This window comes from Brevibacterium mcbrellneri ATCC 49030 (genome assembly GCF_000178455.1).
Classification (GTDB): domain Bacteria; phylum Actinomycetota; class Actinomycetes; order Actinomycetales; family Brevibacteriaceae; genus Brevibacterium; species Brevibacterium mcbrellneri.
Map to the genome: position 1 here is coordinate 1 of NZ_ADNU01000021.1, position 49835 is coordinate 49835.

The following is a 49835-nucleotide window of genomic DNA, read 5'->3' on the forward strand; positions in this document are numbered from 1 at the left end:
CGCGCGCACTGCATCGACAAACACCTGCGGTTGTTCCGAATGGACCCAGTGCCCTGCATCCCGGATCACGAGTCGTACAGCTCGTGGGAAGTACTCACGCACAAGGGGAAGAAACTTAGGGTCACCGTAAGCGGAGTTCTCCCCCACCACCCACAGCACTTTGCGATCATAGGTCGCGTCAATTGAGGGGAAACTTCCAATGTCTTTAAGACTGTCAAACAGGAGGTTGAGGTTTGGTTGCCACTCAAATCCGTCACCACTCCGACGAAGGTTCTGCAACAAAAAGCCACGCACAGACTCATCAGGAATGTCCTCAGCGATGCGCTCATGAGCTTCTGCACGCGAAGTCAAACTGTCCAGATCAAGCTTTTTCAGTGTGCCCAACAGGTGAACAAACTCCCCCATGTCGCCACCGGCCTGTGGAGAAATATCCTCAATAATGAGCTTGTCAACGAGTTCAGGTTCTGTGAGCGCAAGCGTCATCGCGACTTTACCGCCCATCGAGTGCCCCAACAGATAAACCGGCGCGTCACCCTTAATCTCGTCCGCAACTGCCTGCGCCATATCCGTGTAGCTAAAGGTCTCTGTCCAATACGACTCACCGTGATTCGGCAGGTCAATGAGGACCATCCGGAAGTCCTTGCTGAGCTCTTTGGCTACACCGGTGAAGTTTTTCCCGCGCCCCATGAGTCCGTGCAGAAACACCAGAGTTGGACCTTGCTCCCCCATACGTGTGACGTGCAGATTGCCCATTCTTCCCCTCCATGCGTCCTTGGCTTCGCAACGCTCCTCGTAGAATGACACCGTGACTGCACATCCTGCTTATGACCTGTTGCGCTGCCCTGTGTGCGCCCGCCGAGGTGAACCCGATCAGCGTCTACAGGTACACGATTCGCAGATAGTGTGCAGTCGCAGGCACTCGTTTAACATAGCGCGTCAGGGCTACCTTAGTCTGCTTTCGGGCCCCGCTCCCACAAGTGGGGACAGTACTGACATGGTGTTGGCGCGGGACCGGTTCCTCACCTCCGGCGCGTACGCGCCGTTAAAGAATTCCCTCGCCGAGGTCGTTGCAGCTCTGCCGCACACGCACCTTCTAGACGTTGGTTGTGGGACCGGGTACTACCTCGGCGGTCTGTTGGAAACCTTGGGGGCACCTACGCTTGGGCTGGGGTTCGACACTGCCACCCGCGCCGTGCGGTTAGCAGCCCGCGCTCATCCGGATATCACTGCGTTCACATGGGACGTGTTCCGGGATTTTCCGCTTCTAGACGGCACAATTGATGTTGTTCTGGACGTGTTCTCACCCCGAAACGGTCCGGAGTTTCACCGCGTGCTAGCCCCCGGCGGTCACACAGTGGTGGTGACACCCGAGCCACAACATTTGAAGGAACTTCGCGCAAGCACGGACATGGTGGGCATTGATCCGCGCAAGGACGAACGGTTGAACCGGGCACTGCACATGTTCGAACCCGTACGGGAATCTGTTATTTCTTATGACTGCCAACTCACCCCGGAACTGGCCCGTGATCTCATTTTTATGACACCGTCAGCCCGGCACTTATCAACCGACACGGTGACGGATTCCCAGTTACCCACCTCGGCGACGGTAGCCGTGAAAATCTCCGTGTGGCGCAAACCTACAGAGCGGCGATGACCCTTTGAGGTTCGGTGACTGGGAACATGTGGTCCGCACCTTCTGCGATGTGAAGTTCAGCTCCGATCAGGCGGGCGAGCCGGCGCTGTTTTGCTACTGATACCGCGCGGGCACTGCCAGAGGAACACACGATAGTGGGGTGCAGCCTGCGGTCGAGCACATGATTGGACATGAGCAGTGAACTTAACCGGTATTCCTGTTCCCAGCTCGAAAACCACTGGTCCACAACTGTTTGGAGGCCGGGGCGACTCACAAATCGGTGCGTGGCGTGCGTACGTGGCAAATGGTCTGCCAGACCGGAAGCACGGGTGAAAAGATGTTTGCGAATCTGCGCACCCCACGGCGTGAGAGCCCGCGCCACCTTGTCCACTACCGGGGCTGAAAAGCGTTCAAAAACAGTGCCACGCGTCAACCAACCACCCACAAATGTCAGTGGCGCCGAAGGATCAAGAAGAACCAACCGAATGATGTCCTTAGGGTATTTCAACGCCCACTCCAGGGCAGTAACACCGCCAACAGAATGACCAATGAGAGCAAACGGCTCGCTGATATCAACAGCTTTCCTCAGGTCCTCGATGTCGCCCGTTGGATCGTGCTCCCACGCGTCGATCACTTCTACGGGACCAGGAAGAAGCTCACTTAAACCGCTGTAGTCTTCCGGTAAAAGGCTCAGCCCGGGAACAATTACCCATTTCACGGATCTATTGTAATCCTCACCACATCTATTGCCGTTTTGCTATCCAGCAGTGTGCCGTTTTCAGTAAAGTTGCAATATGACTCAGCGCACGTCTCTACGCAAAACAGAGGCCCTGGCCAGGGTGTTCATCTGGCTCTATGTTTTGGCCGCTATGTGGACTACCTTGACCATCCCGATTCGTTTAAGCAACGTCGCGGACGCGGGATACATTTTCTTCTCACTGTTCACGGTTCCGGCTGAACCGTCCTTGGTCGCTGTGGTGTTTCTTATCGCCGTAGCGACAACAGCGGCCCGCCGACTACGCATCGCTCACACCGCCATGCTGGTGGTCGCGGTGTTGAGCGTTCTCGCATCGGTGCTCAACACCAGCGCAGTCATATCACTGGGACCAAGCAGTGAGCTACACGTTTCAGTGACGAGCCCGCTCGACGCACTGTTCTTCAGCCTCCCTTTCAGGATTGTGGGTCTTGTGCTGAACGCTGTGTCGTTGATCCTCATAATCATCATGCGACCGGCGTTTCCCGGACGGATTCGCACCACGAACTTCCTCAAAGCGCTAGGTATTTTGCTTTCTGGCTTGGCGGTGTCTTTTCTGGTCGCCCTGCTCACTTCGGCTTTGACCCCAGTAGGCTCCAGCGACTGGGGCGAACGTCTAACATTTGCGCTTTCTGCGGCCCTTGGATCCACCTCTGGGCTCAGTTCGATCACGGACGGGCAACACCCCACTACGTTCATCGTGTTCTACATCAGTGGTGCTATTTCAGCATTAGCACTGATCTGGGCACTCATTGTGATGTTCCGTATCAGGGCCAAACCGGCACCCATCACACCCGATGAAGAACTCGCGATTCGTCGCATGGTTCTTGACTTCGGAGACCTGGACTCACTGTCATACTTTGCGACTCGACGCGATAAGAGTGCGGTGTTTTCTCAAGACCGCAAAGCCGCCGTACTGTACGGCGCCGTAGGGAACGTTTTTGTTGCAAGCGGTGACCCTGTGGGGGATCCGGCATCCTGGCCACACGCAATCGAGTCATGGCACTCTCACTGTCGTTCTGTAGGTGCTCGTCCCGTAGTTTTGGCGTGTTCACAAGAGTCAGCACGCCTGTACAGGGCCAGCGGGTTGTCAATTGTTGCGATCGGCGACGAAGCTGTCGTCAACACAGCCGACTTCAACATTTCTAGCCCAGCCTTGGCCGATATTCGCAAAACCATCAGGCGCATGAACCGTGAGGGCATCACTGCGAAGGTGGCGCGCGTGCGAGACCTTCCTGCTGATCTCGTCACTCAGTTAGAAAACTGTCGCGACGCGTGGCGTAATCACGAGGTCGAACGCGGGTTCTCGATGGCCCTGGGCCGTATGGGCGATCCCGCCGACTCGAATTCTGTCATCGCGTGGGCATGCGACAGTTCCGGCTATCCGATTGGTTTCTTAAGTTTCGTCCCGTGGGGTCGCAATGGGCTCTCCCTCGACGTCATGGTTCACTCCCCCACAGCCGTCCCTGGAGTCACGGACTTTCTTGTGGCACAAGCTGCCCTGCAGGGCCGAGACATGGGCATTAAGCACATCTCGCTGAACTTTGCCGTTTTCCGTGACGTGTTTGTCGCTACCGATGAACTGCGTGCCGGTCCTCTGACCCGGGCAAGTGACAAGCTCCTGAAGGTCGCGTCGCGATCCTTTCAAATCGAATCGCTTTACCGGGCCAATCAAAAGTACCAACCGCAGTGGTCGCCCAGGTGGGTCGCGTTCGACGACACCATGATGGTGTTCCACGCGCTCTATTCGATGAGTGTCGCCGAAGGCTTCATTCCTCCACCCAGCCTGCGCGCAGTCCTCGCCTGGATGTGGGCCAGCATCACCCAAACCACCCCCACTCCGCTCTTCGGTGCCCAACCGACGATCACCTCGGACGATTTTCTCACCCGCGTAAAAGAACTCGACTACGAGTTCATCCGCCCGCCTTCGCCCCAGTACACCTGGTCATCGCAGCAGCGCCACCGGATCGACCACAAACTCGCGCTGGAATCTGCGGGCATCGAAACCTATCCGGTTGAAGGGCCGACCTCTACCACCTCGGTGTGGGAACTAAACATGCAGAACCGCCCAGTTCCAGCGCCGGGCACCCTCACCGCCGCCGAGGTGACCGTCCGCGGCCGTGTTCGGTCACGCAGGCGCTTTGGGCGCTTGGTTTTCATGGATATTGAACAAGATGGCGCGTTCGTACAGACCGTGTGGGACCGTTCAAAAGTGAGCGACTGGCACGTGAGCCTGTTCGACGTGGGCGATTTCGTGAGCGTCACCGGTCACGTGGGAACCACCGATCACGGTGAGTTGTCAGTGTTCGTTGAACAGTTCACACTCCTTGCCAAAGCCATTAGACCCACGCCTGCGTTGGGGCACCCGGTGGGAGAAGAAGAGCGCCGCACCAACCGGTCACTTGACCTGCTCACCGATGTGAGCGCGCGTGACATTTTGGTGGCACGGTCTTCTGCAATCCGGTCCTTGCGCGACACTTTGCACGCCCAGTCATACATGGAAGTCGAGACGCCCATGTTGCACACGGTGCACGGGGGTGCGGCAGCAAGGCCATTTACTACTCACATCAACGCTTATGACATGGACCTGTCCCTGCGAATTGCACCCGAGCTGTACCTCAAACGCCTCATGGTGGGTGGCATGGACAGGATTTTTGAGATCGGCCGAAACTTCCGCAACGAAGGGGTGGATGCCACCCACAACCCGGAGTTCACCTCGCTTGAAGCGTACGCTTCCGGGCTGACGTACCACGATATGGAGCGTCTCACGATCGCTCTTATTGAGAACGCGGCCCGGGCGGTCAACAGCGAACCGGTTGCCAAGTACCGTGATGCGTCTGGCAAGGTGCAAGAGCTGTATCTGCCGGGTTCGTGGCGGTCCATGACGATCCACGAAGCAGTGTCACACGCCGTGGGTCGGGAACTCACGTTGGATACCGCGCCCGAGGTGTACCGCGCAGAGTGCGCGCGTGCCGGCATTGAGGTTCCTACGGACGCTTCCCAGGCTTACATGCTCATGGAGCTGTATGACGAACTGGTCGAAAAACAGACCGTTGAGCCCACGTTCTACTACGACTTCCCAGCAGAGAAGTCGCCGCTGGCCCGCCCAGGCAGGAACGACAGTCGCGTATCCGAACAGTGGGACCTGGTGGCTTTTGGGATGGAAGTGGGCACCGCGTATTCGGAACTCATCGACCCCATGATTCAGCGTGAACGTTTGACTGAGCAGTCACTGGCGGCTGCAGCGGGTGACCCAGAAGCCATGGAGGTCGACGAAGCTTTCCTCACCGCCCTTGAAATGGGCGCCCCACCCATGGGTGGTCTTGGCCTGGGGGTGGACCGGGTGGTCATGATGCTCACGGCCACCACGATCCGCCAAACCCTGACTTTCCCATTTTTGAAACCTACAGGAAGCTGACCAAGATTGAAGCGATCACCACTGAGCCCGCGCTCACCGAGGTGAAGCCACCAACGAGCATGGCTGGCAACATCGCTTCCCTCAGAGCATCGCGTTCTTCGTCAGTGCGACCTACTGAACGCACGACTTCGTTCGTGAGGAGGTAGTCGGCGGGGAAACCGTACATAGCTGTAAGCGCCACCGACATTCCTAGGCTCGTCTTCCACTTGAGGAGCTTGGTGGCGATCGCACCACCAATCATGATGCCCACGGCACCCACTGCAAGGATGACAGCTACTGGCAGCAGAGCGGCCAAAACATCTGACAAGGAGGCGGCAACCAGGGGCGCCATCACGATTGCGACAACACTGGCCATTGCGACTCCAAACGAGTTGGATTTCTCCATTGAACGTTCTGGAGTCAAACCAATCGCGGTCGAAGCAACACCCAGAACGAGGGCAATGATCGACGACGGAATGTGGGTAGGTATAGCCAGAAGCGTCGCAAGTGAACCACCCACCAAAATGAGGAACAGAATGAACAGTTCGTTGTCGACCAGCATTTGCGGAAGGTTGACAAGTTTCTTGTCACCACCGTTTTCCTTTTGGGCTTTCTTGTAGTTGCGAGCCAGTTCTTCCAGGTCACCCGAATCGCGGAGGTTAATCGCGAACTTGCGCAACAACAGGTTCGTCAGGGGCATTGACGGAAGGGACTGAAGCATCAGCACAAGGGCTGGAAGCACCACAATCGCGGAGTCCACGTTGGCAGCTTTCAACCCATCTGTGGTCAGACCCGTTGACACGATCCCACCCGCCAGGGGACCGGCTCCAGCCACAACGTATTGGAAACCAAAGATGGGGCCAACCACGGCGGCAATCACACCTACGGCGACGATCATTCCGGCAACTGATATCACCACGCTACGCCACTGAGCGAGCATGGTTTTCAACGGGATCAGCGAACCCATGTGGAACAGCAAAGGCGCCACGAGAATCGCATAGATCTGCGGAAGGTACGAATCGTCAATGATGGTTTTGGGAATGATGTTGAGCTGAACAGCAATAAACGTTCCCAACATAGCAATGAGAAGAGCTGGGATCCGGGCCTTTGACCACAGGGAGATCAGCTCGCCCAAAGCGATGAAGGCGAGAATAATCGTCGCGGCGAAAATAGCTGTCATGAGTTGTCACCTCGCTGGTTATACTCCCACGCGATGTGAGCAAGTGCTGCAGCTTGGTCCGTCAAAACAGCATCGTCGAAGAGGACACGTGGCGAGTGGTTGTAGGCTGCCGTCGCTGGGTCTACATGGGGCGGGCTCGCCTGAAGTATCAGGTACGCGCCCGGGACTTCTTGCAAAACGAACGAAAAGTCTTCTGATCCCATGACAGGCTTTTCCGGCGCGTTGAAGCGTTCCTCACCGAACACCTCGGTCAACGTTGAACGTACTAGATCAGCTTCTTCGCGTGCATTGACCGTAACGGCATAAAAGGTCTCCCAGTCAAAGTCGACTGTGCAGTTGTGCGCTTGGGCGATGCTTTCAGCCAACTGTTTGGCGTACTGCGGGAACTTCTCGGTTGTTTCATGTGACAGTGTTCTGACCGTTCCTCCCATTGAGGCAGCCGGTGGGATCACGTTAAGAGCCTCACCGCCCTTCAGAGTTGTGATGGAGAGAACGACTGGGTCAAAAACACTGAAACGCCTTGTGATCATGACCTGAACGGCCTGACAGAACTCCACGAGCGGTGGTACCGGGTCGGTGGCTGCGTCCGGCCTTGAACCGTGGCCACCTTCGCCGTGGAATGTCACACGCAGGTAATTCGATCCAGCCATCGCGGTTCCTGGTCGGCATTCGAATACACCCTGTTCGCCGGGGAGAACGTGAAGGGCAAACGCCGCGTCGACTGGTGATCCGGCAGCGGTCAAGAGGCCTTCTTCGAGCATTGGCTTTGCCCCACCGGGCCCTTCTTCCCCGGGTTGGAACATAAAGACAACAGTTCCTGGAAGTTCGTCCTGATGAGCGCTGAGCAATCGAACGGCGCCCACCAAGCCTGCTGTGTGGAGGTCGTGGCCGCACGCGTGCATGGTGCCGTTCGTGGCAGCATAAGGCAGGCCGGTTTCTTCAACTACGGGAAGCGCGTCCATGTCACCGCGCAACAACACTGTTGGACCAGGCTTGCCGCCACGCAAAACTGCCGTAATTGAGGACAGTTCCTTACCCAGCGTGATTTCTACAGGCAGGCCCTCCAATGCGTCGAGCACACGTTTCTGGGTACGTGGAAGATCATTCCCCAGCTCAGGGTCTGCGTGAATCTCTCTACGTAGCGCAATCAGGTCTGGAGCTATTTCTTTTGCCTCTGCAACAAAGTCGATCGTCATCGCACCCCTCTTTTCGATCGGTTCTGTAACGTGTCCCACAAATTAGCAGTCCCGAATATGCCCGGTGCACCAGTTTTGCTATGTGAAACTCAGGCGACCTGCTCTCCTGTTTCGTGACGCTCTAATCACCGGGAGTACTGTTGCTTATATGGTCGAACGTTTCACTCCTCCGCAGGGATGGGAGGCTGCTGCTGGTGAACTACTCGGAATCGACCTATGGCGCATTCCGTTCGTCATCATTTCGGCAGTCACCATCTACGTAGCTTTTCTGGTTCTCATTAGAATCTTTGGCATCCGCATCCTTGGCACCATGAGTTCCTTTGACGCAGTTGTCATCATCATGTTTGGGGCAGTCGCCGGACGCGTCATCCTGGGACACCCTCCCACAGTGATGGTTGGAATCATCGGCCTGGCCACGCTCATGGTCATGGAAGCAATCTTTGGCGCACTCCAACACACAGTAGGGTTCAGACGGACTGTGAGCGCTCCCCCAAGGCTCCTCATGGCACACGGCCAAATGATCCCTCACGCTATGCAACGCGCCCACATCACTGAAGCCAATCTGTACGTCGCGATTCGCGAAGCTGGCATCGCGTCCCCTGGTCTTGTTCAGTGCGTAATACTCGAAGCCAATGGCCGGCTTTCAGTGATCAAAGAAGGAACACCTATTGACCCATGTCTGCTGGAAAATATTGAAGGCCGGGAACTCTTAATGCAAGATCCCGGCCCTTCAGGCTCAACGCCACAATAGCGATACGTGAGGTCTAGGCGTTCTCAGCAGCCTGGTCTTTAGCCCACTTTCCGTAACTGCCTTCAAGCTCTGCAACATCAAATCCAGCCCTGCGAAGTGCAGACGCTGCAACGGAGTTGCGCACGCCAGACTGACAATAAGACACAATGCGCGCATCCTGAGGCAAATCTTGGGTACGCCACAGAACACGCCCACCATTGATGTTGTGAGCACCCGGAATGTGCCCTGCGTCGAACTCGCCACGGCCACGGACATCAAGTAGATAGTCCGTATCCGTCACTTCATGGAACGGGATAACAGCAGGCACATATACCGGAAGACCAACCATGTCTGTCACATATCCGGTCACGGTATCGATCCCCACCCTCACTAAGTGATCACGAATTTCGCCCGCTTCGTCGCGGTCACTCGCCAAGATCACCAGTGGCGTCGAATCCTTCTGCGGATCGTACGCCCACGCACCAAAACTCGCCGCCTTATCCGGCCCAGGAATATTGAGCGAACCAGCAACTGTGCCCTCATGTACGTCACTGTTGTGCCTCGGATCCACAACAACGACCTCGGCGCTTTCAACCAACGGCGCCAACTCTTTTGCGCTGTATTCCACCAGATCCTTGACCTCACCAATCACAGCCGGGCCGTCACGGTTCTCCGTTTTCATGCGGGCGAAATACGCGTGGGCATCAGGCTGGCCGTCTAGCAGTTGGTTCACAAACCCGTCACGGTCACCACTGGCAACGAACGGAGCCCACCACGCATTGCGTTTTTCATAACCCACAGTGGATGACGGGACGGCGCCCAGGGCCTTACCGCACGGGCTCCCTGCCCCATGTGCTGGGAACACCTGCAGATAGTCCGGCAAGGTCACGAATTCACGTGCCAAACTGTCGAACTGGTCCTGAGCACCACCAAAGCGAGTGTCCTTACCGCCGGCGGCCTCATCTAAGAGATCCGGCCGCCCAAGGTCACCAGCAAAAACAAAGTCCCCTGTAAACGCGTAACCAGGTTCGTCGGAAAACGCGCCGTCTGTAAGTAGGAACATCAAGTGTTCTGGCGTGTGTCCCGGTGTGTGGCGAGCGTCGAGCGTGAGGTTACCAATGCGAATGGTGTCACCATGGCCCAGCAACTCTGCGTCAAACCCGTACGTCCAATCGGCTCCGCCTTCTTTAGATACATATGCCGTTGCACCTGCGTTCTGAAGCTCACGAGTTCCGGAAAGGTAGTCCGCGTGGATGTGTGTTTCCGTGGCGGCCACAATCTTCATTCCGTTGCGCTGGGCCAGTTCGGTGTACACGTGAATATCACGACGCGGGTCAATAACGAGCGCTTCACCAGTGGCCTGGCACCCGATGAAATAGCTTGCTTGTGAGAGATCTTCGTCGTAAAAACGTTCCAGAAGCATGGTGTTACCTTCCAGCTTGACCAAACAGTCGAGAGAAAAAGCTTGGGGATTTAGAGGATTCTTCACGTGAGCACGTGCACCACAGTTGCGGTGAGACGGTAGCCTTCACGGAATCGATGTGCTGACCGCATCCAACCCACGTCGTTTTTCCACATTTTTTGCAATTTACAGGTCGGCACATGGCTCGTTCTCCACTCTAATCGATGTGTTTGCACACCACCGCACCACATACCCCACGGGGCATGCAACATTACCCCTGGGGGTATATAGTTTCGACAGTAGATCCGTCACGAAAGGACCACATGGACCTCGAACCTGAGAGCATGAAACCCGTCATCAACCGCTTAAAGCGAGCGCAAGGGCAGATCGCAGGAGTTATCCGCTTGCTCGAAGAAGGAGCCGATTGTCGCTCTGCCGTGACACAGCTGGCTGCCGCGTCAAAAGCGGTGGACCGGGCTGGCTTTGCAATCATTGCGACCGGCTTGGATGAATGTATGGCCCAAGGCAATGAGCCCGAAGTTCGGAAAGACCTTGAAAAGCTGTTCATGTCGTTGAGCTGAGTGCCCCTCAGCCCAACGACACTAACCGTGCTTGCTACTTACGTGCAGGCAGGAATGAATGGGGGCTGGCGGCGTTCCATGCCGCTTCCCACGCTTCCGGAGCTTGGCTCAAAAGCTCACCGTCGCCGAGGTGGTCGAATAGTTGGTCAAAACCACACGTTTGCTTGTGAGATACTCGCTTGCGCAGCATTGAGTAGTCGAGCTCGCTGGGGTTCTCCACACCCATGGCCGCCATGAGCCGCACTGCTTGGTTCACTGTTGCCTGGTGGTAGCGGAAGACGCGCATCGACTTATCTTCGACATCAAGTGCACGCGCACGCAGCGGGTTCTGTGTGGCCACACCCACTGGGCATTTGCCGGTGTTACACACTTGGGCCTGGATGCATCCAATAGCCATCATCATGGCGCGTGCCGACATCGTGAAGTCCGCTCCTTGGATCAGCCGTTTCACAATGTCGTTACCAGCAGCGACCTTTCCAGCGGCGCCAAGTTTGATGCGATCGCGCAGCCCCGTCCCAACTAGAGCGTTGTGGAAAGTTGCTAAGCCTTCAGTCAGTGGCATCCCCATGTGGTCTTCGAACTCCAGAGGAGCTGCGCCGGTTCCGCCTTCTGAACCATCGATGATGATGAAATCAGGTGTGGTCCCAACTTCTAGCATGGCCTTACATACCGCCAGCACTTGCGTGCGTGATGTCACGCAGAGCTTGAAACCTGCAGGCTTGCCACCGGACAGTTCCCGCATACGCGCGGTGAACTCAATCAGCTCAACTGGTGTTGAGAACACGCGGTGGTACGCAGGGGAAATACAGTCCTGCCCCACGGGGATTCCGCGGATTTCTGCGATCTCTGGTGTCACCTTGGCGCCAGGGAGCATCCCGCCCAATCCCGGCTTTGCTCCCTGCGACAGCTTAAGTGACACACATTTGACTTGTTCATCTGCAGAGCGATCGCGGAAGCGTTGCGGATCAAAGTTGCCGTTCTCGTCGCGCGCACCAAAGTACCCGGTTCCGAGCTCCCACATCAGATCACCGTTTGCTTCTTGGTGGTATGGCGAAATCGCACCTTCACCTGTGTCGTGAAGGAAGCCACCGAGTTCAGCACCCTTGTTGAGGGCGCGTACTGCGTTGTCAGACAAGGAACCAAAGCTCATTGCCGAAATATTCATGAGCGACATGTCATACGGTTGCGAGCATTCGTCACCACCAATGTGCACACGCGGTGGATTTTCTGGCATGGCCACCGGAGCCATCGAGTGAACCAGGTATTCCGCGCCAACGCGCGTCACGTCGAGTTCGGTGCCGAACGCATCGTCGTCGTCTTGGCCCTTTGCACGCGCGTAAATCAGGCTTCGCGTATCACGGTCAAAAGGACGTCCGTCCCAGTTGCGTTCAATAAAGTATTGCTGGATTTGTGGTCGGATATCTTCCAGCATGTACCGAGCGTGACCCGCCACCGGGTAGTTGCGCAAAAGGGAGTGTTTCTTCTGCAGGAGGTCTCGCACTGCGAGGCCGGCTGTGGCCGTTGCCGTGACGGCGGCAGCCAGGCTGATGATTTTTGATCGGGAACCCATGAGTGACCTTCCGTGTGTGCACTACTCATTTTTAAAGATAGTCCTGCTCCGTTTCGTATGCATTCACCACACGCGTGCGGGAAGTAAATGGTTCAATTTGAAACTGTCTTCTTGTGTCCTTGAGGGAAGAAACAACCCCGAGGTCGTTCCACCTCGGGGTTGTCACACCAGCTTTGGTTAGAGGACTTTGGCCAAGAAATCTTGCGTGCGTTGGTGTTCCGGCTTGTCAAAGACCTCCTCGGGTGGGCCAGACTCGACGAGCTCACCGTCGGCCAGGAAGAACACCCGGTCGCAGACTTCGCGAGCGAAGCTCATTTCGTGAGTCACCAGGATCATGGTCATGCCCTCTTTTGCGAGGTCTCGGATCACTTGGAGTACCTCGCCGACCATTTCCGGGTCAAGTGCCGAAGTGGCCTCGTCGAAGAGCATGATCTGAGGTTCCATCGCAAGGGCGCGAGCGATCGCGACGCGCTGTTTTTGTCCACCCGAAAGTTTGTGGGGGCGTTCGTCGGCTTTGTCTTCAAGGCCAACACGCTCCAGGAGTCGCATCGCGTAATCCCGCGCGTCTTTGGAGCTCTTTTTCTTCAACTCCACCGGTGCCAACATGATGTTCTCAATCACGGTCATGTTGGGAAACAGGTTGAAGTGCTGAAACACCATACCAATGTGTTGACGCACGGTATTGAGGTTGGTTGCTGGGTCGGTAATGTCGGTTCCGTCTATGACGACATGCCCTGCCGTGGGGTCTTCCAAACGATTCAGCATGCGCAGAATTGTGGATTTACCCGACCCAGACGGACCGATAAGCGAAATCACTTCACCGTGAGCAACTTCGAAGTCGATTCCCTTAATCACTTCGTTGTCGCCAAACGACTTACGTAGCTCGCTGACCTTGATCGCAGGTGACGTTTCCTTACTCACTTGTTGAGCCTCCTGTCGACAATGTTGGCAATCCAGGTGAGCACCGTGATGATGACGAAGTAGATCACACCCACGATGATGAGCATTTCCGTGGTGCGGAAGTTTGAGGCGTACACCTGTTGTGCTTGGTAGAGAAGTTCAGCAAATCCGATGGTCAGAAGGAGCGAGGAGTCCTTCAGCGTAATGACCAGCTGGTTGATGATGGACGGGGTAGCGATTTTCACAGCCTGAGGAACCACGACCTTCTGCATCGACTTACCCCATGGCAGACCCAGCGATCGGGCGGCTTCCATCTGTCCTACATCCACGGCTTGGATACCTCCACGCACAATCTCGGTGAGGTATGCGCCAGCGTTCAGTGCCAAGGTAGCGACACCGGCAATGAACACATCACCCTTCGTGCCCATCAACTGTGGAAGACCAAAGTAGAAGAAGAATGCCCACACCAGAAGCGGAGTTCCACGGAAAATAGCGACAAATACTGACGCAATGCCGGCAAGCACGCGGTTCTGAGACACCTTCATGAATCCGAATACCAGTCCCAGCACCATCGCAATTGCAAAGGACACAACGGTAATCGCCAGTGTGTTCCACAGACCCTTTGCGAGCGCAGGCCATGTCTGTTGTGCAAGCGAAAAGATGTTGCCCGGTTTTGAGTCTTCTTTGCTGGCACCACCTAGGTAGGAGTCGACAACTTTGTCGTATTCGCCCGAGTCTTTGAGGTTCTTAAGTCCTGCGTTGAAGGCCTCAAGGAGTTCTGTGTTGTGGTCTTTTTTCACCGCGAACCCGTACTGGGATCCAGGTACTTTATCGGTGACGATCTTTAGGCCGTTGCCCTGTTCCACACCGTAGGCGAGGACTGGGTAGTCGTCGAAAACGGCAACGGCGGTTCCGTTCTTAACGGACTCGTACATGGTGGCTGACTGGTCGAGCCCTTTGATTCTGAAGTTATGTTCTTCTGCAAGCTCCTTGGCTACTGCTTCACCTTCTGTCCCAGTTTTCGCAACGACTGTTTTACCTTCAAGGTCTTCATACCCCTTGATCTCGTCGTTATTTTCCGAAATGGCCATTTGGATACCGGAGTCGAAGTAAGGCTCAGAAAAGTCGAACTTCTGTTTACGTTCGTCGGTGATTCCCATTCCGGCAATCACACCGTCGGCTTGGCCAGCATCGACTGCGGTCACAGCTGCTTGGAAACCAACCGATTGAATTTCGACTTCGAACCCTTGGTCCTCAGCAATGGCCTTAAGGAGGTCCATGTCGATTCCCGTAAGTTTGCCGGTAGCGGGATCGCGAAACTCAAATGGGGCGAACGTGGTGTCAGTCGCAATGGTGTACTTCTTACCTTGAGCACCACTTGTTTGGGCTACTGTTTTTGATGTGTCAGTTTGAGCGTGTGCTGGGGTGAACCCTGCGACGGTCAGCACCCCAACGAGAAGCGCCGTGACGACCCATGCGAGAGCCATCGTAAAGCGTCGTTGGATTTGGACGTGCAATGTAAATCCTTCTCCATTTGCGTTTCTTAAAAGATGTCTCAGAGTCTCCACTATAGCGAGTGTGCTGAAAGTCACTTTCACTACCCCCATGGTTGGAGTCTTCCTGCTCAGTACGGGTTGGGCTGGGTTGGGTTACGGAATGGCAAGCTTCGCAAGCTTGTGCGCGAGTTGAAGAAATAGTGCATATAGGCAGTACCCTCGAACCATGTCTGAAGAATCACACTCGATTTCCGCGACGAGCACGCGAGCGCCACAATCGCTCGGACGCTCAGTCGCGAACACCCTCAAGGGGTCCGCAGGTAACCTCGTTGAGTGGTACGACGTATATGTCTATTCAGTTTTTGCTAAAGCTTTTGAGCACCAGTTCTTTTCAGAAGAAGACTCAAACTCCACCATTTACGTGTGGGCGATTTTTGCTGTCACCTTCGTGATGCGCCCCGTTGGATCCTGGTACTTCGGTCGCTTCGCTGACCGTCACGGACGCAAGGCAGCGCTGACGTTCTCAATTCTGGTAATGGCTGGATGTTCGTTCGTCATCGCGCTGACACCCACCCGTGAATCTATTGGTGTGTGGGCTGCCGTCATCCTGATCCTGTGCCGTTTGATCCAAGGTTTTGCTACCGGTGGTGAGTACGGAACCTCTGCAACGTACATGTCCGAAGCCGCCGTGGCTAAACACCGTGGTTTCCTTTCATCGTTCCAGTACGTGACCTTGGTAGGTGGTCACGTACTTGCACAGACCGTGTTCTTGGCCATGCTGCTTTTTGCCGACATGGAATGGATCTCAGGAATGGGTTGGCGTATCGCCTTCCTCATCGGTGGTTTGGGCGCTCTTGTTGTTCTGTGGTTGCGCCGCACCATGGATGAGTCGATGACGCAGGAGTCGATTGACGCGGCGCGCTCCGGTGGGTCAAAGCAATCGGGGTCCATGAAGGAACTGCTTACCGCGTACTGGCGCGAACTGCTTGTGTGCTTCTTGGTCACCATGGGTGGAACGCTTGCGTTCTACGGTTACTCAGTTAACGGGCCAAACGTGGTGAAGGCTTCGTTTAGCGAAGACGCCATCACCGGTTCGGTTATTTCACTCATTGCGTTGACCCTCCTCATGATCATGCAGCCCATTGGTGGAGCGATTTCGGACCGTGTGGGACGACGCACACTGTTGGTGTTCTTCGGTGTTGGCGGTGTGCTTTTCACTTGGGTCATGTTCTTGGTACTTCCTGGGGTCACCAACCCGATTTTTGCTTTCCTGATCCTTGCGATTGGTTTCGTGATTCTCACCGGATACACGTCCATCAATGCGATTGTTAAGGCCGAACTGTTCCCCACTCACGTTCGTGCGCTGGGTGTTGGCCTTGGCTACGCACTTGCTAACTCGATTTTCGGTGGAACAGCGCCCGTGATCTGGTCGGCTGCAAAAGCGAACCACGCAGGCCTATTCGTGGTGTATGCAACCGTCACGATTGGTCTGTCGCTCATGGTGTACCTGTTCATGTTGCGTAATCGAGGCTTGAACTGGTTGGACAACCCTGAAGGGATGACGGAACGGAAGAACGGCCCGGACCACAAACACTTCCCTATGGGAGTCTGATTCGGTCCACTCAGCTGGGGCTCTTCCTGTTTTCGGGAAGGGCCCCAGTTTTGTTTGAGGCTACACAGCACGTTTCAGTTCTGTGTCATGCGCTCGAATTGCATGAGCCCTAAGCTATTTAGACTCTGAATATGGCCCGGATCAAGCAACGCTACCTCGACGAGCTCGAGCACGAGTTCAACACAACGGGACAAGTGACGCTTCGCGTCCGTCCCATTGCGAAAATCCTTCGCTGGGTTGTGTATTCTCTTGGGGCCCTGGTCGCGTGGCCGGGTTCGGTCATTGCCTTATGGGTAAACTACGTGGAAGGCACGTGGAAAGACCCTCGAACGTGGTTGCTTTTAGTTTGTTGCGCGGCCTTCGCAATAGGGCTTCCAGTGGCAGCCGTGAGAGCGGTAGTTCTGCTTTTTGAGCCTCGTCCCCAAGATAAACTGGAAACATTGGACTGGGTCATCACACGTGGGGGGTCTACCCACCGGATGCCGCCCGCACCTCGGAAGAAATACCGCCCCTTTTCTACACATGGGACGGCATTCATGACATCGACACTAAGCGTTTTCCAGATAGATGGCTGTGGCCACCATACACAGCGATCATTGAACCAGACGTTCACACGGTTGAAAGAGTTCAAACAGAACGCCCATACATCAAAGGTAAGTGGCTTTACGTCCCGCTCAACGGAAGCCCATGGTTTGTCCACTTTTCCAGGACGATCCGACCGGACAGCCACATTACCTGGGTACGCACGCCAGATGCCCGCACACTGGCAAGCTTCCTGCAAACGTGTAAAAACCGTTACTCACTGTCCGCACAAGACCTCTAGGAAACCCACGATGACCCGGATCAAGCAACGCTACCTCGACGAGCTCGAACACGAGTTCAACACAACAGGACAGGTGACGCTTCGCGTCCGTCCCGTTGCGAAAATCCATAACTGGGTTGTGATTCCCCGTGGAGCCATGGCCTTGTGGGTGGGTTCCGTCTTCTACTTATGGCTCAACTACGTGGAAGGAACCTGGAAAAACCCCCTCATGTGGTTGCTTCTAGCGTGTTTCGCTACCTTCGCAATCATGGTTCCAGTGGCAGCCGTGAAAGCGGTAGTTCTGCGTCTTAGGCCTCGCCCCCAAGACAAACTGGAAACACGGGACTGGGTCATCACCCGCGAAGGCCTGTACCCACCAGACTTCGCCCGCACCTCGGAAGAAATACCGCCCCTTTTCTACGCATGGGACGGCATCCTATACATCGATGCCCAACAGTTTCCGAACAAATGGCCGTGGCCACCATACACAGCGATCATTGCACCAGACGTTCACACGGTTAAAAGACTTCAAACGGAACGCCCACACATCAAAGGTAAGTTGGCGTACTACTACCTCAACGGAAACATACGATCCGCCCACATCACCTGGAGACACACACGGGATGCCCGCACCCTGGCAGAGTTTTTAAACCGTTGCAAGGCGCAGTATTCGTCCACCACGAGGCGATGATCACGCCCCTACAGGCTCGTTACATCCAGTCAGATTTTCGGAAGAAGTAATACAGAAGAACGCCAACTCCCACCATCATCCCGATCGCCATGGGGTACCCAAGGGCCCAGTGAAGCTCAGGCATGTGGTCAAAGTTCATTCCATAAATCGCACCAATCAGCGTGGGAGCAAAAAGAATCGCAGCCCAACCTGAAATCTTCTTCATATCCTCGTTCTGGCGTTGCGACACCAGCGTCGCGTTCACGCTCAGAATCTGAGCAAGAGCATCACGGAGATCGGCCGTCTGTCGAAGCGCATGAAGCAGATCATCTTCGACGTCATCGAGATATGTGCGCAAGTCTTCTGGTATTTCATACTTTTCGAACCCGTCGCGCAATGAGTCAATCACTTCATTCAGAGACGCAATCGTGTGTTGCATATCGATGACCTCTTGGCTCAGACGGTAAATACGTTCAGCTACCGCCGCGTCACCGGAAAACACCTGCCGTTCGATCTGCTCGCGGTCAATCGCGATTCCCCGTAGCACTGGCGCGTAACCCACCACGATGGCTGCGAGCAGGCGATAAATGATGGCTTCTGGCCCGTATGACAACATCCCCTGATTCGCAAGAACGGTCTTGCCGTGTTTGCGTGCAACCAGCGCGTTATACACGTCCATCTGCAAGCCGTCTTCCCCGTCAATCCACCGCCCGTCTTGGCATAGGACAACAACCACGCCATCCTTCATCAGGACGTGAAACTCCGAAAACCTCACTTCTTCTTGTTCGTCGATGTAGCTAGCAGCCCGGGCGACCAGGAACATGACGTCACCATAACGTTCTACTTTTGGACGTTGGTGTGCATTGAGCAGGTCATCGGTGAGCAGAGGGTGAAGGTCCCACTCGTTTTCAAGCTCACGAATCTCTTCTTTTGTGGGTGACGGGTACAGCAGAAGCACCATGTTGTCTGGCGATGAATTGGTCAAATCCATGGCCTGTTTGAGCGACATTTCGCCTTCAACACGGCACGGAACACCCTTGTCAATTTCTGTCACCACAGGAGATTTGGTACGGGCGGGAGCAGTAGAGGTCGTTGCAACGACTTTTCTACTTCGCGGAACGCGGAAACCTCTGCTTAAGCGACGACTAGGCATTGCTTCCTCCTCCCAAGTCCATGAGACGCATTGTGCGCGTGAAACACGTGCGATACGTTGCTCAATGAGAATACCAAGAGCCAGCGTATTTCAGCGCTACATGAGTAGGGGCGAACTTGGCTGGTCATGTGGGCTGAGCAAACTGCCATCATGCACGTCGCCGATACATTCCCATAGACTTTCGCATAACCAAGTGCGCAATACGGAAATTCTGCGTCCGTCTGACGAAACTCGAGGGAGCACAATGACTACACCCGATATCGAGGTCGACTACGACTCTGCCGATTCGATCCTGGAGGCAATCGGTCGGTGCCTGCGGGTGGACAGGAAACTCAATCAGCGCAAACCGTGGGACGGCTTTGTGGTGGTCTCCGGTTACGAGCCGGGGCATTCGGCGCACCAGGCGTGGCGGTTTATCGGTGGAGAGACTCGGATCACCACGGTGTCCGGGGCCAACCCGGCGTTCAACAAAGCGCTGATCGCGCGGCTACGCGAGCTCACTGCCGATCCCGAGCGTGGCGATTGGCAGACCTGGGTTGCCCGATACGACCTCGCCACCGACAGCTTCGACCACACATTCCTGTGGCCAGGAGAAGACGACGGGTACAACGTGCTTGCCTATGACACCCCAATGTCGGCAATTGAAAGACTGAATCCGGCTAATCCAGCCGAATAATCTCAACCAGCGTGCTCGTTACTGTGCTTGAATACAGACATGACTTCAGCGCTTGATGCTATTCGCGACGGATACTCCTTTTCTGAACCAGCAATTGAACTCGGATCCGCCCTCGACGGTGACACCCCAGTCACTGACGCGCGCGTCCGCATTCCTTTAAGCATGCTCAACCGACACGGCCTGATCGCCGGTGCGACCGGGACGGGAAAGACCGTTACTCTGCAGGTGCTCACGGAAGCGATCACGCGCGCTGGGGTCCCTGTGTTCGCCGCCGACCTCAAAGGCGACCTCTCCGGTATGGCATCAGAAGGCCAAGCGTCAGAAAAACTTTTAGCCCGCACCAAGGCCAACGGACAGGACTGGGAGCCTGCCGCCTCGGCGGTCACCTTCTACGCGCTGGGAGGCGAAGGCACCGGGATTCCGATGCGCGCAACCGTCAGCTCCTTTGGACCGCTCCTCCTCGCCAAGGTGCTGGGCCTCAACGAAACCCAGGAGTCCGTTCTCGGGCTGATCTTCCACTACGCCGACTCCAACGGCCTGGCCCTGCTGGACTTAAGCGACCTCAAAGCCGTGCTCATGTTCCTCACTTCAGATGAAGGAAAAGCGGAACTGAAGAGCATCGGTGGGGTGTCAACGGCCTCGGCGGGAGTGATTCTGCGGTCCATTGCCAACCTCGAAGCGCAAGGCGCGGAAGCCTTCTTTGGCGAACCAGAATTCGACATTTCCGACCTGCTACGCACAGAGGGCCCCGCCGGTGTCGTTTCGATGCTGGAACTGCCTGCGGTGCAAAACCGACCCGCACTGTTCTCGACGTTCCTCATGTGGCTCCTGGCCGAACTGTTCGAACAGCTCCCCGAGGTGGGCGATGCGGACAAGCCTAAACTGGTGTTCTTCTTCGACGAAGCGCACCTGTTGTTCGAAGGCGCGTCGAAAGCCTTCATCGAGTCAGTGACACAAACCGTGCGCCTCATTCGTTCCAAGGGCGTGGGCATCTTCTTCGTCACCCAGCGCCCCACCGATGTGCCGGAAGAAATCTTGGCGCAACTGGGCTCGCGCGTGCAGCACCAGTTACGCGCGCACACCCCCAAAGAAGCCAAGGCGATGAAGGACACGGTCGCCACGTTCCCCGTGACGGATTTCGACTTGGGTGAGTTGCTCACCAGCCTAGGTACGGGTGAAGCGATTGTCACGGTTATGGACCCTGACGGTTCCCCCACGCCCGTTGCGCCCACCAAGGTGTTTGCTCCCACGTCAAAGATGGGGCCCACCTCGCCCGAGGTCATGGCTCAGATGGTCGCGGATTCTCCCCTGAGTGCCACGTACGGCAAGCGTTTGGACCGCGAATCCGCCCGCGAAATCCTCACGCAGCGTTTGGAAGAAGGCGCTGAAGACGACGCTCAGGCGAAGGGCAAGGCGGCTGGTGCTGGCTCTGACGCCCAGGCCGGCGACGATCAACCTCAACGGATTCCGGCACCTCGGAACACGCGTGAGACGTCCCAGTCGCCGAAGCGTCAAGACAAGTCGCTACTCGAAACCGTACTGTCGTCCTCAGAGGTTCGCACGTTCACGCGCACGGCAGCCCGTGAGATTGCGCGCGGAATCTTTGGGACCGGACGCAGGCGCCGGCGCAAATAAAATAGCACACGCCCTCCCAGTCCCCTCACCAGAAGAGAACCGATGACACTGAATGAGTTTGGCCAACCGATCGGCCCGGCGCTCCCCCACTGGACTCCAGCACCGCTACCGCAACCGGTCACTTTGGAAGGCCAGTGGTGTACGCTCGCCCCACTGGTGGCAGACCAACACGCCTCTGGCCTCTTCGACGCGTACGCGCTGGCACCCGACGACAGCGCGTGGACGTACATGAAGGACGGGCCGTTTGCCACCTCGGCGGACTACCTGACCTGGGCACGCAAAGCCCAGGTCAGCACTGACCCGCGCCACTACGTGGTGCTCCTCAAATCGTCTGCGGAACAGCCAGTTGCAAAGCCCGCAGGCACTATGGCGCTCATGCGCCAGGACCCGAGCAACGGTGTGGTGGAGGTGGGAACTGTGCAGTTTTCGCCACTGCTTCAGCGCACCCGTGCAGCAACCGAAGCTCAGTTCCTGCTCATGCGCTACGTGTTCGACGGCCTGGGTTACCGCAGGTACGAATGGAAGTGCGATGACCTCCACAGTGTGTCACGCAGGGCAGCCGCACGTTTAGGCTTCACTTACGAAGGCACGTTCCGCAACGCTGTTGTGTACAAGGGTCGCAGCCGAGACACTGCCTGGTTTGCCATCACGGACGCGGAGTGGCCCGCAATCCGCGCGGGGTTTGAACGGTGGCTGGACCCCGCAAACTTCAACGCTGATGGCACGCAGATCCGGTCCCTTGCGCAGTGCCGCGAGGAACCTCGCTGGGTGTGATTAGGCCAGCCCTCATAGACTTAAAATATGATCCGTCGCCTTGTCGCCCGCGTGTTCTGGTTTTTCTCCAGCTGGAAGCTCCGCGCGGCCCCCGCGCCTAAACAGCCCACGGTCCTTATTGGTGCTCCGCACACGTCGAACTGGGACTTTGTGCTCATGTTGGGAATCGCGTGGCGCTTGGGAATCCACATGCGGTGGATGGGCAAGCAAGAGCTTTTTACCGGGTGGAAGGGCCCGGTGATGCGCAAGTTGGGTGGGATTCCCGTGGACCGGGCTAATCCTGCAGGGATGGTCGCCGAGGTCGTTGACACCTTGCGCAGTGGCGACAACCTGAGCCTGGTGATTACTCCCGACGGGACCCGCAAAGGGCATTCGTACTGGAAGTCGGGTTTTTACCGGATTGCTCGTGAGACTGGTCTGCCGTTGGTGCTGGGATATGTGGACCGGACCACCATGACCACTGGGCTTGGCCCCACGGTTGTGCTCACCGGCGATGTGAAAGCGGACATGGACCGGATTCGTGAGTTCTACTCAGACAAAGCCGGTTTCTACCCTCAGCACAAAGTGGAGCCCCGGCTCAGGGACGAGGACTCGTTTCAGGGCTAGGTCACGCGTCGCTGTCTGAAGCGACATCAAATGTGACCGGGGTCCCGTGTTCCACGGTGCGAGATACGGTGCAGTACTTGTCGTGCGACAGTTTCACGAGCCGTTCGATCATTGCGGTCGCTCGTTGTCCTGCTTCGTCATTCGGGAAAGTGATGTCGAAGTTTAAACTGATGGGGCCCAAACGCGAGGCGTCACCGTCCTCGGTGACTTTCTCCGAACGCGCGGTGACCGTGAAGTCTTGAGGTTCGGTGCGACGTGAGGTCACTGTGTCCACGTCAATCGATGAACACCCAGCGATCGCGGCGAGCAGAAGTTCAACGGGTGACATGAGGTCTTCGCCCCGCCCAAATTCAATGTGTCCGCCTTTTCCGTTGGTGGCGACGTAGCGGTTTTCAGCAGTCCGAGTCAGTTCGATTGCAAAAGGTTTGGGTGCTTCACTGTTCGTCATGTTCACCACTTTAGATCGTTAACATGGGTGCATGAGCCCTGAGCCTGACACAAATTCTCCGAGTACTACCACCTCGGCGCGCGCAAACACCCCGTATCACGTGGTTGACGACACTGCCCTCATTTTTGAAGGCGGAGGCATGCGGGCGGCTTTGACGTCAGCGGTGGTTGTCACTCTCATCAAACAGGGCATCCACTTCAATTGGGTGGCAGGAGTAAGTGCGGGAGCCACCAACACTGCTAACTATGTATCGCAGGACCCTGTTCGCGCCCGGCGCTGTTTTGTGGACTTTGCCGCCGACCCTCAGTTTGGCAATCTGCGCACCATGCTCGCAGGCAAGGGTCTGTTCAACGCTGAGTACATTTATGAGAACACAAGCCTGCCGCACCAAGCACTCCCCTTTGATTGGGACACGTTTTCCAACTCAGGTACGCGCATCAGAATCCCCGCTTTCGATGCCGAATCGGGTGACCTCAAAGTGTGGACTGAAGACGACTTCCCAACCATGCGAGACCTCATGGTGCGAGTACGTGCGTCCTCAACCATGCCCGTCATCATGCCACCCACTCACATTGACGGGCGGATCTACGTGGATGGCGCGTTGGGGCCAGACGGTGGAATCGCTCTGTCCCAAGCGCGTGCAGACGGGTTTGAGCGTTTCTTTGTAGTGCTCACACAGGAACGTTCGTACAAGAAGACCCCGCAACGGTTCAGTGAGTTCTACCGCCGTTACTTCCGGCGTCACCCAGCCATTGCAGAAGCTCTTCTGACCCGGTGGAAACGCTACAACGAAACGCGGGAAGAACTGTTTGAGCTGGAAAAACAAGGCAAGGCCTATCTGTTTGTGCCGGAACGCATGTCCATCGGAAACGGAGAACGGAGCCTTTCAAAACTGGCGGCGGCACACCGAGCTGGGATGACGCAGTCGCGCCAAGAACTACCCGCATGGCTGGACTTCCTGGGCTTGCCTGCTGAGCTCTAGCTGAACACAAAACGGTAGCTTCGCACTGCCCATCAAACTTATGTGACAGTACTCATACGCCAACTGTGTCGACCACCACGTTTACACAAACGCGTGTCTCATGTGAGTCACTCCTCAAGACAACACATTTCGGTTATAAAGATGGGCCTGGCTTGGCTTCATCCACCTCGACCTGCACCACTACACTCATAAGTGAACAGCAATATAACCCCTGTTCATCACCGCAAGCCGGACTCATTCATCGTTAGGAAGTGACCATGAAGGCCGCACGCTATTACGACCAAAAAGACATTCGCATCGAAGACATCCCCGAACCAGAACTGAAGCCTGGCACCGTTGCAATTGACGTTGCTTGGTGTGGAATCTGCGGAACTGACCTTCACGAATACCTTGAAGGCCCTATCTTCGTTCCACCTAAGGGCCACCCACACCCTATTTCTGGTGAAGAAGCGCCTGTCACTTTGGGCCACGAATTCTCCGGAACCATCACGGCGCTCGGTGAGGGCGTCACCGGGCTGGAAGTCGGCCAGAACGTCATCGTTGAGCCCTACATCATCAGCGAAGACGTCGACACGAGCGAAGGCCAGAACTACCACCTCTCCGAGAACATGAACTTCATCGGCCTGGGTGGCCGTGGCGGTGGTCTGTCCGAAAAGATCGTCGTCGAACAGCGCTGGGTTCACCCCATCGGCGACATCCCGCTGGACGAAGCCGCTCTCATTGAGCCACTGTCCGTTGGTCACCACGCATTCGTCCGTTCCGGCGCCAAGGCCGGCGACGTCGCAATCGTCGGCGGTGCGGGCCCCATCGGCCTGCTGACCGCAGCCGTGCTCAAAGCTGAGGGTCTGACAGTCTACATTTCGGAACTGTCCGAAGCCCGCAAGGAAATGGCCCGTAGCACCGGCGTGGCAGATGAAGTCTTCGACCCCCGCGAAGTCGACGTCGCAGCCAAGGTCAAGGAACTCACCGGCGGCAAGGGCGCAGACGTGGGCTTTGAGTGCTCGTCCGTCCCGGTTGTCCTCGACATGCTCATGGATGCTGTCCGCCCTGCTGGCGTCATCGTCAACGTGTCGATCTGGGGCTACAAGCCCGAGGTCGACCTGCCGAAGCTGGTTCTCAAGGAAATCGACCTGCGCGGAACCATCGGCTACGCCAGCGACCACCCGGCCACCATCAAGCTGGTACAGGAAGGCAAGCTCGACCTGTCGAAGTTCATCACCGCCCGCATCAAGCTTGACGAACTGGTCGACAAGGGCTTCGACCAGCTCATCAACAACAACGAGCACCACGTGAAGATCCTGGTAAACCCTAACGCCTGATCGCCTTGGGCCCATAAACAAAAATGGCCTGGTTCAGATTCAGTTCTGAACCAGGCCATTTTCATAGAGCCTGTTCTGGCTCAATGTGCCGACACGACCATTCCCATCGAGTAGGTAAACGCCCTTACCGCAGCACGTACTGCAGGGTTTTCACGACTTGTTCTGTCGTTTCGCACCATGCGAGCGCAGCTGCATCAACTTCTTTCAGCGGGTGAACAATGTCAGCTGAGTGCAACGTGATGTACGGCGTGCCCAGTGCAGCCGCATACCCGGCGTCAAACGCCGCGTTCCACTGCTTGTACTTGTCACCAAAACGCACCACCACGAGGTCCGCTTTGTCAATGAGGGTGCGCGTACGGATGGCATTGACTTTGGCCGACTGGTTGTCTCGCCAGAAGGATGTCTGGGTCTCTGCCAGGTGGTCACCGGCTGCGTCACTCGCGTCGTGATCTGTCACAGGGGCGCTAAAAACGACGTCGAGGCCAGCAGCAGTTGCGCCGCGCTCGATTTCTTCGCGCCATTCAGTGTGGATTTCGCCAGAGAGGTACACGTCAAAGCTCATGATGCTCCTTCATTGTTCTTGCCTGTGCGTCCATTATGCGTGAGTTCTGTGTGTAACATGTGGGTCATGAACGATTCGCCGCTTGACCTCACCAGCATCCCTATTGGGGAGTACGCATTTCCTGGCCCTCTCAGAGATGCGCTGGTCAGCGCAATTCTTTCGGGGGAAAAGACCTCAACAGCCACGCTTGTCGAGGAATACACGCGCTCAGGTGAGCCGCTTCCCTCCCCCACTGGTGGCGAACTCGAGGCAGTGATCGACTCTAAAGGAAAGATCGTGTGCGTAACGCGCACGACCCGCAATTACGTCACCACACTGGCTCAGGTTTCTGATGAGCACGCACGCAAAGAGGGCGAAGGTTACGCAAATGCTCACGAGTGGCGCGTTGGACATGAACGCTTCTGGACCTCGGACGAATTGGTTACCGCATTAGGCGACCCGCCGTTTACCCTCACCGATGACACGCAGGTGCTGTGTTCAGAGTTCGAGGTCATCGAGAAGTATGTGTAGCTGGCACAAGACTGCCTGTTAGCCCTCCGGTTCTGGCCCAGCTAGATGTGTGTAGTGGCGAGTTGCAGGTCGCCAGTACGCGGCCCTGAGCGCCGTCAGTTCCTTAAACCTGGTAGGAGTGACTTCTTCGAGTCCCCGCATGTAATCTGGCACTAACGCGCGCGGTATGCGCAACCCCACGGTCAGGTGCGGTATCCACTCAGTCCCCCGCCCGTCAGGGTTGAGCGCACAAATTTCACGTGCAGCCTCGGTCACGGCACTGTCCGTTTCTAACAGCCACGCGATTGTCTGTTTACTCCGCGTCCCAAAAATCACGGTTCCCACACGAGTGAACGTCGCTGGCACCACGGGAGGCAGGATCTCAGCGGCACGGGAGACCACCTCGGGCGACATGCGGGGCGCGAACGTCACCGTAATGTGCGGGCGCTGGTTTTGTTGGGGAAGGCCGAGGTCGTTCAGGGCAGAGAAAATGTCCCGCACCTGTTGTTCCTGGTCAGGCGGCAGGTAGAAAAGAATGTTCTCCGGTGAACGCACGCTCATATGGTGTGCAGTTTAGTTGTTTGCGCGCTGAAGAACAGTGGCACTGAGCCAGGTCACATGGTCCTTGGCTTCATCGAGAGACAGCTTCTTCGCCCCCAGTTGAAACATGAGGCCATCGCAGGAAGCCGACAGCAACGAAACCGCACGCGGAATGTCCTCTTCGTCGATGTGCCCTTCATCAGCCAAGACCTGAAGCCATCCTGTAATTCGGCCCAAACCTACCTCGTACAAGCGCGACAACATCTGAGCGGGCCCCTCACCAGACTGAGGGTCAAGCAAACGCGCCATCTGCGCGACCCACGCGCTCACCATCACATCAACGCTTTGATCAGAGGGAGGCAAGAACTGGATCATGCATTCGGCTAAACGTTCATGGGGCGGCCGTGAAGAGTCGCGAATATTGAGGTCCGGAGTCGCGGACGAAATGAGACGCTCCGCCACTGCCCGCCCGAGATCGCTTTGAGTGGGAAAGTAGTAACGCAGAGTGCTTGCACCAATTCCCACGTGTTGTGCAACCGCTCGCACAGTCGCGGCTTTGGGACCTTCTTTCTGCGCTAGCTCGATTGCCGCCTGGATAATTTCTTCTCGCCTATCCGTCACCGGCACGACACCTTTCATTTTTCTGAAGCTTCCTCTTGACAGTGTAGTACATCGTACTAGTACACTGAACTAGCACACCGTACTAACAAGGAGAAATAATGCTAGAGACACTTCAGGAGTTCACACTTTCACTCCCCGAATGGGCGCGCTGGACCGGGGTCATCCTCATTTCAGCGATCCCGTTCGTCGAGTCTTATCTTGGGTCAACAATTGGAATCATGGCCGGCATTCATCCGGCAGTCGCAATTCCCGCCGCAGTGATTGGCAACACCGCTTCGATGCTGCTCTTGGTTTTTGGAGCACACAAACTGCGCAAACGCGTGAGCAAAGACGATGAGTCTTCCATGGGCCCCAAGAAAGCGAAGCTCAAGAGGCTGTTCGACAAATGGGGTGTTCCCGGCGTCAGCTTGCTGGGTCAGACGGTCCTACCCAGCCAGATCACCTCTATGGCCATGGTGTCCTTTGGAGCTTCACGCAATGCGGTAGCTGGGTGGCAGTTCGTGTCGATCGTGCTGTGGGGTGTGCTGTGTGGATCGCTCGCGGCCGCTGGGATCATGGTCTTTGGGTAAGCAAGGAACGCCCCGAGGTCGTTCACGGTTTCGAGTCCAACCCCCGAGTGGCTCTCACTCCAAGTCCAACCTCCGAGTGGCTCTTACCCGCCGCACAGTGTGGAACACCTGATGGGCAAGGATAACCACGACTCCCCAGGCTGCCCCTACCCCGAATCCCGCTATGACATCTGTGAGCCAGTGGTGCCCTAAGTACACGCGACTCAAACCCATCGTCACTGCATAAGTGCCGCACAGAAGAACAGCCAGGATCCGCGCATGCGTATGCGAAAGCCACAGCACCAGGAGGTACGCAGTGACAATCATGATCGCAGTTGCCGAAAGCGTGTGCCCTGACGGAAACGACGGCGACACTTCATACGGAGGAATCGCGTCAACGCGAGGCGGACGCTCACGACCCACAATCTCTTTCCCCGCAATTGAGATGCACACAGAGCCGAGCGCGCCTGCCGCTAGAAGAACTGCGGGTCGTGCCGAGCGCATGAGAAATGTCAGAACAACAATGAGCACAAGGCACACGATCACACCGCCCACTTTTCCACCAACGTGAGTGTATGCGTTGACCACTGAGGTCAGCCATGCTGCCCGCATGGACAGCATGAAATCTAGAACTAGCCGGTCAATGTGAGCAGTGCCGTTTTCATAGGCGACCTCTTCATAAACCTCACCCGTAAGTTTTGCCAATGCAGCAAGAACCGCCACACCAACAGCTAGAACAATGGTCATGACGGTCCACGGACCAAGCCTGCGAGCTATCCACACAAGGATGGGCTCTAGGGCTTTCTGACCACGGGCAAAGAATGAGCGCATCCGGAAAGCCTACCCGAACAACCGAATAGCGTTTATCGACAACTAGCGATATCATCGGTCTATGGCGATGATTATTCACGAGGAAGCTTCCCACGAAAATTCCCACACGGAGCTCAAAAGCTGGGCAACGCTCTTTAAGAGCCTCGCCGACCCACACCGCCTTCAGATCATCCAACATTTGCAGTTAGGCGAACACCGGGTTGCCGACCTCGTCGACCACCTCGGCCTTGCCCAGTCGACCGTGTCAACGCACGTGTCCTCGCTTCGCAAAGCGGGCCTCCTCGCCAGCCACACTCACGGAAGGGCCACCTACTACACCTTGGCGCACCCACAAGAAACCGCACGACTCTTCAAAGCCGCCACGGCTGCCCTGACCAGTGCAGACACATGCATTGAGTCCTCACAACAGAAAGACACCAGCCATGTCTGACTTGGTTAAGCAGTCCGCACACGACCACGAAGGACACAACCACAGCATCTCTGCCGACGCTGACTGCCGGTATCTGTGGCTGGCTTTGATCACTCTTGGCGCGTTTATGATCGCCGAGGTCGTCATGAGTTTCATGACCGGCTCCCTCGCGTTGCTTTCGGATGCCGGGCACATGCTGTCCGACGTGGGCGCAATTGCGCTAGCGCTGTGGACGATTCGCTTGGTTGCCCGTCCCCCAAAAGGAGCGCTGACGTGGGGGTTGAGGCGCGTTGAGATCATCTCTGCTGCGGTCAATGGCATCACACTACTGGTTGTTGCCGGCATTATTGCTGTTGAAGCGATCCGCCGTCTATTTGAACCGCCCGAGGTCGACGGCGGCCCGGTGCTGATCGTTGCCGCAGTCGGCGTGGCAGTCAATATCGTGGTCGCATGGTTGGTTGCGCGTGCCAACCGTTCGAGCCTTAACGTGGAGGGTGCGTATCAGCACATTCTGACTGATCTCTACAGTTTCATCGGAACGATGATCGCCGCCCTGATCATCATGTTCACTGGGTGGGTGATGGCAGATGTCATTGCGTCGTTGCTGGTGTGCGGACTCATGGTGTACGCGGCATGGAACCTGCTCCGCGACGCCGGCCGAGTTCTACTTGAAGCAGCGCCAAAAGGTATTGACCTGGAAGAAATCACGGAACATATTCTTGAACTCCCCCACGTGCAGCGCGTGCACGATTTGCACGTGTGGAGCGTCTCGACTGACTTGCCAGCCCTTTCGGCACACGTTGTTGTCGACGACGAGTGTTTTAAGGACGGGCACATCCCCCAGTTACTCGATCAAGTGCAGGATTGTGTTGCGGGACATTTCGACATTGAGCACTCCACGTTTCAGTTCGAGCCACTCAAACATGGGGCTCACGAGTACCACACGCACCCCTAACCTTGAACTGACCCTTCAAGGCTCATTTTTGTCTGGTTTCAGGGCATCGCTCACATCCCACGACCCAAAGAACCGTTTACCCAACACAGCAAGTCCAAACCAGGTTACGTGTGGTGGGTAACTGGGGGTTGTATACCCAAGAGCCCTTATGTACATATATGTCGATTTCATCGACATATTGAGAAGATATGTCGAAATTTCGCCATTTTATCGACATATCTTGGCTAGGCTGACACCCATGTGGAATCAACCGGATGAGCCATACCAAGATTTGCCACCGCTTCCACCGAAACAGCAAATCGAAACACCTGCCGTATTCAGAGCGACCATTGAGGCTAGTCGCGCGCTTGCACGGCTAGACGGCGCGTACAAGCGTTTGCCCGACCCTACAATGCTCATCAACTTGATTCCTCTTATGGAGGCACAAGCTTCCAGTGAAATCGAGAACATCGTCACAACCAACGACGAGCTGTTTAAAGCAGCTAACGGTGCGTTGCAAGAAATCACCCCACAAGTCAAAGAAGCGTTGCGATACAGGGAGGCTCTCCGCGCAGGTTACGAGTCCTTGCAAGAGCGACCAATCACAACGCAAACTGCAGTAAAAATTTGTTCACACTTACAGGCCGCTCAGGCGAAGATCCGTGACGTGTCCGGCACCTATATAGGAAATCCAACGTCCGGAAAGCACATTTATACTCCCCCAGAAGGCAAAGATGTCATTCTTGGCCATTTGCGGGCGTGGAAAGAGTTCATTCACGATAACCACCAACTTGACCCGCTTGTTGTTATGGCACTGGCGCACTACCAGTTCGAAGCGATACACCCATTTTTTGATGGAAATGGTCGAACTGGCAGGATCCTCAACCTACTGATTCTTATTGAAAAGGGCCTCCTACAGCTACCGGTCCTCTACCTTTCAGGACATATTGTGCGCAACAAGGATCAGTACTACACACTTCTTAACCGTGTGACACAGGACAGCGAGTGGGAAGATTGGATTCTTTTCATGCTGGCTGGAGTTAGATCGACCGCCGAATGGACCTTGCAGTTAGTGGAAACCACTGACCGGATGCGAGAAGAGACCGTCCAAAAGATTCGCGACCACAACCCCCGACTGCCCGCAAAAGAACTCACTGAGTTGATGTTCAGCCAGCCATACCTTCGAATCGACAACGTCATAAACGCGGGACTTGCCAAACGCCAAACCGCTTCAACCTGGCTTAATACGATTGCAGAAGCGAATCTACTCACAAAAGAACGTGCAGGACGCAGTGTTCTCTTCATCAACTCTGAACTACTCAAAACTCTCTTCCACACGCCTTTACCGCAGTAAGTGTGATGGCGATGTGAACCCTTATGTACACATATGTCGATTTCATCGACATATTGAGAAGATATGTCGAAATTTTGCCGTTTTTTCGACATGTCCCTCGTTTGATGCCCCGCTCACCATGGCCGCGCAGACCAACTTTTCGGAACGTGGCGTGGCCGAGGTCGATTGCGACGAGCGCCCAAACAACCAGGACCCGGTTACCCAATAGGATGGAAGCGTGCACGTAAATGTGCAGTGTCAAACTCGAAGGAGGTGCGCGATGAGCGCAGAAGACAAGTTTGAAAACACCGCCGACAAAGTGGGCGGAAAGATTCAAGAAGGTGCTGGAAAACTCACCGGCGACAAGGAAACCGAAGCCCGCGGCAAGACAGAAGCCGCTAAGGCCGACTTCAAAGACAAGCTCGACGACGCTAAGGACTCGGCCAAGGAAAAGTTTGACGACGTCAAAGACTCCGTAAAGGGCACGGTAGACGGCCTACTTGGAAACGACAAGAAGTAATGTGGTGACGTTCCCGCTGGGCATTCTCAGCGGGAACCCCGCTTTCCCACACACAATCCAAACGGTCCGCAGAATAGAAATCGCCTCATGCTACACAATCTGGTCGACCTAGTGTTTGACGGACAATGCGGGTTTTGTACGCGTGCTGCATATGCAATCAAGCGTCTCGACAGAAAAGCGCGCATCCGCCTGCACCCGGCTCAGCGGCCCGGCGTTCACGAACGGTTCAGTCTCACGGAAGCTGATACACAAGAAGCAGCATGGGCCTTCACGCACGACCGCAGCGCCGCCGGAGCCGAATCCATCAACCTGGTCCTTGACGTGACCTTTGGAACTCGACTGTTCACACAGTTCTACCGACTCCCTGGGATTCGCAACCTGCAAGACCTCGCATACACCTGGGTCGCCCAACACCGCTACCTTCTCCGCGGAACAACGCCCTGGTGCCAGTCACACCCAGGCGACTGCCACCTCGGGACGCAAACAGCACATTGCTCGCTGTAGCTCCGCGCTATTACTCAGAGTCCCACTCTATTCAAGCCTGACCACTACATAAATCTGCAGACTGATCTAACTCGCCGACTCACTACCACTCAGTGTGCTTTTTGGACGAGAACTGGATGCCGTGCGAGTTGCTCCGACATATGACCCCCAGTTCCTTGTTCGTGGTGCATTCAAAACCACTCACGGCGAGCACTTTGCCGTACTCAAGAACTGTGGTGGAACCTTGGTGATTGATGTACGCAGCGTCACTGATGGCGAACATCTCACCCTTTTTACCCGCTGGCAGGTGGATAGCGTTCGCTGGCTGCTTTTCTGGAGCTCCGTCTGCAGCGGGGACCATGGGCACATCTGCTGGAAAGCGGTTAGACATGCAGCCGACTTCTTCTGGCGTGATCATGCAAAAGTGCACTTGTGAAGGAGCTTGAAAGTAATAGGCGTCCTGATTGGAATACATCAGCTTTTCATGAAAGTCCGCCTTGTTGACTTTAGGCCCGCCGAAATGTTCAGCAAACGGAGTTTTCGGCTTTGACGGTTTCTTTTTGGTGGATTTGCTGTCCACGATGTCACTGTTCTTAGTGGGAGCAGCCGTGGAAGGGGTGGCGTCACTCTTTTCAGTTGACTGGCTTTGGCTCTCAACGGTCGACTCGCCACCGGACTGTTGCGCAGATCCGCATCCGGCTAGGGTGATGATGGCAGCAACGGCGAGGCACGCACGGAAAAGCTTCATAAGCCTATTGTAGGTCGTTCGCATTCCGAAAAACGCCCGAGGTCGGACAGGCTCGCGCGCTAAACGCCCACACTATAAGTAAGACTGCAAAAGTTTCAGTCTTACTTATAGTCTGTAGACATGGAGTGGACCCCTGAAACCCTCAACAGCACGCTTGCACAGCTACGTGATCGACGCGGTGACAGCACCACGATCGAAGTCAAACGTAGCACAGGTGGAGTTCCCAGTATGGCTGAGACTCTCTGCGCTTTTGCAAACATGCCAAACGGCGGAACTGTAATACTCGGGGTAGATGAGGGCGATGCGGAGTTCACAATCGTTGGCGTACAGGACATCGCTCAGTTAGAAGCTGGTCTGGTCAGTTCCGCCAGACACCGAGTGCGCCCTGAACCGCATATAGAATTCAAAACTATTGAGGTCGGAAAGAAACGTGTTCTCATTGCGACAGTATCTCCTCTTCCATTAGCTGATAAGCCCGCAAGGGTCGGCGACAGAGCATACCTTCGACAAGCTGATGGCGACTATCCGATGCACGCGCATGAGGAAAGGATGATCGAGGTTGCGCGACTTCATAGTGACGAGCAAGTCAACTACGACCTCGAGCCAGCGAAGGGTCGCGATCGTAATGACCTGAACAAGAATCTCACGGAGTGGTACGTGAGTGAGGTGCGATCTCGAGATCGCAGGCTAGCAAACGAGTCCGACGAGCAGATCCTACGCCTCACTAACGTATTAACCGCGTCTGGCGAACCCACACTTGCAGGGTTGTATGCACTCGGTGATTACCCTCAAGGGCAATATCCGGCCCTGACAGTAACCGCAGCCGTGCAACTCGCCGGCGGAGAAGGACAGGCCCGCAACCGCAATCTGCAAGATTTCACGGGCCCACTCCCTGTGCTGCTTGATGAGCTACTTCAATGGGTTGAACACAACCTGCACACCGACCATGTTTACCGCGACGACGGACATTTGGAAACTGTTCCAGAGTTACCGTTGAACGCTGTGCGAGAACTGCTCGCAAACGCTTTAGTTCATCGTGACCTTGGGCCGAACACGCTGGGCACGGGAAAACAGATACAAATAAGAATGACTGATAAGAGCCTATTCGTCCAAAGCCCTGGTGGCCTCAGGGGCGTTTCTTTAGCACAGCTGGAGAGTATTGAACACGCCCAAGCCGCTGTCAACCAACGCCTTTACCACATCGCAAAACGCCTAACGACCCGCGATGGCGCATCGATAATCGAAGGGGAAGGTGGGGGTATCCGCGAGGTGTTTCGATCCACAAAACAGCGTGGGCTGAGGGACCCTCAGCTTGTTGATACCGGCGTCCAATTCAAGGCGCTCCTGTGGCGTCCAGTCAATGCTCTCCACTCCCAGACGCGAAACAACCAGCAACACTCGCTCGATCATTCTCGCGGCCGAGAAACTGTAGCTTCTAGCTCATCGCCAACCAAAAATGAGGCCACCGTTCTAGGCGCGCTAGCTATGGGGCCCCTTGACATTCACGCGCTTGCTGAAGCATCGAATCTGACCATAGGTCAAGTTCGTTACGCACTGCGCAGACCGCTTCAGGAGAACATCGTGGCTATGGAAGGTCGCCAAGGCATCAAGTCCACTCGCTACAGCCTCACTTAAGCTCTAGAAGACCCCACACTGCAAATCACACTTGAAATCTTTTGCAGTGTGACTTTCAGTTTAAGTTACACTCAACCTTCCAAAACAACGAATACAGCATGTCCTGAATGTCAGCTGGACCCCGCAGCCGATCCCACTAGGCAAGTGTTGACAGTTCCATCTCTCGATCTGGACTGCATTCACACAAAAGCGAGTAGCCAGCTCAACTCGGCGATATCCTTTGAGGCGTCGCTGCTCTCTTATTCCTGACGATGGCATTTCAGCTAGTCATGCTTCTTCGCCAGCTGGCACTTACCCCACACCGCACAACCGAGTACAGACTGCAGAAACATCCTTCGTTTCTGCTGCACCCCAGTTTAAAGTTCGGCTTTGCACTTCCAGTTCAAGAACATGCGACTGCTCAGAGCCTGTGGCCGTTTTGGCAACTAGTCAACGACCAAGGAACGTTCTTCTGCAACGACGAGCACTTCTGCTCCCTTGAGAGCCTCACCGAGGACGTCGTTGACTGCCCAATCGAGGGAATCGAGTGCATCCTCTCCCCCACTGATTGCTTCGGCCTCCCGGTCGTTAACCCGGATGAGTGCAGCCCCACCAATCGAAACAACACCGTCTTCGTCAGCGCCGTGTTCTTCAACGATTCGTGCCCATGCGGTGTCCAAAGCGCCGGGTGTCAAGGCTCGCACCCGAACTCGGTAGGCGAGGTCTTGGCTGGTGTGTCGATCGAACCAGTCGTTAGATAGCGTCCAAAGTGTCATGTCTTAAGTATCAGACCAGGCATCTGGCGTCGCAAACAGTGCACCTCATTATTGAGTTGCTGGGATAAGGCGCTGCTCCGCATGCGGTGTGCTCTACATTCTCCACGACTCCTTCGAGTCAGGTGTACGTCTTGATGCATGTGTCGCCGTAACCCCACAGACACGTGTCGCTGTTCGATGTGAGGGTTGCCTAGCTGACCGGCTCCACCCAGCATCGAAGACCGCTTGTGAACAGTCAGAAGCTAAACCGGAGACTATGCTGAATGGCGTGAGCACGTTTCTTCTGACATGGAACCCCGTGTACGGCGGTCTCGGCGAGTCGACGATCCGACGCAACGTCGAGCTCACCGCTCAGGGCAAGCGTGTACCCGGCAGGTGGAACACCGGTGGCACCACCAGAAAGATTCAACCCGGCGACCGCGTATTTTTGCTTGTTCTGGGATCCAGCGATCACGGCATATTCGCCAGTGGGTTCGTCACAAGCGAGGTGTACAAAGAGGTGCATTGGAATGATCCTCGGAAGTTGGCCAACTACGTCAATCTCGAGTGGGACGAATTTCTAGAACCGGCCGACGTACTCCCCGGCGACTTGCTACAGACAGTTTTCACAGTCAACCGTTGGCGCCCGCGTTCAAGCGGAACGCAGATTGTTCAGGGTCGCGAAAATGAGCTTGAACGTATGTGGAGTGAGCACGTCCAAGAGGTGCGCTCAACGAACACAGCTTAAGAGCTGGTCGCCACGGGTACACTGGAAACCATGAGTCAAGCAGCATTCACAGTTCGCCAGATCACCTTCGACTGCCACAACCCTTCTAAGCTAGCCGAGTTCTGGTCAGCTGCAACGGGTCGCGAGATCGTCGCCGACTACGGCGATTTCGTAATGGTCAATTCCACACCAGCTCTGGGGTTTCAGCGAGTTGAGCGCCCCACGCCCGGGAAAAACCGTATGCATATCGACATTGGCGGGGCTGAACGCGAAGCTCTGGTGGAGCGTCTAACATCCTTGGGCGCTACCGCACTCAGTGACCACAAGGCACCGGGACTTGTATGGACCGTTATGCAGGACCCGGAAGGTAATGAGTTTTGTGTGGGCAATCCCGATTTCTAGCAAGATGCCAAGCTGAAACGGGGCAACACGTCTATGAACTAGGGCCGCTACGCGTTTCGTGCCTCAAGTTCATACCCGACTAGCCAGCCGACCGCCTGCGCACGCTCACGCCACATGCAGTGACTCGATCTCGGCCACCTGCTCAGCCACGCGCTCTTGCGCCAGTTCCAGCTCATATCGACTCTGCAGATTCAGCCAGAATTGAGGCCCATTCCGAAGTAACGCCCCAAGCGAAGTGCAGTATCGGCAGTGATGGCGTTCTCTTCTGCAACGACCAGCGCCTCTGCTCCCTTGAGAGCCTCACCGAGGGCGTCGTTGACTGCCCATTCGAGGGAATCGAGTGCTTCCTCTCCCTCGCTTATGGCCTCAGCTTCCCAGTCGTTTACACGGATGAGTGCGGCCCCACCGATCGGAACAACACCGTCTTCGTTAGTGCCATGCTCGTCAGCGATTCGTGCCCACGCGGAGTCCAAAGCCCCTGGTGTCAAGGCTCGCACCCGAACTCGATAGGTGAGATCTTGAGTGGTGTGTCAATCGAACCAGTCGTCAGATAGCGTCCAAATTGTCGCGTCTTTAGTATCAGGCTACGTACTTGGCGTAGCAAACAGCGTGCACCAGGTCACGTGCATCGCCTGCAGGTTCATCCAGAATTCAGCGCAGATTCCGAAAATCGCACCAAAGGACACGTGACCTCTTCAAGAGCAGAACCGCGGTCGCACAGGAACATCGCACCTTCCTCGCGAGCAGAAGTCCGTTCAAATATCCGAATTCCACCAGGTTACGCATGAAGCGCAGTCTGTGGCGCAAGTTCGTAACGACGTCACACGGAGCCTGGGCCAGGAACAACGAAACTGCTTAACACATCAGTAGCGCGGACCACTTCAGCGAAGTCAGCTTCCGGAAGATCATTGAGCAGGTCGAGCGGTGATTGATGTGCGCCCGTCGTCCCTCGCAACAAGCTAGGGTGCGGAGTCAGCCACCAGTCTAGGAGAGCCTTAGCGACAACGGTCCGTTCAGCGTCACCGCAGGACAATGCGAGTTTCTGATTGATGTCAGCAAGCGCATCGATGATCTTCCCATCACGGAATTGGAACGCAGGGTAGTATTTCGTCCCGCCGAGCTCGATCTCAATTACGGTCTGGTCCTGAAGGTATTTTCGTAGCAAGGACTTCTGCGCCGCTCGCGTCGCTGCCGCCTGCTGATCAAGTGTTCGAGGCTCAGTCTTAGGCTTCGGCTCGGCGCTGGTGAGCGCTTCACGAGCATTCGGGGCGGTGAGGCTCTCGGTACGATCCAGCAAACTAGCTGCCATCATCGGCGAACGATCGAGCGCAAACGTTGGATCCCAGATCAGGCTGTCCTTCCAATTGGCCGGGAATCCAAGCTGCCTCATGTCGAAGTCGAGAATCTGGGACTGCTTATCGATGTAGTCAGTCAAGTCGACAACATTGGTGTTACCGGGATCAATACTCAGCATAAGGTGCCGCATCACGAGCAACACGCCGTAGAGCCTATTGTTAACGCCGTCATCTGCGAGTGGAGCAAGACGATCCCCCTCGCTTCGACGAGCCTGACCCGGCACGTCTATGATGACGTCGAAAGTGCGGTTCCACACGCGACCATAATGGGCACAAATGTTCCTCACATTCCTGAGACTATTGAGCCAATTGGCCAATGCTTTGCAGTCGCCGCGACCGTCGGCGGCGTGAACTTGAAATCGCGCGGCGAGGATCTTTTTGTCACTCTGCCGCATTAAGCGGTAGAGGTTGCTCAGTACGCCGAACGACATTACCTCCGTCGCTACCCAGATCGGTAGATGAGGGCCGTACTTCTCCCGGAAGTGCGCGACAAAGTCTCCTCTCGCACGCTTCTCATCGCGGTTGTACTCCTTGAGCCAGTCGCGGTATTTGTTGGTCAGCACGGCGTGCGGACATTGCTTCGCTCCTCGCACCGCATCCAATGCATCCGGAACGCGATGTGCGAACTTGTCTGCTTTCCCTAACTGGTGACCGATGAAAAAGCGGATCGCAACCTCGATTGTGCTGAGAACGTCACCGAGCCGGGTACGTAGTTCGTGGTCGAACTCGTATAGCGCCACGACACGTGAAAGGCTAGCCCCGGTGATGAATGTGTTTAGGCGGATCTCGCGGCCACCATCATCGTACTGAGCCGCAGGGTGTGCAGGGCGGTCGCGGTAGATATGCCAGTAGCCAGAGAGCCGGTAGTAACCGTATCTCTCCAACACCTCAGCCGCGTAAGCGTCGTCACCGCAATCCATGCCACGTTCCCGCAACCGGCGAACCTGTTCGGGGACAGTTAAAAATGGTTTCGCGTAGCTACTTTCCGGCAACGTCATGTGCGCACCGTCCTGATATTCCCGACACCGGGGCGTAGGCAGAGAAGAACAGACCTGCGTCTCATCGCGAGAAACAGGCCTGTCGTGTTGCAAACAATTATATATGAATATAATTTAGATGTCTAAGCGCCGCCGAAACTCATACAAAACCTCAAGATAGATCCGGGGTCAAGCTCCCGAAGCACTTCCAGACACCACACGATCTTCAAACAGGCAGAGAAGCCACCGTAAGTGGGTCATTCATTAAACTACTGTCGCGTGGAGCAAATTCTAGATATTTTGTTCGCCCCCGTGCGCTGGGTGTGGGACGCCATGTGTTCGCAAACTGGTTGTCCTTGGGACGCGACCAGTCCAAATTCGTTTGTCGCGCTAGCTATATGCGCTCTACTCTTATCGGTCTTCGGCTACGCATTGTTAGCCCTCATTGCTCATCGGTTTCTGACGTCTATTGCATGGCACTGGGGCGAGCTACTCCGAAAGCGCGCGGAGCGTGGTAACGTAGATGAATTGCTGGAACTGGCTGTGCAAGCACAACGGTCAAAAGCCTGGATATACTCCTTGGCTTCGCGAACGGGAGTGCGCTATGGCTATGCAGAAAACCCACGTGGACGGACCCCAGCGCTGGCCGGTGCCGATAGGTTGCCCCAACGCCGAATGTTGGAGTACCTGACTATTGCGTTGATCGTAGCAGGACGACTTACCTTTTCTATCTTTTACTTGCTCCGCGAAGCCATTTTCAGTGTCTTTGTCCTATACGTTCTACTGGGAACAGCATGGACGCTTCGACCTTACTGGTTCACCACATCTATCGACTCTCTCCGTCGCTGGGTTCAAGGGTGGGACCCGGCGACAGTTCCAGCTGCTGTTGGTTTTTTCGCCACCGTTCTGGGCCTGCTTGCCGCCTACGCGTTCTCCACGAAGCGTCGGGCACGATATAAGAGCATGTTTGATGCCGCTGTTGCCGCAGAAAACACGCTCACTGTACTGGGGCCGCGGGCACGGAAAGCAGCCGTTGAGATAGCGAAGTTTACTCACACAATAGCTCTGCACGATCGCTTCTTCTGTGAAACTACCATAGATAACCTCAGCAATGGACGCCTCCAATTACAGAACGGTCGCGTCAAAATGATCAACGACGACCGCCCATACGCTGCGGGCAGATCATGGCAGCGCAGCAGGGAGAAGTGGGATACGCTATGTGAGCAACGCGAGACTACCCTGGATGCACTCAAGACACTGTTGGATGCATTATCGCAGGTGGAATCGCTGATCCCGTTTGCTCGGCAGGCCGGTAAACACAGCTGGTCTTTACTGAGCGACAGCTACAGACAGTCGCATAGCGCTAACCCATGGCCTGCCATCACATCCTACTCCGAGCAACGGTACGAGCAAGATCGTGATGATCTACGCGTTTTGGTCAACCGCGCTTTGAAGGACAGGACAAGCTCTACCGTTGGAAATGGCAATGCCACCGTCGACGTGCAGGAGTTGCACCTCGAAATGATAGAGGCCACAGTAGAGCGACTACAATCCAGCAGTCGCATTAGGATCTGGTATCTCGCTGGACTTTACGCAAAACTTGTACTATGTGAAGAAGAAATTCATCGATCTCGGAGCCTGCGCGGCATCAACACATTTCTGGCTCGGATCATCAGACATTAAAATGCCTCCCTGCCAGTACTGATGCGCGGTAACGCGCCAGCCACCATCATCCTGTGGTCCGCAACCACCTTGACCAAGGCCATTCTCGGTTCCTCTGTCGTTCCAAACTAAGCACAGTCGCCAAAACCTGCAACGAAATCACAAGAAGTCCGAACTACCAACAACAAAATTGCGCAGCGCGTCGGACTCGCAGGCCACCCCAACCAGGACAGAGTCGACAGATGCACACCGAGTTCGTCTTCTGGGATGTATATGACGATTTTCTGCATTATCCCAGCGTGCTTCATCGTCATCGTTAGCATCGTCTGCGCTGTCTTCGCAGTCGCATTGTTCAAAACTCCCACCCAACGCAAACCAGCAGCCGGAGTTGTGGTCGACAACATCGAAGGTGAGAGCGACGGCCACAAGGTCTGGACTCCCCTGGCCAAGTTCACTGACCATTACGGACGCACCCAGCATGGACGATTGGACTTTTACCAAACTCCAGCGCGTCCACTCGGTTCGACGATCAGGGTGCGCTTTGACCCACTCCACCCCACTGACGTGAAACAGTCCGCACGACGGCTCGCTGTCACATTAGCAGTGAGCTTTGGCAGTGTTGGCCATAGCGATCCTGGTTTTCGTCGAATGCAGTTTCTGACTACCAGTAGCACTGCGTATCGACACCCCACAACAACACCGACGCAAGCGGCGGTAACGGTAGTTGCGAACTAACGGCCCCACTTTGACGGGCCACTGCCGTCGACGTACAGACCATGTTCGGCGCTGAACTTCTTCACACTGGCCGATGCCTACGTCAATGTAAGGGAAGCCCACTGTGCTATTCCGCTAACATTGCGTCGCTGATGTGTAGCTGAAATGACAGTCGCTTGAGTAGATGGGCCGATCATCATCGTTCGTTTTTCTCGTCTGTACGACCCCAGCTTTCACTGAGGCTTCAACACGGTCTTTCTGACACTTTCATCCCGAGGTGCGTTCAAGAGACCTTCCTGAACGACAAAACTCGCATTCCATGGGACCCTAGAATCTATGGCAAACAGTAACGACGCATTCTCACCGCAGACAGCACCTATCCCCACAAACTCCCACCTTGTTGCCGGCACCAGCGCTTGGGCGTCAGGGTTCTTCGCGTGCATCCCGATTCCGTTTCTCAGCTCAATTGTGGCCGGCATCATCATGCTGGTGGTTGGCCTCAGTCAGCGCAAGCAGGGCGGTGTAGCTGCACAGAACGGTGTCAACGCCGCAAACTGGGGCGTGCTGCAGTTAGCCATTCCTCTCTTGTTCTTTTCCACTATGACCGTTGGACTCCTCACCGGCGAAAAGACCGAAACGGGTGTCCGCATGCACGGAGGCATGGAGGCAGCTCTCCTAGCAATCGGAATCCTTTGGTTTCTGACATCTGCAGCGCACTTGGTGGTGACAATCATCGGAACTATAAAGGCACGCAACGGTGAAACTTTCCGCGCTCTTGCTCCCCAGATATTCAAGGCTCCGAAGAAGTAAGTACGCGGTAGCACACCTTTAGTTCAGAACGGTGTGCACCCTGACAATGCTGCATTCCGAAGGCATGCGGAGAACGCAAGTTTCGATCTCGAGTGTATCCGCTACAATTCCGAGGCCTTTCGTGGTGAGGTCCGCGCTCTGGCGGTGTACTTTGTTGGTCCCGGAAGAGGTCTAAACGTTCTGCTAGCGGGTTGCCAGAGCCACTAGGTGCGACTCAGCTGAGGACACCGGAACTAATGGATTGTGTCTACAGGAAGCTCAATGCCAGAGTGACGCAGGACAGCACCAGCATCCCCAGGCAGTTGATCCAAAAGGCCGAGCCGGTCGCTTTTGCTCGAATGTGCCCCACGGCCGCGCAGAGGAAGTAAGCGATGACCCCGGCGTTGGCAGCTGTAGCAAGTCCGGGCACCCATATTCCCGCAATGAGTCCACCGGCGGCGAGCAGCTTGATCACGAGCAGGGACCACCACCAGTTTTCGGGGAAGTGAACGCTGTGAAGACAGTCGCGGATGAACCGGACTGGTTTGATGGACAGGGCTACATCCCCAAGGAGGACAGCGGCCAGAAGCGCCGGTAGCGTCCAAGACGTTGGGATCAGGGTCATGAGTCTCCTCCTGTATGTGGGCAGATTGTTGCGAAGATGTCGCGCAGCTGAGTCAAGAACTGCCGTGCGGTGGTTTCAGGTGTTGAAGCCCATATGAATAGGCTGCCGATGTAGGCGGCGTGAAGTGCTTCGGCCCGCTCTGGCGCCTCGGTCGTGTTTGCACACCCGCAGGCTGTAATGACCTGCTGGAGCACTGCGGTCAGTTTCTGTGCGAGGTCCGTGAAGACCACGGATGTATGCCGTCCACTAACAAGGATCGAGGCATAGGCCTGCGCGAGGCTGCGGCGCTCGTCGAACAGCGCCACGAAGGGGTCGACTACGGCGACTGCGTCTGCACCGCAGCGGGCATCGGCAGCATAGTTTTGTGCATCAGCATGGTCTTGACGTTCCGCAATGAGACCGTCGAAAAGCTTAACGAGCAGAGCTTCTTTGTCACCGACAGACATGACGGTTCCTGCGCTCACACCCGCTTCACGGGCTATGTCGCGCACTGTTGTCGCCTGGAATCCCCGATTATGGAACAGTCGATCCGCTGCCTCCAACACGAAACGGCGGGTTTCAGTGCGCGCCGCAGTGCGAATACCAACCAACTAAACCTCCCTGAACATGTTCACTGAACATGTTCAGTATAGGCATGGTTGGGCCACCACCGCCAAACGAGCAACATAGTTTTCGCCATGAAAGGGAAAGTTGCATTACCGCTTCCGTCCAGGGAAGAACGGCGTACAGCCGCCGAGGCGGAGTAAACCAACCAAGATTTCTAGGTTTTCCTGGCCCTGGTTTCCCGCGGTGGCTTAACCCACTAACCTCCGGCAGACGGGTCGGGCAGAAGCGCAAGATGGTTCGGACTTTCAAGGGTCACCCAGGGCGTATCGTGTTTCGTCATCCTGAAAACACCCTCGACGATGAAGTGGAATGAGCCGCGGTCGCCAGGATTGAGATCAGCAAATTTCTTTAAGTACACTCGCCCGAGGACTTCGGCAATGAACTTTTCGCGTACCAGTACGGCAGGAAGCTCCTCTTCCCGATAGCCGCTGTTAATCCAGCCGTTTTGTGCCGCGACAACCGGACCCCACACAACAACACGTTTGCCAAACCGATGAACGTAGTGAGACACATGGGTGCAGGCTTCTTGGATGCTGCTCTGGGTTTTGTCCGATAGAGTCAATGGCATTGTCGACGCGCGAAATGATGGGACATCTCGCAGTCGACGCAAAAGCGGCCGCAGACCGATAGAACTCGCATGCGTATGACGTTCCCCGCGCCGGGGATTGTGTCTGCGCCCCCATTGCGTCACCGTTGGTCCTATTCCGTCAATGACGGAGGCCCTATCGGCTTTGGGGCCGTCAAGACGGAGCACGAGTTCGCTGGCATCGTTCCAGATCGCTTCATCTTCCCTCTTTTCGCCTTCAAGGACGGCCTGTTTGGTTTCCGGAGATTTTTCGGTGCAGAACGGGGCATGCTCATTGGAGTAGAAAAGGGGCGGCCTGCCATCGACGCTGCGAGAGCGGAAGTGGACCGGAGCAGCACATGCATGGTCGGGGCAGGATAAACGTCCACGGAGCTCCTCTCGTTCACCAGCGCTCAACCGCGCATACTCGATGGCAACGATCAATCTTTGTCCGTCAACGCAGGCTGTCTGCATCATCTCTCTTCAGTCAGAGCGTGTCCAACACCGGGAATGGAAGGGAAGGATGAATTCTAGGGGCATCGCAACAGTTGTTCTGAGAGTACTTCATGTGGTGTTGTGAACTCTAGTCGTAAGCGTGGTCGGTCGTTCATCTCGGCTGCGACTGCGTCGAATTCTTCTTGGCTGTATGTGGATAGATCGGCGCCTTTTGAGAAGTATTGGCGTAACAGCCCGTTAGTGCTTTCGTTTCCTGCTCATTGCCACGGGGAGTCGGGGGACGACGAAGAACACTCCTACGATTGTTGCGATCGCTGAGACCCCGTTTTTATCTGCTAAGAGACCGTCTTCCCAGTGGTCAGAAACTGCCCGGTCTAACACTTCGAAGAGCCGACCCCGAATCGAAACCATGTCTCGTATTTCAATGGCTTCGGACGGCAACGATTCTGATATGCGACACGCTGTGCAGCAACGCGCTTATTCCCTTATCGATCGCCTCTCACACAAAATCGCTTTGATCTCAGTACGCTCTTCTAAAGTCAAGTACCTGGCAGTACCCTTCCACGCTTGTTCACGCATCCCACCAGTTATGCGGTTATACCTCATCACAGAACGAAACGAGACACCAATCTCTTCACCAAATTCGTCATATGTTTTCCCATAGCACGAGCCTCTCAAAGAGCATCACCCTGAGCGCGAGAACACATATCAAGTGCCAAACGACCTACAACATTTCCAGACATGTCAATAACACCTCTCCAAACAGGTGTTGCAACCACCCCTAGAACTTGGTTTGGACAATGAGGACGCCTCGACCAACAAACATCAAACCGGGCGACTGACAGTGCTGTGAGCGCGACACCTCGCCGTATCGACGAAGTGAATGCGGTCGAAACGCCGTCAGGGCGCTGCACTTTGCGGAAGCTCACGCCATCTGCAGTGGTTTATTTTCGGCGGGAACGACGTGTACCGCCTATCGTCCGTGCGCCTCGATCGAGACGACGATCCCCGGCGGCTCCTACCTTCCGCTTACGGCTGCACGGCAATGCGCCTGAAATCTACGGATAGATATCGCCAGCCTTCGACGCGCTCTTCGATCTCGCGGATCACGACCCGACCCGACCGCATATCGAGTACTACAAGCGAGAGGGTGAGGTAGATTGCCTCGTTTCGATCCTCGCCGTCGAGCTCTGAGGAGTCATTTTATTCATGAGCACCGGTATGGACGATGACATGACAGCACCCCGCCGTGCATGGCGGGGTGCTTGTCTGAGCCTGCCGCCCCGGCCGAGACCGACAATGAGCCAGCGCCGTCGCAGGATGGCGTCTTGTGTATCCTTTGGGTGTCGTTGAAGACCTGAAGGAGCAAGCAAGTACTATGACCCACCCACGCGCCGTCTCAAAGGAAGGCTTCGGAGCCCGCGCCCTGCGTTTCGCGCCTCGCCGCTCGGACTGGTCGCGCGCGACGATTGGGCGCGACCTCTCGGCAGGGCTCATGGTGGCTCTTGTCGCACTCCCCCTCGCGCTGGGCTTCGGCGTTGCGTCCGGCGTCGGTGCGGCAGCCGGAATCACGACAGCCATTGTCGCGGGCATCCTGGCCGCGGTCTTCGGCGACAGCAACGTCCAGGTGAGTGGTCCGACTGGCGCAATGACCGTCGTGCTCATCCCCATTGTGGCAGCCCACGGCGCCGACGGGGTCCTCGTCGTCGGCGTGCTGGCGGGCCTCATGCTGCTCTTGCTGGCAATCACAGGTGCTGGCCGCGTGATGAAGTACATGCCGTTACCGGTCGTCGAAGGGTTCACGGCAGGGATCACGGTGATCATCGGCCTCCAACAACTACCTGCAGCGCTCGGCGTCGAGGCGGAAGGCGAGAAAGTCCTCAGATTGGCGTGGGACGCAATCACAGCTTGGCTAGCCGCTCCGGCATGGCAGGCGCCCGTGATGACCCTCGCAGTGGCGGCCGGGATCGTGATTGCTGCGCGCGTTCGTAGTGGTTTCCCTGCAGCGCTGGTGTTGGTAGCTATCGCGACGGCCATCAACATGTTGGCAGACAGCGGGCTTAAGACCATCGGCTACATCCCGTCAACGTTGCCTGCTCCGCGCTGGCCACAGATCCCGTGGGAGCACCTGGACTCCTTGCTGTTGGCGGCCGTCGCTGTCGCGGCTCTCGGAGCATTAGAGTCGTTGCTGTCTGCGACGGTCGCCGACGCGATGACCGTCGGTGATCGGCACGATCCCGACCGAGAGCTCTTCGGGCAGGGCATCGCCAACGTCGTCGCGCCCCTGTTCGGCGGGATTCCCGCGACGGCAGCGATCGCCAGAACTGCCGTCAACGTGCGGGCAGGCGCAGGCTCACGTCTGGCAGCGGTGTTCCATTCGCTGCTCCTGCTCGTCGCCGTGCTCGTCGCAGCCCGGTGGGTGGGCGAGATCCCACTTGCTGCTCTGGCCGGCGTGCTCATCGCTACTGCGGTTCAGATGATCCACCCGCGGAACATCGGCTCGGTGATGCGCGCCACCAAGGGTGACGGGGCTACCCTGCTCATTACGGCCACTGCCACTGTCGTGTTCGACCTTGTCGTTGCCGTGCTTATCGGCCTTGTCGTGGCGGGCTTCTTCGCACTGCGCGATACCGCCCGCACCGCGGTATTCGAGGCCACCCCGCTGGACGAGGGAGATCACCGCGACGCCGAACGCGAGCTCCTCGACAAACAGATCGCTGCCTTCCGCCTCGAAGGCCCACTCTTCTTTGGCGCGGCGCACGATTTCCTCCTCGAGCTCGCTGAGGTCTCATGGGTCAAAGTCGTCGTGCTTCGCATGCGCTACGTCACGACGATCGACGCCACTGGCGCCCAGATGCTCGCTGACACCATCGAGCGCCTCGAACGCGGAGGCACCCGGGTCTTACTCGCAGCCACGAAGCCTGAACACGTCCCGGTGTTGCGCGAACTCGGCGTCTTCGACCAGCTTGCACACGAGAATCACGCCTTCGACAACACCCTAGACGCCATCGCTCACGCCAGAATGCACGTCGCGCGAATCCAGCACGAAGAGTCTGAGGGTGCACCAGAGGCACCTCGGAGCGACCAGCACGACGAGTAGCGCTGTCGAAGCCGTTGCAGATCGGCTTCAGTGAGCTCTTAGTGGGGCGAGGACCTCGGACGAAGGACTCTTCACGCGTCCATGTCCCAAGGGTTCACGAGTTTGACTCCGGTGTGCTGGAAATCCTTTACGTTGCGCGTAGCGCAGGTCGCCCCGTGCGCCAGGCAAATCTCGGCGATCTGGGCGTCGGCGGTACTGACCGGCGCACCTGCTGCCTCACACGACGCGAGCACTTCCGCGTATCGCTCTGCCGCGTCAGCATCGAATACGAGCAATGACCGGCTCGCCCGATACGGCGCTACCGCTTCCTCGATCCCGTGCGCCAGCTCGTCTTTGCGTCGGCCTTCCGGGAGTCTTCGGACGCCGGCAAGCAGCTCCGCAAGAGTGATGGACGTGATCGCGACGTCACCCGTCAGCGACGCGAGCCATTCAACGACACGAGGCTCCGGGGAGGGCCGAAAGATCTCCGAGATGACGTTGGTGTCCAGGACAATCATTCGAAGTACGCAACCCTTGCGACATCGTCGCGCGTCGGAATAGGCAGTTCATCGACCCCACCGACATCCCGCGCCACATCCAGAAGAGCCATGCCTATGTGTGGCCGCCGGACCGCCTTTGTCAGGATGTCACGAACCTCGGCCTCCATGGACCGCCCGTGCTCCTTCGCCTGAGATGCGAGCTGTTGCTTCACGTGGTCATCGAGACCCCGCACAATGATGGATGCCATCGGCGCCACCTCCTTCCGCTATCAATCATGATAGCTCTGACCGAATGACACCGAAAGGTGCAAATGAGACAGCGCACCCCGCCGATCATAACGCTCGACGGTGGACAGCGCAGGAAAGAGGGAAATGCCCTGCGACGGCGTCCCCTGTCCGGATTAACCCAACCTGTATTTGGCATCCGACGATGTCCGACAGGCAGTCGAACGGTTCGCAGGGCTCACGCTTCGAACCCACCACTTGAACATCCGGAATACCCCATTTCGTCGGGCCGATCGAGTACGCACCCCAAGCACCGCCCTGGCGCGAGCTGCCCAGACGGGCGCCATGAACGTTGACTCGCGCTCCCCATAACAACCATGAGCTGAGAACGTTGTTCAGAAGGCCTGAAACTTCCTGCTCATTGATCCATTGCTGAGGGACACCGACGGACACAGAAAGCTTGTGTTGTGCGGTAACCACGTCTTCAAGAAAGTCGTCCTTGAGGACCTCTCCAGGGTCACCCGGAGGGAGCTCAACGTGCTATGAGAGGAACCGTTCAACGAAAGCAACACCCCTAGTCGCCAAGCCCATTTTCGTATTACGATTATATGTATGAAAACTATCAACGGACAGCCGGTCAGCGAAGAGCAAATTGATGCGTGGGTAACCGAAACTGAAAACGGTTATGACGTTGAGGCGCTTCGTCGTCGAGGAAGGAAACCTCGCGACAAGGACGCTGCAAAAGTTATCTCCATTCGGCTTTCCGCCAGCGAGATAGCGGATCTCGACAAATATGCGGCCGCAAACGGATGGTCGAGGTCGCAGGCAATCCGCGAAGCGTTAAAGAATGCCATCTAGAAGTGGAAGTCCGTCAGAGCGCCACGAAACACAGCATCAAGCCGGAAGACTCAATCGCCACTACTTTACGAGGGCGACACCGAAGCGATAATTCACTCGATGAAGACTCGCAAGCAACATCGCACTCTGCTCGGTTAGTCGTCGACGCTGCGTATACAGCTCCAGCCACTTACACGTTAGCCCTGAACTCGACCGATTCTAGTTGGTATTTAACGTCTACACCCTCCTACTTGTAATTAGGAGTGATTCCACACCAATAGGTAGCGAAACAACGGGAGCCGCCGGTAATAACACCCCGGCAAGCATGAGCGTGCCAGTGTTCGAACTTGACGATAGGTCAGCGGAAACTCATGCTTTTTGGGAGCTGAATCTTCTACGTGACCGCGGAGCGT

50 protein-coding genes and 1 pseudogene are annotated in these 49835 nt (G+C 56.2%); 26 read left to right on the forward strand and 25 right to left on the reverse strand.

All coding sequences use genetic code 11. The features are described 5' to 3' along the window. Positions 1–753, reverse strand: a 753-nt coding sequence (locus HMPREF0183_RS03500) for an alpha/beta fold hydrolase (protein WP_005882827.1), incomplete at its 3' end; no start/stop codon positions are given. Positions 754–805: 52 nt separating this feature from the next. Here HMPREF0183_RS03500 and HMPREF0183_RS03505 point away from each other — a divergent pair. After that, positions 806–1654, forward strand: a complete 849-nt coding sequence (locus HMPREF0183_RS03505) for a methyltransferase domain-containing protein (protein WP_040347913.1) — start codon at positions 806–808, stop codon at positions 1652–1654. On the opposite strand, the gene HMPREF0183_RS03510 is transcribed toward HMPREF0183_RS03505, so the two are convergent. After that, the gene (locus HMPREF0183_RS03510) at positions 1638–2351 is read right to left on the reverse strand and encodes an alpha/beta fold hydrolase (protein ID WP_005882829.1); all 714 of its coding nucleotides are present in this window, start codon (positions 2349–2351) and stop codon (positions 1638–1640) included. The genes HMPREF0183_RS03505 and HMPREF0183_RS03510 overlap by 17 nt on opposite strands. Positions 2352–2427: 76 nt before the next feature. Here HMPREF0183_RS03510 and lysX point away from each other — a divergent pair, with 76 nt between their 5' ends. Then, positions 2428–5805: a bifunctional lysylphosphatidylglycerol synthetase/lysine--tRNA ligase LysX gene (gene lysX, locus HMPREF0183_RS03515; RefSeq protein WP_005882830.1), complete on the forward strand. Its 3378-nt coding sequence runs from the start codon at positions 2428–2430 to the stop codon at positions 5803–5805. Here lysX and HMPREF0183_RS03520 read toward each other — a convergent pair. Together HMPREF0183_RS03520 and HMPREF0183_RS03525 are read right to left on the reverse strand one after the other, a co-directional pair. After that, entirely contained in the window at positions 5792–6964 is a 1173-nt protein-coding gene (locus HMPREF0183_RS03520) for a hypothetical protein (RefSeq protein ID WP_005882831.1), read from the reverse strand. The two genes, lysX and HMPREF0183_RS03520, sit on opposite strands and share 14 nt — an antisense overlap. After that, entirely contained in the window at positions 6961–8160 is a 1200-nt protein-coding gene (locus HMPREF0183_RS03525) for a M20 metallopeptidase family protein (RefSeq protein WP_211205311.1), read from the reverse strand. The genes HMPREF0183_RS03520 and HMPREF0183_RS03525 overlap by 4 nt, the downstream gene beginning before the upstream one ends. A 148-nt stretch (positions 8161–8308) precedes the next feature. Between HMPREF0183_RS03525 and HMPREF0183_RS03530 the strand changes: the two genes are divergently transcribed. After that, entirely contained in the window at positions 8309–8911 is a 603-nt protein-coding gene (locus HMPREF0183_RS03530) for a DUF421 domain-containing protein (protein ID WP_005882834.1), read from the forward strand. A gap of 13 nt (positions 8912–8924) precedes the next feature. Here the strand turns inward: HMPREF0183_RS03530 and HMPREF0183_RS03535 are convergent, their stop codons facing one another. Further along, positions 8925–10313, reverse strand: a complete 1389-nt coding sequence (locus HMPREF0183_RS03535; RefSeq protein WP_005882835.1) for an MBL fold metallo-hydrolase — start codon at positions 10311–10313, stop codon at positions 8925–8927. Positions 10314–10615: 302 nt separating this feature from the next. Here HMPREF0183_RS03535 and HMPREF0183_RS03540 point away from each other — a divergent pair, with 302 nt between their 5' ends. Beyond that, entirely contained in the window at positions 10616–10873 is a 258-nt protein-coding gene (locus HMPREF0183_RS03540; RefSeq protein WP_005882837.1) for a metal-sensitive transcriptional regulator, read from the forward strand. Between the two features lie 34 nt (positions 10874–10907). Here HMPREF0183_RS03540 and HMPREF0183_RS03545 read toward each other — a convergent pair whose 3' ends face one another. The 3 genes from HMPREF0183_RS03545 to HMPREF0183_RS03555 form a co-directional block, all read right to left on the reverse strand. Beyond that, entirely contained in the window at positions 10908–12443 is a 1536-nt protein-coding gene (locus HMPREF0183_RS03545) for an FMN-binding glutamate synthase family protein (RefSeq protein WP_005882839.1), read from the reverse strand. A 177-nt stretch (positions 12444–12620) separates the two neighbouring features. After that, a complete protein-coding gene (locus tag HMPREF0183_RS03550) occupies positions 12621–13364 on the reverse strand; it encodes an amino acid ABC transporter ATP-binding protein (protein WP_005882844.1) in 744 nt (247 codons plus the stop codon). Next, entirely contained in the window at positions 13361–14950 is a 1590-nt protein-coding gene (locus HMPREF0183_RS03555) for an amino acid ABC transporter substrate-binding protein/permease (RefSeq protein ID WP_005882846.1), read from the reverse strand. Before HMPREF0183_RS03555 ends, HMPREF0183_RS03550 begins: the two co-directional genes overlap by 4 nt. A 115-nt stretch (positions 14951–15065) precedes the next feature. Here HMPREF0183_RS03555 and HMPREF0183_RS03560 point away from each other — a divergent pair, with 115 nt between their 5' ends. Continuing rightward, positions 15066–16451, forward strand: a complete 1386-nt coding sequence (locus HMPREF0183_RS03560) for an MFS transporter (RefSeq protein ID WP_005882848.1) — start codon at positions 15066–15068, stop codon at positions 16449–16451. An 833-nt stretch (positions 16452–17284) separates the two neighbouring features. Beyond that, positions 17285–17944 (forward strand): hypothetical protein, encoded by a 660-nt coding sequence (locus HMPREF0183_RS03565; protein ID WP_005882850.1) that lies wholly within the window; start codon positions 17285–17287, stop codon positions 17942–17944. Positions 17945–17963: 19 nt separating this feature from the next. Here HMPREF0183_RS03565 and HMPREF0183_RS03570 read toward each other — a convergent pair whose 3' ends face one another. Beyond that, complete coding sequence (locus HMPREF0183_RS03570; RefSeq protein ID WP_245527099.1) at positions 17964–18977, reverse strand: magnesium and cobalt transport protein CorA; 1014 nt, start codon at positions 18975–18977, stop codon at positions 17964–17966. A gap of 343 nt (positions 18978–19320) precedes the next feature. Here HMPREF0183_RS03570 and HMPREF0183_RS03575 point away from each other — a divergent pair, with 343 nt between their 5' ends. From HMPREF0183_RS03575 to HMPREF0183_RS03590, 4 genes are read left to right on the forward strand one after another with little or no spacing between them, the layout of a single operon-like run. Further along, a complete protein-coding gene (locus tag HMPREF0183_RS03575; protein WP_005882854.1) occupies positions 19321–19752 on the forward strand; it encodes a hypothetical protein in 432 nt (143 codons plus the stop codon). Positions 19753–19791: 39 nt separating this feature from the next. Then, the gene (locus tag HMPREF0183_RS03580; RefSeq protein ID WP_005882856.1) at positions 19792–21387 is read left to right on the forward strand and encodes a helicase HerA-like domain-containing protein; all 1596 of its coding nucleotides are present in this window, start codon (positions 19792–19794) and stop codon (positions 21385–21387) included. A gap of 42 nt (positions 21388–21429) precedes the next feature. Next, positions 21430–22161, forward strand: coding sequence for a GNAT family N-acetyltransferase (locus tag HMPREF0183_RS03585; protein WP_005882858.1), 732 nt, complete (start codon positions 21430–21432; stop codon positions 22159–22161). Between the two features lie 27 nt (positions 22162–22188). Continuing rightward, entirely contained in the window at positions 22189–22767 is a 579-nt protein-coding gene (locus HMPREF0183_RS03590; protein WP_005882860.1) for a 1-acyl-sn-glycerol-3-phosphate acyltransferase, read from the forward strand. Between the two features lies 1 nt (position 22768). Here the strand turns inward: HMPREF0183_RS03590 and HMPREF0183_RS03595 are convergent, their stop codons facing one another. Further along, on the reverse strand, positions 22769–23215 hold the full coding sequence (locus tag HMPREF0183_RS03595) for an OsmC family protein (RefSeq protein ID WP_005882862.1): 447 nt from the start codon (positions 23213–23215) through the stop codon (positions 22769–22771). Positions 23216–23246: 31 nt separating this feature from the next. Between HMPREF0183_RS03595 and HMPREF0183_RS03600 the strand changes: the two genes are divergently transcribed. Beyond that, positions 23247–24197: a patatin-like phospholipase family protein gene (locus tag HMPREF0183_RS03600; RefSeq protein ID WP_005882864.1), complete on the forward strand. Its 951-nt coding sequence runs from the start codon at positions 23247–23249 to the stop codon at positions 24195–24197. Positions 24198–24454: 257 nt separating this feature from the next. Then, positions 24455–25516, forward strand: coding sequence for a 2,3-butanediol dehydrogenase (locus tag HMPREF0183_RS03605; protein ID WP_005882866.1), 1062 nt, complete (start codon positions 24455–24457; stop codon positions 25514–25516). Positions 25517–25640: 124 nt separating this feature from the next. Here HMPREF0183_RS03605 and HMPREF0183_RS03610 read toward each other — a convergent pair whose 3' ends face one another. Next, entirely contained in the window at positions 25641–26078 is a 438-nt protein-coding gene (locus HMPREF0183_RS03610; protein WP_005882869.1) for a YtoQ family protein, read from the reverse strand. A 66-nt stretch (positions 26079–26144) separates the two neighbouring features. Between HMPREF0183_RS03610 and HMPREF0183_RS03615 the strand changes: the two genes are divergently transcribed. Next, positions 26145–26588 carry an ASCH domain-containing protein gene (locus HMPREF0183_RS03615; protein WP_040347921.1) on the forward strand — a complete coding sequence of 148 codons (444 nt, stop codon included), beginning with the start codon at positions 26145–26147 and terminating at the stop codon, positions 26586–26588. Between the two features lie 18 nt (positions 26589–26606). Here the strand turns inward: HMPREF0183_RS03615 and HMPREF0183_RS03620 are convergent, their stop codons facing one another. Then, positions 26607–27128 (reverse strand): 2'-5' RNA ligase family protein, encoded by a 522-nt coding sequence (locus HMPREF0183_RS03620; protein WP_005882873.1) that lies wholly within the window; start codon positions 27126–27128, stop codon positions 26607–26609. A 12-nt stretch (positions 27129–27140) separates the two neighbouring features. Continuing rightward, positions 27141–27746, reverse strand: coding sequence for a TetR/AcrR family transcriptional regulator (locus HMPREF0183_RS03625; RefSeq protein ID WP_005882875.1), 606 nt, complete (start codon positions 27744–27746; stop codon positions 27141–27143). 80 nt (positions 27747–27826) lie between these two features. Here HMPREF0183_RS03625 and HMPREF0183_RS03630 point away from each other — a divergent pair, with 80 nt between their 5' ends. Then, on the forward strand, positions 27827–28297 hold the full coding sequence (locus tag HMPREF0183_RS03630; protein ID WP_005882877.1) for a hypothetical protein: 471 nt from the start codon (positions 27827–27829) through the stop codon (positions 28295–28297). Positions 28298–28351: 54 nt separating this feature from the next. Here HMPREF0183_RS03630 and HMPREF0183_RS03635 read toward each other — a convergent pair whose 3' ends face one another. Next, entirely contained in the window at positions 28352–29107 is a 756-nt protein-coding gene (locus tag HMPREF0183_RS03635) for a phosphatase PAP2 family protein (protein WP_005882879.1), read from the reverse strand. A 61-nt stretch (positions 29108–29168) separates the two neighbouring features. Between HMPREF0183_RS03635 and HMPREF0183_RS03640 the strand changes: the two genes are divergently transcribed. From HMPREF0183_RS03640 to HMPREF0183_RS03660, 5 genes are all read left to right on the forward strand, one after another. Further along, positions 29169–29537 (forward strand): ArsR/SmtB family transcription factor, encoded by a 369-nt coding sequence (locus HMPREF0183_RS03640; RefSeq protein ID WP_005882881.1) that lies wholly within the window; start codon positions 29169–29171, stop codon positions 29535–29537. Beyond that, positions 29530–30471 carry a cation diffusion facilitator family transporter gene (locus tag HMPREF0183_RS03645; protein WP_005882883.1) on the forward strand — a complete coding sequence of 314 codons (942 nt, stop codon included), beginning with the start codon at positions 29530–29532 and terminating at the stop codon, positions 30469–30471. The genes HMPREF0183_RS03640 and HMPREF0183_RS03645 overlap by 8 nt, the downstream gene beginning before the upstream one ends. A gap of 148 nt (positions 30472–30619) precedes the next feature. Further along, positions 30620–31804, forward strand: coding sequence for a Fic family protein (locus tag HMPREF0183_RS03650; RefSeq protein WP_005882887.1), 1185 nt, complete (start codon positions 30620–30622; stop codon positions 31802–31804). A gap of 259 nt (positions 31805–32063) precedes the next feature. Next, positions 32064–32303 carry a CsbD family protein gene (locus HMPREF0183_RS03655; RefSeq protein WP_005882889.1) on the forward strand — a complete coding sequence of 80 codons (240 nt, stop codon included), beginning with the start codon at positions 32064–32066 and terminating at the stop codon, positions 32301–32303. 87 nt (positions 32304–32390) lie between these two features. Continuing rightward, on the forward strand, positions 32391–32807 hold the full coding sequence (locus HMPREF0183_RS03660; RefSeq protein ID WP_005882891.1) for a thiol-disulfide oxidoreductase DCC family protein: 417 nt from the start codon (positions 32391–32393) through the stop codon (positions 32805–32807). A gap of 82 nt (positions 32808–32889) precedes the next feature. Here HMPREF0183_RS03660 and HMPREF0183_RS03665 read toward each other — a convergent pair whose 3' ends face one another. Then, complete coding sequence (locus HMPREF0183_RS03665) at positions 32890–33534, reverse strand: hypothetical protein (protein ID WP_040347929.1); 645 nt, start codon at positions 33532–33534, stop codon at positions 32890–32892. Between the two features lie 120 nt (positions 33535–33654). Between HMPREF0183_RS03665 and HMPREF0183_RS03670 the strand changes: the two genes are divergently transcribed. After that, positions 33655–35169 (forward strand): RNA-binding domain-containing protein, encoded by a 1515-nt coding sequence (locus HMPREF0183_RS03670; RefSeq protein ID WP_005882896.1) that lies wholly within the window; start codon positions 33655–33657, stop codon positions 35167–35169. A 425-nt stretch (positions 35170–35594) separates the two neighbouring features. On the opposite strand, the gene HMPREF0183_RS03675 is transcribed toward HMPREF0183_RS03670, so the two are convergent. After that, positions 35595–35924, reverse strand: a complete 330-nt coding sequence (locus HMPREF0183_RS03675; RefSeq protein ID WP_005882899.1) for a hypothetical protein — start codon at positions 35922–35924, stop codon at positions 35595–35597. Between the two features lie 268 nt (positions 35925–36192). Here HMPREF0183_RS03675 and HMPREF0183_RS03680 point away from each other — a divergent pair, with 268 nt between their 5' ends. Beyond that, a complete protein-coding gene (locus HMPREF0183_RS03680; RefSeq protein WP_156798100.1) occupies positions 36193–36651 on the forward strand; it encodes a hypothetical protein in 459 nt (152 codons plus the stop codon). A gap of 30 nt (positions 36652–36681) precedes the next feature. Continuing rightward, entirely contained in the window at positions 36682–37032 is a 351-nt protein-coding gene (locus HMPREF0183_RS03685; protein WP_005882902.1) for a VOC family protein, read from the forward strand. Between the two features lie 191 nt (positions 37033–37223). On the opposite strand, the gene HMPREF0183_RS13205 is transcribed toward HMPREF0183_RS03685, so the two are convergent. Continuing rightward, positions 37224–37520 carry an XRE family transcriptional regulator gene (locus HMPREF0183_RS13205; protein ID WP_245527100.1) on the reverse strand — a complete coding sequence of 99 codons (297 nt, stop codon included), beginning with the start codon at positions 37518–37520 and terminating at the stop codon, positions 37224–37226. A 332-nt stretch (positions 37521–37852) separates the two neighbouring features. Then, complete coding sequence (locus tag HMPREF0183_RS03695; protein WP_005882906.1) at positions 37853–39385, reverse strand: Abi family protein; 1533 nt, start codon at positions 39383–39385, stop codon at positions 37853–37855. A gap of 258 nt (positions 39386–39643) precedes the next feature. On the opposite strand from HMPREF0183_RS03695, the gene HMPREF0183_RS03700 reads away from it, so the two are divergent. Together HMPREF0183_RS03700 and HMPREF0183_RS03710 are read left to right on the forward strand one after the other, a co-directional pair. Further along, positions 39644–41047, forward strand: a complete 1404-nt coding sequence (locus HMPREF0183_RS03700; protein WP_040347932.1) for a hypothetical protein — start codon at positions 39644–39646, stop codon at positions 41045–41047. Positions 41048–42076: 1029 nt separating this feature from the next. Continuing rightward, positions 42077–42550, forward strand: a complete 474-nt coding sequence (locus tag HMPREF0183_RS03710; RefSeq protein ID WP_005882912.1) for a magnetosome magnetite crystal formation protein family — start codon at positions 42077–42079, stop codon at positions 42548–42550. Between the two features lie 247 nt (positions 42551–42797). On the opposite strand, the gene HMPREF0183_RS03715 is transcribed toward HMPREF0183_RS03710, so the two are convergent. From HMPREF0183_RS03715 to HMPREF0183_RS12770, 5 genes and pseudogenes are all read right to left on the reverse strand, one after another. After that, on the reverse strand, positions 42798–43154 hold the full coding sequence (locus tag HMPREF0183_RS03715) for a DoxX family protein (protein WP_005882914.1): 357 nt from the start codon (positions 43152–43154) through the stop codon (positions 42798–42800). Further along, on the reverse strand, positions 43151–43744 hold the full coding sequence (locus tag HMPREF0183_RS03720; RefSeq protein ID WP_005882915.1) for a TetR/AcrR family transcriptional regulator: 594 nt from the start codon (positions 43742–43744) through the stop codon (positions 43151–43153). Before HMPREF0183_RS03720 ends, HMPREF0183_RS03715 begins: the two co-directional genes overlap by 4 nt. Before the next feature lie 212 nt (positions 43745–43956). Beyond that, the gene (locus HMPREF0183_RS12765; RefSeq protein ID WP_156798102.1) at positions 43957–44769 is read right to left on the reverse strand and encodes a hypothetical protein; all 813 of its coding nucleotides are present in this window, start codon (positions 44767–44769) and stop codon (positions 43957–43959) included. 86 nt (positions 44770–44855) lie between these two features. Beyond that, positions 44856–45059: pseudogene (locus tag HMPREF0183_RS13210) on the reverse strand (transposase); the annotation flags it as partial. Beyond that, positions 45019–45192, reverse strand: a complete 174-nt coding sequence (locus HMPREF0183_RS12770) for a hypothetical protein (protein ID WP_005882921.1) — start codon at positions 45190–45192, stop codon at positions 45019–45021. The gene HMPREF0183_RS12770 and the pseudogene HMPREF0183_RS13210, both read right to left, overlap by 41 nt. Before the next feature lie 967 nt (positions 45193–46159). On the opposite strand from HMPREF0183_RS12770, the gene HMPREF0183_RS03735 reads away from it, so the two are divergent. Continuing rightward, positions 46160–47881 carry a SulP family inorganic anion transporter gene (locus HMPREF0183_RS03735; RefSeq protein WP_040347941.1) on the forward strand — a complete coding sequence of 574 codons (1722 nt, stop codon included), beginning with the start codon at positions 46160–46162 and terminating at the stop codon, positions 47879–47881. Between the two features lie 71 nt (positions 47882–47952). Here the strand turns inward: HMPREF0183_RS03735 and HMPREF0183_RS03740 are convergent, their stop codons facing one another. Both HMPREF0183_RS03740 and HMPREF0183_RS03745 read right to left on the reverse strand, forming a co-directional pair. Beyond that, the gene (locus tag HMPREF0183_RS03740) at positions 47953–48378 is read right to left on the reverse strand and encodes a type II toxin-antitoxin system VapC family toxin (RefSeq protein WP_005882924.1); all 426 of its coding nucleotides are present in this window, start codon (positions 48376–48378) and stop codon (positions 47953–47955) included. After that, positions 48375–48608, reverse strand: coding sequence for a FitA-like ribbon-helix-helix domain-containing protein (locus tag HMPREF0183_RS03745; protein WP_005882926.1), 234 nt, complete (start codon positions 48606–48608; stop codon positions 48375–48377). Before HMPREF0183_RS03745 ends, HMPREF0183_RS03740 begins: the two co-directional genes overlap by 4 nt. Positions 48609–49197: 589 nt before the next feature. Between HMPREF0183_RS03745 and HMPREF0183_RS03750 the strand changes: the two genes are divergently transcribed. Next, the gene (locus HMPREF0183_RS03750; RefSeq protein WP_005882928.1) at positions 49198–49443 is read left to right on the forward strand and encodes a CopG family ribbon-helix-helix protein; all 246 of its coding nucleotides are present in this window, start codon (positions 49198–49200) and stop codon (positions 49441–49443) included. Positions 49444–49835: the final 392 nt, after the last annotated feature.

Bases quoted from the DNA above. Each gene is read 5' to 3' on its own strand.
- lysX (WP_005882830.1), top strand. From the start codon at position 2,428: ATGACTCAGCGCACGTCTCTACGCAAAACAGAGGCCCTGGCCAGGGTG.
- HMPREF0183_RS03520 (WP_005882831.1), bottom strand. From the start codon at position 6,964: ATGACAGCTATTTTCGCCGCGACGATTATTCTCGCCTTCATCGCTTTG.
- HMPREF0183_RS03525 (WP_211205311.1), bottom strand. From the start codon at position 8,160: ATGACGATCGACTTTGTTGCAGAGGCAAAAGAAATAGCTCCAGACCTG.
- HMPREF0183_RS03530 (WP_005882834.1), top strand. From the start codon at position 8,309: ATGGTCGAACGTTTCACTCCTCCGCAGGGATGGGAGGCTGCTGCTGGT.
- HMPREF0183_RS03535 (WP_005882835.1), bottom strand. From the start codon at position 10,313: ATGCTTCTGGAACGTTTTTACGACGAAGATCTCTCACAAGCAAGCTAT.
- HMPREF0183_RS03540 (WP_005882837.1), top strand. From the start codon at position 10,616: ATGGACCTCGAACCTGAGAGCATGAAACCCGTCATCAACCGCTTAAAG.
- HMPREF0183_RS03545 (WP_005882839.1), bottom strand. From the start codon at position 12,443: ATGGGTTCCCGATCAAAAATCATCAGCCTGGCTGCCGCCGTCACGGCA.
- HMPREF0183_RS03555 (WP_005882846.1), bottom strand. From the start codon at position 14,950: ATGGGGGTAGTGAAAGTGACTTTCAGCACACTCGCTATAGTGGAGACT.
- HMPREF0183_RS03560 (WP_005882848.1), top strand. From the start codon at position 15,066: ATGTCTGAAGAATCACACTCGATTTCCGCGACGAGCACGCGAGCGCCA.
- HMPREF0183_RS03565 (WP_005882850.1), top strand. From the start codon at position 17,285: ATGACCCGGATCAAGCAACGCTACCTCGACGAGCTCGAACACGAGTTC.
- HMPREF0183_RS03575 (WP_005882854.1), top strand. From the start codon at position 19,321: ATGACTACACCCGATATCGAGGTCGACTACGACTCTGCCGATTCGATC.
- HMPREF0183_RS03580 (WP_005882856.1), top strand. From the start codon at position 19,792: ATGACTTCAGCGCTTGATGCTATTCGCGACGGATACTCCTTTTCTGAA.
- HMPREF0183_RS03585 (WP_005882858.1), top strand. From the start codon at position 21,430: ATGACACTGAATGAGTTTGGCCAACCGATCGGCCCGGCGCTCCCCCAC.
- HMPREF0183_RS03590 (WP_005882860.1), top strand. From the start codon at position 22,189: ATGATCCGTCGCCTTGTCGCCCGCGTGTTCTGGTTTTTCTCCAGCTGG.
- HMPREF0183_RS03595 (WP_005882862.1), bottom strand. From the start codon at position 23,215: ATGACGAACAGTGAAGCACCCAAACCTTTTGCAATCGAACTGACTCGG.
- HMPREF0183_RS03600 (WP_005882864.1), top strand. From the start codon at position 23,247: ATGAGCCCTGAGCCTGACACAAATTCTCCGAGTACTACCACCTCGGCG.
- HMPREF0183_RS03605 (WP_005882866.1), top strand. From the start codon at position 24,455: ATGAAGGCCGCACGCTATTACGACCAAAAAGACATTCGCATCGAAGAC.
- HMPREF0183_RS03610 (WP_005882869.1), bottom strand. From the start codon at position 26,078: ATGAGCTTTGACGTGTACCTCTCTGGCGAAATCCACACTGAATGGCGC.
- HMPREF0183_RS03615 (WP_040347921.1), top strand. From the start codon at position 26,145: ATGAACGATTCGCCGCTTGACCTCACCAGCATCCCTATTGGGGAGTAC.
- HMPREF0183_RS03620 (WP_005882873.1), bottom strand. From the start codon at position 27,128: ATGAGCGTGCGTTCACCGGAGAACATTCTTTTCTACCTGCCGCCTGAC.
- HMPREF0183_RS03625 (WP_005882875.1), bottom strand. From the start codon at position 27,746: ATGAAAGGTGTCGTGCCGGTGACGGATAGGCGAGAAGAAATTATCCAG.
- HMPREF0183_RS03630 (WP_005882877.1), top strand. From the start codon at position 27,827: ATGCTAGAGACACTTCAGGAGTTCACACTTTCACTCCCCGAATGGGCG.
- HMPREF0183_RS03635 (WP_005882879.1), bottom strand. From the start codon at position 29,107: ATGCGCTCATTCTTTGCCCGTGGTCAGAAAGCCCTAGAGCCCATCCTT.
- HMPREF0183_RS03640 (WP_005882881.1), top strand. From the start codon at position 29,169: ATGGCGATGATTATTCACGAGGAAGCTTCCCACGAAAATTCCCACACG.
- HMPREF0183_RS03645 (WP_005882883.1), top strand. From the start codon at position 29,530: ATGTCTGACTTGGTTAAGCAGTCCGCACACGACCACGAAGGACACAAC.
- HMPREF0183_RS03650 (WP_005882887.1), top strand. From the start codon at position 30,620: ATGTACATATATGTCGATTTCATCGACATATTGAGAAGATATGTCGAA.
- HMPREF0183_RS03655 (WP_005882889.1), top strand. From the start codon at position 32,064: ATGAGCGCAGAAGACAAGTTTGAAAACACCGCCGACAAAGTGGGCGGA.
- HMPREF0183_RS03660 (WP_005882891.1), top strand. From the start codon at position 32,391: ATGCTACACAATCTGGTCGACCTAGTGTTTGACGGACAATGCGGGTTT.
- HMPREF0183_RS03665 (WP_040347929.1), bottom strand. From the start codon at position 33,534: ATGAAGCTTTTCCGTGCGTGCCTCGCCGTTGCTGCCATCATCACCCTA.
- HMPREF0183_RS03670 (WP_005882896.1), top strand. From the start codon at position 33,655: ATGGAGTGGACCCCTGAAACCCTCAACAGCACGCTTGCACAGCTACGT.
- HMPREF0183_RS03675 (WP_005882899.1), bottom strand. From the start codon at position 35,924: ATGACACTTTGGACGCTATCTAACGACTGGTTCGATCGACACACCAGC.
- HMPREF0183_RS03685 (WP_005882902.1), top strand. From the start codon at position 36,682: ATGAGTCAAGCAGCATTCACAGTTCGCCAGATCACCTTCGACTGCCAC.
- HMPREF0183_RS03695 (WP_005882906.1), bottom strand. From the start codon at position 39,385: ATGACGTTGCCGGAAAGTAGCTACGCGAAACCATTTTTAACTGTCCCC.
- HMPREF0183_RS03710 (WP_005882912.1), top strand. From the start codon at position 42,077: ATGGCAAACAGTAACGACGCATTCTCACCGCAGACAGCACCTATCCCC.
- HMPREF0183_RS03715 (WP_005882914.1), bottom strand. From the start codon at position 43,154: ATGACCCTGATCCCAACGTCTTGGACGCTACCGGCGCTTCTGGCCGCT.
- HMPREF0183_RS12770 (WP_005882921.1), bottom strand. From the start codon at position 45,192: ATGGTTTCGATTCGGGGTCGGCTCTTCGAAGTGTTAGACCGGGCAGTT.
- HMPREF0183_RS03735 (WP_040347941.1), top strand. From the start codon at position 46,160: ATGACCCACCCACGCGCCGTCTCAAAGGAAGGCTTCGGAGCCCGCGCC.
- HMPREF0183_RS03740 (WP_005882924.1), bottom strand. From the start codon at position 48,378: ATGATTGTCCTGGACACCAACGTCATCTCGGAGATCTTTCGGCCCTCC.
- HMPREF0183_RS03745 (WP_005882926.1), bottom strand. From the start codon at position 48,608: ATGGCATCCATCATTGTGCGGGGTCTCGATGACCACGTGAAGCAACAG.
- HMPREF0183_RS03750 (WP_005882928.1), top strand. From the start codon at position 49,198: ATGAAAACTATCAACGGACAGCCGGTCAGCGAAGAGCAAATTGATGCG.